At 34.3% G+C, this 57,671-nt stretch carries 54 protein-coding genes, 1 other RNA gene, 2 pseudogenes and 2 other annotated features (1 of these 59 running past the window's edge); of the genes and pseudogenes, 46 read left to right on the forward strand and 11 right to left on the reverse strand.

The window, feature by feature from the left end; translation table 11 throughout:
* Positions 1 to 245 precede the first annotated feature (245 nt).
* The 3 genes from QQS35_RS13340 (at position 246) to QQS35_RS13350 (ending at position 4,177) form a co-directional block, all read left to right on the forward strand.
* Positions 246 to 1,478, forward strand: coding sequence for an IS110 family RNA-guided transposase (locus tag QQS35_RS13340; RefSeq protein ID WP_285932552.1), 1,233 nt, complete (start codon positions 246 to 248; stop codon positions 1,476 to 1,478).
* 644 nt (positions 1,479 to 2,122) lie between these two features.
* Positions 2,123 to 3,421, forward strand: coding sequence for an ArsB/NhaD family transporter (locus tag QQS35_RS13345; protein ID WP_285932717.1), 1,299 nt, complete (start codon positions 2,123 to 2,125; stop codon positions 3,419 to 3,421).
* Between the two features lie 87 nt (positions 3,422 to 3,508).
* Positions 3,509 to 4,177, forward strand: coding sequence for a DUF421 domain-containing protein (locus tag QQS35_RS13350; protein WP_285932718.1), 669 nt, complete (start codon positions 3,509 to 3,511; stop codon positions 4,175 to 4,177).
* 61 nt (positions 4,178 to 4,238) lie between these two features.
* Here the strand turns inward: QQS35_RS13350 and QQS35_RS13355 are convergent.
* Together QQS35_RS13355 and spoVB are read right to left on the reverse strand one after the other, a co-directional pair.
* Positions 4,239 to 5,577 (reverse strand): annotated as a pseudogene (locus tag QQS35_RS13355) (IS3 family transposase).
* Between the two features lie 142 nt (positions 5,578 to 5,719).
* On the reverse strand, positions 5,720 to 7,270 hold the full coding sequence (spoVB, locus tag QQS35_RS13360; protein ID WP_285932719.1) for a stage V sporulation protein B: 1,551 nt from the start codon (positions 7,268 to 7,270) through the stop codon (positions 5,720 to 5,722).
* Positions 7,271 to 7,386: 116 nt separating this feature from the next.
* Between spoVB and QQS35_RS13365 the strand changes: the two genes are divergently transcribed.
* The 7 genes from QQS35_RS13365 to dtd all read left to right on the forward strand — a co-directional run bounded on the left by QQS35_RS13365 (position 7,387) and on the right by dtd (position 16,600).
* On the forward strand, positions 7,387 to 7,683 hold the full coding sequence (locus QQS35_RS13365; RefSeq protein WP_285932720.1) for a post-transcriptional regulator: 297 nt from the start codon (positions 7,387 to 7,389) through the stop codon (positions 7,681 to 7,683).
* Between the two features lie 218 nt (positions 7,684 to 7,901).
* Entirely contained in the window at positions 7,902 to 10,160 is a 2,259-nt protein-coding gene (secDF, locus tag QQS35_RS13370; RefSeq protein ID WP_285932721.1) for a protein translocase subunit SecDF, read from the forward strand.
* Between the two features lie 199 nt (positions 10,161 to 10,359).
* On the forward strand, positions 10,360 to 10,695 hold the full coding sequence (locus QQS35_RS13375; protein ID WP_285932722.1) for a LapA family protein: 336 nt from the start codon (positions 10,360 to 10,362) through the stop codon (positions 10,693 to 10,695).
* Between the two features lie 67 nt (positions 10,696 to 10,762).
* The gene (gene recJ, locus QQS35_RS13380) at positions 10,763 to 13,117 is read left to right on the forward strand and encodes a single-stranded-DNA-specific exonuclease RecJ (protein ID WP_285932723.1); all 2,355 of its coding nucleotides are present in this window, start codon (positions 10,763 to 10,765) and stop codon (positions 13,115 to 13,117) included.
* The gene (locus QQS35_RS13385; protein WP_285932724.1) at positions 13,107 to 13,619 is read left to right on the forward strand and encodes an adenine phosphoribosyltransferase; all 513 of its coding nucleotides are present in this window, start codon (positions 13,107 to 13,109) and stop codon (positions 13,617 to 13,619) included. Before recJ ends, QQS35_RS13385 begins: the two co-directional genes overlap by 11 nt.
* 283 nt (positions 13,620 to 13,902) lie before the next feature.
* Complete coding sequence (locus QQS35_RS13390) at positions 13,903 to 16,107, forward strand: RelA/SpoT family protein (protein ID WP_285932725.1); 2,205 nt, start codon at positions 13,903 to 13,905, stop codon at positions 16,105 to 16,107.
* A 46-nt stretch (positions 16,108 to 16,153) separates the two neighbouring features.
* On the forward strand, positions 16,154 to 16,600 hold the full coding sequence (gene dtd / locus QQS35_RS13395) for a D-aminoacyl-tRNA deacylase (RefSeq protein ID WP_285932911.1): 447 nt from the start codon (positions 16,154 to 16,156) through the stop codon (positions 16,598 to 16,600).
* Between the two features lie 101 nt (positions 16,601 to 16,701).
* On the opposite strand, the gene QQS35_RS13400 is transcribed toward dtd, so the two are convergent.
* A complete protein-coding gene (locus QQS35_RS13400) occupies positions 16,702 to 17,748 on the reverse strand; it encodes an N-acetylmuramoyl-L-alanine amidase (RefSeq protein ID WP_285932726.1) in 1,047 nt (348 codons plus the stop codon).
* Between the two features lie 115 nt (positions 17,749 to 17,863).
* Between QQS35_RS13400 and QQS35_RS13405 the strand changes: the two genes are divergently transcribed.
* The 4 genes from QQS35_RS13405 (at position 17,864) to ssrS (ending at position 21,931) form a co-directional block, all read left to right on the forward strand.
* Positions 17,864 to 18,046, forward strand: coding sequence for a hypothetical protein (locus QQS35_RS13405; protein ID WP_285932727.1), 183 nt, complete (start codon positions 17,864 to 17,866; stop codon positions 18,044 to 18,046).
* A gap of 88 nt (positions 18,047 to 18,134) precedes the next feature.
* Positions 18,135 to 18,361, forward strand: a binding site (T-box leader).
* Between the two features lie 218 nt (positions 18,362 to 18,579).
* Entirely contained in the window at positions 18,580 to 19,860 is a 1,281-nt protein-coding gene (gene hisS, locus QQS35_RS13410) for a histidine--tRNA ligase (RefSeq protein WP_285932728.1), read from the forward strand.
* A gap of 1 nt (position 19,861) precedes the next feature.
* Positions 19,862 to 21,631 (forward strand): aspartate--tRNA ligase, encoded by a 1,770-nt coding sequence (gene aspS / locus QQS35_RS13415; protein ID WP_285932729.1) that lies wholly within the window; start codon positions 19,862 to 19,864, stop codon positions 21,629 to 21,631.
* Positions 21,632 to 21,741: 110 nt separating this feature from the next.
* A non-coding RNA gene (gene ssrS / locus QQS35_RS13420) (6S RNA) lies at positions 21,742 to 21,931 on the forward strand.
* A gap of 804 nt (positions 21,932 to 22,735) precedes the next feature.
* Here the strand turns inward: ssrS and QQS35_RS13425 are convergent.
* A complete protein-coding gene (locus QQS35_RS13425; protein WP_285932730.1) occupies positions 22,736 to 23,434 on the reverse strand; it encodes an RsfA family transcriptional regulator in 699 nt (232 codons plus the stop codon).
* A gap of 203 nt (positions 23,435 to 23,637) precedes the next feature.
* Positions 23,638 to 24,912, reverse strand: a complete 1,275-nt coding sequence (locus QQS35_RS13430; protein ID WP_285932731.1) for a replication-associated recombination protein A — start codon at positions 24,910 to 24,912, stop codon at positions 23,638 to 23,640.
* A 228-nt stretch (positions 24,913 to 25,140) separates the two neighbouring features.
* Between QQS35_RS13430 and QQS35_RS13435 the strand changes: the two genes are divergently transcribed.
* From QQS35_RS13435 to QQS35_RS13515, 17 genes are all read left to right on the forward strand, one after another.
* On the forward strand, positions 25,141 to 25,827 hold the full coding sequence (locus QQS35_RS13435) for a YczE/YyaS/YitT family protein (protein ID WP_285932732.1): 687 nt from the start codon (positions 25,141 to 25,143) through the stop codon (positions 25,825 to 25,827).
* Positions 25,781 to 26,200, forward strand: a complete 420-nt coding sequence (gene cymR / locus QQS35_RS13440; RefSeq protein WP_285932733.1) for a cysteine metabolism transcriptional regulator CymR — start codon at positions 25,781 to 25,783, stop codon at positions 26,198 to 26,200. Before QQS35_RS13435 ends, cymR begins: the two co-directional genes overlap by 47 nt.
* 17 nt (positions 26,201 to 26,217) lie before the next feature.
* On the forward strand, positions 26,218 to 27,372 hold the full coding sequence (locus tag QQS35_RS13445) for a cysteine desulfurase family protein (RefSeq protein ID WP_285932734.1): 1,155 nt from the start codon (positions 26,218 to 26,220) through the stop codon (positions 27,370 to 27,372).
* 49 nt (positions 27,373 to 27,421) lie between these two features.
* On the forward strand, positions 27,422 to 28,531 hold the full coding sequence (mnmA, locus tag QQS35_RS13450) for a tRNA 2-thiouridine(34) synthase MnmA (protein ID WP_285932735.1): 1,110 nt from the start codon (positions 27,422 to 27,424) through the stop codon (positions 28,529 to 28,531).
* A gap of 127 nt (positions 28,532 to 28,658) precedes the next feature.
* The gene (locus QQS35_RS13455; RefSeq protein ID WP_285932736.1) at positions 28,659 to 29,321 is read left to right on the forward strand and encodes a tetratricopeptide repeat protein; all 663 of its coding nucleotides are present in this window, start codon (positions 28,659 to 28,661) and stop codon (positions 29,319 to 29,321) included.
* 33 nt (positions 29,322 to 29,354) lie between these two features.
* On the forward strand, positions 29,355 to 31,670 hold the full coding sequence (gene recD2 / locus QQS35_RS13460; RefSeq protein ID WP_285932737.1) for an SF1B family DNA helicase RecD2: 2,316 nt from the start codon (positions 29,355 to 29,357) through the stop codon (positions 31,668 to 31,670).
* Between the two features lie 682 nt (positions 31,671 to 32,352).
* A complete protein-coding gene (locus tag QQS35_RS13465; protein WP_285932738.1) occupies positions 32,353 to 32,541 on the forward strand; it encodes a hypothetical protein in 189 nt (62 codons plus the stop codon).
* Positions 32,542 to 32,742: 201 nt separating this feature from the next.
* Positions 32,743 to 33,810, forward strand: coding sequence for an AI-2E family transporter (locus tag QQS35_RS13470; RefSeq protein ID WP_285932739.1), 1,068 nt, complete (start codon positions 32,743 to 32,745; stop codon positions 33,808 to 33,810).
* Between the two features lie 49 nt (positions 33,811 to 33,859).
* Positions 33,860 to 34,073: a binding site (T-box leader), on the forward strand.
* 140 nt (positions 34,074 to 34,213) lie between these two features.
* Positions 34,214 to 36,844, forward strand: coding sequence for an alanine--tRNA ligase (gene alaS, locus QQS35_RS13475; protein ID WP_285932740.1), 2,631 nt, complete (start codon positions 34,214 to 34,216; stop codon positions 36,842 to 36,844).
* Positions 36,845 to 36,941: 97 nt separating this feature from the next.
* Positions 36,942 to 37,208, forward strand: coding sequence for an IreB family regulatory phosphoprotein (locus QQS35_RS13480; protein ID WP_285932741.1), 267 nt, complete (start codon positions 36,942 to 36,944; stop codon positions 37,206 to 37,208).
* A gap of 1 nt (position 37,209) precedes the next feature.
* Entirely contained in the window at positions 37,210 to 37,626 is a 417-nt protein-coding gene (ruvX, locus tag QQS35_RS13485) for a Holliday junction resolvase RuvX (RefSeq protein ID WP_285932742.1), read from the forward strand.
* Between the two features lie 14 nt (positions 37,627 to 37,640).
* Positions 37,641 to 37,922, forward strand: a complete 282-nt coding sequence (locus QQS35_RS13490; RefSeq protein WP_285932743.1) for a DUF1292 domain-containing protein — start codon at positions 37,641 to 37,643, stop codon at positions 37,920 to 37,922.
* Between the two features lie 173 nt (positions 37,923 to 38,095).
* The gene (gene mltG / locus QQS35_RS13495) at positions 38,096 to 39,283 is read left to right on the forward strand and encodes an endolytic transglycosylase MltG (protein ID WP_285932744.1); all 1,188 of its coding nucleotides are present in this window, start codon (positions 38,096 to 38,098) and stop codon (positions 39,281 to 39,283) included.
* A gap of 102 nt (positions 39,284 to 39,385) precedes the next feature.
* Positions 39,386 to 40,021, forward strand: coding sequence for an O-methyltransferase (locus tag QQS35_RS13500; RefSeq protein ID WP_285932745.1), 636 nt, complete (start codon positions 39,386 to 39,388; stop codon positions 40,019 to 40,021).
* Positions 40,022 to 40,044: 23 nt separating this feature from the next.
* Positions 40,045 to 40,680, forward strand: a complete 636-nt coding sequence (gene udk, locus QQS35_RS13505; RefSeq protein ID WP_285932746.1) for a uridine kinase — start codon at positions 40,045 to 40,047, stop codon at positions 40,678 to 40,680.
* 175 nt (positions 40,681 to 40,855) lie between these two features.
* Positions 40,856 to 41,332: a transcription elongation factor GreA gene (gene greA, locus QQS35_RS13510; protein WP_285932747.1), complete on the forward strand. Its 477-nt coding sequence runs from the start codon at positions 40,856 to 40,858 to the stop codon at positions 41,330 to 41,332.
* A gap of 144 nt (positions 41,333 to 41,476) precedes the next feature.
* A complete protein-coding gene (locus QQS35_RS13515) occupies positions 41,477 to 43,198 on the forward strand; it encodes a peptidoglycan D,D-transpeptidase FtsI family protein (protein ID WP_285932748.1) in 1,722 nt (573 codons plus the stop codon).
* Positions 43,199 to 43,215: 17 nt separating this feature from the next.
* Here the strand turns inward: QQS35_RS13515 and QQS35_RS13520 are convergent, their stop codons facing one another.
* Positions 43,216 to 43,464: a hypothetical protein gene (locus tag QQS35_RS13520; protein ID WP_285932749.1), complete on the reverse strand. Its 249-nt coding sequence runs from the start codon at positions 43,462 to 43,464 to the stop codon at positions 43,216 to 43,218.
* A gap of 193 nt (positions 43,465 to 43,657) precedes the next feature.
* On the opposite strand from QQS35_RS13520, the gene QQS35_RS13525 reads away from it, so the two are divergent.
* The 3 genes from QQS35_RS13525 (at position 43,658) to QQS35_RS13535 (ending at position 45,419) form a co-directional block, all read left to right on the forward strand.
* A complete protein-coding gene (locus QQS35_RS13525) occupies positions 43,658 to 44,389 on the forward strand; it encodes a YrrS family protein (RefSeq protein WP_285932750.1) in 732 nt (243 codons plus the stop codon).
* A 12-nt stretch (positions 44,390 to 44,401) separates the two neighbouring features.
* The gene (mtnN, locus tag QQS35_RS13530; protein ID WP_285932751.1) at positions 44,402 to 45,094 is read left to right on the forward strand and encodes a 5'-methylthioadenosine/S-adenosylhomocysteine nucleosidase; all 693 of its coding nucleotides are present in this window, start codon (positions 44,402 to 44,404) and stop codon (positions 45,092 to 45,094) included.
* An 82-nt stretch (positions 45,095 to 45,176) separates the two neighbouring features.
* Complete coding sequence (locus QQS35_RS13535) at positions 45,177 to 45,419, forward strand: YrhC family protein (protein ID WP_285932752.1); 243 nt, start codon at positions 45,177 to 45,179, stop codon at positions 45,417 to 45,419.
* Between the two features lie 123 nt (positions 45,420 to 45,542).
* On the opposite strand, the gene QQS35_RS13540 is transcribed toward QQS35_RS13535, so the two are convergent.
* From QQS35_RS13540 to sda, 3 genes are all read right to left on the reverse strand, one after another.
* On the reverse strand, positions 45,543 to 45,749 hold the full coding sequence (locus QQS35_RS13540; protein WP_285932753.1) for a hypothetical protein: 207 nt from the start codon (positions 45,747 to 45,749) through the stop codon (positions 45,543 to 45,545).
* A 77-nt stretch (positions 45,750 to 45,826) separates the two neighbouring features.
* Positions 45,827 to 46,534, reverse strand: coding sequence for an RNA polymerase sporulation sigma factor SigK (gene sigK, locus QQS35_RS13545; protein WP_285932754.1), 708 nt, complete (start codon positions 46,532 to 46,534; stop codon positions 45,827 to 45,829).
* Between the two features lie 228 nt (positions 46,535 to 46,762).
* Positions 46,763 to 46,906 (reverse strand): sporulation histidine kinase inhibitor Sda, encoded by a 144-nt coding sequence (gene sda / locus QQS35_RS13550; RefSeq protein ID WP_285932755.1) that lies wholly within the window; start codon positions 46,904 to 46,906, stop codon positions 46,763 to 46,765.
* Between the two features lie 385 nt (positions 46,907 to 47,291).
* Here sda and QQS35_RS13555 point away from each other — a divergent pair, with 385 nt between their 5' ends.
* The 8 genes from QQS35_RS13555 to QQS35_RS13590 are packed head-to-tail and all read left to right on the forward strand — an operon-like array spanning position 47,292 to position 52,379.
* Positions 47,292 to 47,807: a YqeG family HAD IIIA-type phosphatase gene (locus QQS35_RS13555; protein WP_285932756.1), complete on the forward strand. Its 516-nt coding sequence runs from the start codon at positions 47,292 to 47,294 to the stop codon at positions 47,805 to 47,807.
* 2 nt (positions 47,808 to 47,809) lie between these two features.
* Positions 47,810 to 48,910, forward strand: coding sequence for a ribosome biogenesis GTPase YqeH (gene yqeH / locus QQS35_RS13560; protein WP_285932757.1), 1,101 nt, complete (start codon positions 47,810 to 47,812; stop codon positions 48,908 to 48,910).
* A gap of 52 nt (positions 48,911 to 48,962) precedes the next feature.
* The gene (aroE, locus tag QQS35_RS13565; RefSeq protein ID WP_285932758.1) at positions 48,963 to 49,805 is read left to right on the forward strand and encodes a shikimate dehydrogenase; all 843 of its coding nucleotides are present in this window, start codon (positions 48,963 to 48,965) and stop codon (positions 49,803 to 49,805) included.
* Position 49,806: 1 nt separating this feature from the next.
* Positions 49,807 to 50,097, forward strand: coding sequence for a ribosome assembly RNA-binding protein YhbY (gene yhbY / locus QQS35_RS13570; protein ID WP_285932912.1), 291 nt, complete (start codon positions 49,807 to 49,809; stop codon positions 50,095 to 50,097).
* Positions 50,098 to 50,123: 26 nt separating this feature from the next.
* A complete protein-coding gene (locus QQS35_RS13575; protein ID WP_285932759.1) occupies positions 50,124 to 50,693 on the forward strand; it encodes a nicotinate-nucleotide adenylyltransferase in 570 nt (189 codons plus the stop codon).
* Positions 50,683 to 51,276 carry a bis(5'-nucleosyl)-tetraphosphatase (symmetrical) YqeK gene (gene yqeK, locus QQS35_RS13580; RefSeq protein ID WP_285932913.1) on the forward strand — a complete coding sequence of 198 codons (594 nt, stop codon included), beginning with the start codon at positions 50,683 to 50,685 and terminating at the stop codon, positions 51,274 to 51,276. The genes QQS35_RS13575 and yqeK overlap by 11 nt, the downstream gene beginning before the upstream one ends.
* Entirely contained in the window at positions 51,266 to 51,622 is a 357-nt protein-coding gene (gene rsfS / locus QQS35_RS13585) for a ribosome silencing factor (RefSeq protein WP_285932760.1), read from the forward strand. The genes yqeK and rsfS overlap by 11 nt, the downstream gene beginning before the upstream one ends.
* Before the next feature lie 4 nt (positions 51,623 to 51,626).
* Positions 51,627 to 52,379, forward strand: a complete 753-nt coding sequence (locus tag QQS35_RS13590) for a class I SAM-dependent DNA methyltransferase (RefSeq protein ID WP_285932761.1) — start codon at positions 51,627 to 51,629, stop codon at positions 52,377 to 52,379.
* A 109-nt stretch (positions 52,380 to 52,488) separates the two neighbouring features.
* Here QQS35_RS13590 and comER read toward each other — a convergent pair whose 3' ends face one another.
* Complete coding sequence (gene comER / locus QQS35_RS13595) at positions 52,489 to 53,313, reverse strand: late competence protein ComER (RefSeq protein WP_285932762.1); 825 nt, start codon at positions 53,311 to 53,313, stop codon at positions 52,489 to 52,491.
* Between the two features lie 142 nt (positions 53,314 to 53,455).
* Here comER and QQS35_RS13600 point away from each other — a divergent pair, with 142 nt between their 5' ends.
* The 3 genes and pseudogenes from QQS35_RS13600 (at position 53,456) to QQS35_RS13610 (ending at position 56,911) form a co-directional block, all read left to right on the forward strand.
* On the forward strand, positions 53,456 to 54,064 hold the full coding sequence (locus QQS35_RS13600) for a helix-hairpin-helix domain-containing protein (protein ID WP_285932763.1): 609 nt from the start codon (positions 53,456 to 53,458) through the stop codon (positions 54,062 to 54,064).
* Positions 54,065 to 54,132: 68 nt separating this feature from the next.
* Positions 54,133 to 54,579: pseudogene (locus QQS35_RS13605) on the forward strand (ComE operon protein 2); the annotation flags it as partial.
* 49 nt (positions 54,580 to 54,628) lie between these two features.
* A complete protein-coding gene (locus tag QQS35_RS13610) occupies positions 54,629 to 56,911 on the forward strand; it encodes a DNA internalization-related competence protein ComEC/Rec2 (protein ID WP_285932765.1) in 2,283 nt (760 codons plus the stop codon).
* 238 nt (positions 56,912 to 57,149) lie between these two features.
* Here the strand turns inward: QQS35_RS13610 and QQS35_RS13615 are convergent, their stop codons facing one another.
* Positions 57,150 to 57,284, reverse strand: coding sequence for a YqzM family protein (locus tag QQS35_RS13615; RefSeq protein ID WP_285932766.1), 135 nt, complete (start codon positions 57,282 to 57,284; stop codon positions 57,150 to 57,152).
* Positions 57,285 to 57,626: 342 nt separating this feature from the next.
* Here QQS35_RS13615 and holA point away from each other — a divergent pair, with 342 nt between their 5' ends.
* Positions 57,627 to 57,671, forward strand: the 5' end (the start) of a protein-coding gene (gene holA / locus QQS35_RS13620) for a DNA polymerase III subunit delta (protein WP_285932767.1). 1,008 nt of this gene lie beyond the right edge of the window; 45 of the gene's 1,053 nt are visible here — the first part of the coding sequence; it begins with the start codon at positions 57,627 to 57,629; its stop codon lies beyond the right edge, outside the window.

Consider the following 57,671-nt stretch of genomic DNA (forward strand, 5'->3'; position numbering starts at 1 on the left):
AAAACCCACATGTCCAACCAGACACCGCAATGGATGAAAATGGGTTTAGAGGGTTAATGATGAATTATCCTGTTAATCATAGTAACGCAGGTCTAAGGTCGTTTCTTTTTTGGTGGACATAAACCCCGACTTGAAAACCGATCTATTGTATTCATGAGTATCGCTGATTGTTGCCATAGAGCACGTGTATAAAAATACTCGCTCGAGAATACATGACCTAGCATATAAACAAGGATGGGTTAATTATGGATGCTATTTTGGAACGAGTTGCAGGACTTGATGTTCATCAAGAGACAGTTGTTGCGTGTGTATTATATGGTCATTTAGACTACAAACCCAAAAGAAAGACAAAAACATTTGGAACGACAACAAAAGAATTATTAAATCTACAGGACTGGCTTGCAGAACTTAAGGTAACAGATGTTGCAATGGAAAGTACTGGAGTCTATTGGAAACCAGTTTGGAACATTCTAGAGGGGAGTTTTACACTTGTGCTTGCCAATGCACAACGAATCAAGAATGTACCTGGTAGAAAAACTGATGTATCCGATGCTTATTGGATCGCAAAACTGTTACGTGCAGGACTCGTTGAATCTAGTTTCGTTCCACCTATAGAAATAAGAGACTTACGAGATTTAACACGATATCGTCGAAAGCTTTTAGGTCATACAACATCCGAAAAAAATAGAATCCATAAAATATTACAAGATGCCAATATCAAATTGAGTACCTACATCACAGATCTATTCGGTGTATCTGGACGTGCTTTATTAAAAGCGATTCTCAATGGAGAAGTAATAGAATCCGACCAAGTAATGGGAATGGTAAAAACAACACTCAAGAAAAAAGTGCCCCAAATCGTGGAAGCTTTAAACGGTCGAGTTCGCCTTCATCATCGAGAACTGATTACAATGCATTATGACCACCTCCTTTACATTGAGAAACAAGTCGAAGAATTAGAAAGTAAGATTGCTCAATTAGTAACCCCCTATCAGGAAGAGATTAACTTATTAATAACCATTCCGGGTATTAAAAAAGATGCAGCAGCGACCATCTTAGCGGAAATAGGTATTGATATGTCTAACTTTCCAACTGATAGACACCTATCATCATGGAGTGGACTTAGCCCTGGTAATAATGAAAGTGCCGGTAAAAAAAAAGGTTCCAAATCGAACAAAGGAAATAAAGGTTTAAAAGCAGTCCTATGCCAAGTAAGTTGGGCTGCAATGAAAAAGAGGGACAGTAGGTTAGCTTCCTTTTATTATCGTTTAGTAAAAACACGTGGACCAAGAAAAGCAAATATGGCACTAGCACATTTAATATTAAAAATTATTTACCAGATGTTAAAAACAAAAACTTCATATGAAGAATTAGGTTGGGACTACCTTCCAAAAAAAGAAAGGAAAAAAGATTACTTTATAAAAAAACTTCAACATATGGGCTATGAAGTAGATATTCAAGAAATCAAACCCGCATAAATATTTTAATAGCCAAATTTTTTAAAATGAATTTATTCATTTTAGGGAGAGTACTTTTTTGCGCCAAAATTATTGAAAACCTCCATTTTCGTATAAAAAGAACAACACTTTTTCTGCGTGCGATGTCATTTCACTGGAGCTTTCCTTACTCTGTGGGGTCTTCAGGCTGTTCCTTTCCCACAGGACAGGGAGTGCTACAAAAGCAATACATCGCACGCAGAAAATTGATCTGTATTTTCAAGGAGTCTCGTATTTTTCCTTCGCTTAGAATAACTTTCTTTTCTAGAGAAGAAGTATACGAAGTCTTTTAGAAAATACAAAGATCCTTAGTGCTATGCAATCAAATACTGTCCTAAGGTAAAGGAAAAACGAAGACAATGAACCCACAAGTGAGCGTTCTTGCCTACCATTGAAAAGCTTAGTTTATTTTAATCTTAGTGCATCGTTTTACGAATACAATCTATTCCTACTTAATGATGGTTGATTTGGAGCCGTGCCCTATGGTGTGCGACTGCCCAGAGCGAAAATCAACATAGCAGTCAGCAGACTTTTTATTTTATCTGCCATAAACAAGAAACTTTTAGAAAATAGCCTTCATGTAAGAAGGAATAAACGATTACGTATGTGGGGGAAGGGGACAAGGTATGTCTGCTACCATAGCAATTATTATATTTGTTGTCAGTTACATCTTTATTATTTCTGAGAAAGTTAACCAAGCTTTAGTTGCTCTTTCTGGTGGTGTGTTACTATTATTAACTGGTGTTTATGAGTGGAATGATGCATTCACTAAACACATTGATTGGAATACAATTGCCTTGTTATTTTCCATGATGGTGCTTGTTTCGATAACAAAAAAGACTGGTTTATTCGAATATATTGCAATTACCTTTGCGCAAAAAGTAAAAGGTGCTCCTGTACCGCTGTTAATCGGGTGTTCTATATTAACAGCAATTGGTTCAGCATTATTAGATAATGTCACTACTGTTCTATTATTTGTACCGATTATTTTAACGTTAACCAAGCTCTTAAGGTTACCGTCTTTTCCTTATCTGCTTGCAATTATTTTTAGTTCTAACATAGGTGGAACAGCTACATTAATTGGAGATCCACCTAATATAATGATTGGGCAAGCTGTCGAGCATTTAACGTTTCTATCGTTTATAACTAATTTAGCACCATTAGTAATGATTATTTTTGTAGTGATGCTCGTCACGATTGTCTGGTTATTTCGCAAACAATTAATACAGCACGATGAGTTTTCAAATCATCTAATGAAAATGGATGGTTCAAAATATCTGAAAAAGACGCCTATGCTTTATCAATCGGTAACAGTCCTATCCCTGACAATTGTCGGATTCTTACTGCATCCTATTGTGCACGTAGACTTAACTACGGTTGCGGTATGTGGAGCCCTATTACTTTTATTAATAACGGAAAGAGAAATAAGTTCTGAAAAAATATTCCAAGAAGTTGAATGGGTTACCTTATTCTTTTTTATTGGGCTTTTTATGCTTGTAGGTGGATTAGAAGAAGTTGGTGCTATAGACGAGCTTGCCAGAGGAATTATGTGGCTAACAGAGGGCGATTTGCCTTACACTGCAATATTAATTCTTTGGACTTCTGGGATTTTCTCGCAAATTATTAATAATATCCCATTTGTTGCTGCGATGATTCCTGTGATTAACGAATTTCAAGCTTATGGTATGGCAAATTTAGATCCACTATGGTGGTCATTAGCCTTAGGAGCTTGTCTTGGTGGAAATGGAACATTAATAGGTGCGTCGGCTAATGTAGTTGTAGCGGGTTTAGCGGAAGGAGAAGGACAACGTATTCCTTTCATAAAGTTTTTAGTATATGGCATTCCTTTAGTGCTAATTTCTTTATTGATTTCATCTGTTTATGTATATCTTCGTTATCTATTGCCATTTCAACAACCTTTTTAAAAATGATAGAAGTAAGATCAGACAGGATAAACCATGGACAAACGGAAATAATAAATCGTACAAGTTTGTCTTAAGGAAGTGACCTGTTTGTCTTTAGAAGTAGGTACTATAATTTTTAGAACTATCTTGACTTATGTCGTAATTGTATTGATATTTCGAATGATGGGAAAAAGAGAAATTGGTGAGTTAAGTCTTCTTGATATTGTAGTTTTTATTATGGTTGCTGAAATGGCTGTCTTTTCAATCGAGGATCCTAAGGTCAACATTTTTCATGCGCTTATCCCCATGTTAATTCTGTTAATTATTCAACGGTTTACTGCATGGTTATCTTTAAAAATTCCAATGTTTAGGGATTGGTTTGAAGGAAAACCTTCTGTGATAATTTCCAGGGGGAAAATAGATGAAAAGGAAATGAAGAAGCAACGCTATAATTTTAATGATTTGATGCAACAACTGAGAGAAAATGGAACGAAAAGTGTACAAGATGTAGAATTTGCAATACTAGAGGCTTCAGGAAAGCTATCAGTTTTTGAAAAGGATAGCAGTCAAGAGGCAATTTCTCCCGATGGATACGTGGTTCCATTAATCATAGATGGATCCATTCAACAGCAATCATTGGAAAAAATAAATCAATCCGAAGCGTGGTTAAAGTCGGAATTAAAACAAAAGGGCTATGTGAATGTTGAAAACATTTCATTCTGTTCCTTAGATAGTAAAAATGAATGGTTTATCGATATAAAAAATGAAAAAAGATGAAGAAGGGACTAGGTTATTATTGAACTACTACCTCTAATATGGACAATGTAATAAAGGGACACTAAGCTGCCATCAGTAAATGATCCCGGTATTGAACCGGGGTCATTTTTTTCAATCCCCATTGATATCGCTGATTATTATACTCTTTAAAATACCGATTTACTACACGTTTTAATTCTCTTAAACTATTACATTCTTTATAATCTGCTTCATCTTTAAAATGGCCAAAGAATGATTCTATGGGGGCATTATCCCAACAGTTACCCCTTCGTGACATGGATTGTATCAGTTTCATCTGTTTAACCCTCTTTTGAAATTCGGGGTGAGTGTAGTGTACCCCTTGATCTGAATGCAACATTGCTTTTTCTGGAAATCCTTCAAGCATTGACCGTTTCATTATCTTTAATGTTTCATAAACAATATCCATTCCTAAACTTGTAGATATATAGTGTGCAATTATTTCTTTTGTACTTCCATCTTTCACGCAAGATAAATACGCCTTTTTTCCATTTCCATAATACAGATAAGTTATATCAGTTAATAATACTTTTCCAGCTTCGTTTTGATCAAACTCTCGTTGGAGAAGGTTTGGGCATGTACGGTGTTCAACAGTAGCTTTCATCATTTCTTTATACGGGTTCGCTCTTCTAACCTTCGCAAACAGTTCATATTTTCTCATTAACCTTCTGATTTTCTTGTGGTTCATTATAATGGAATAATCATTTTCTAAATCCATTTTGATTTGTAGATTTCCTGCTTTTTGTTTCTTGCGATAAAATATTTCTTTAATTATCTTAATATCCTTTTCATCCTGATCCTCACGAGCTTGGCGAATAGAGGCAGCCTTTATCCAAGCATAATAACCACTTTTACTTACACTCGCAAGCACACACAGATAGCTCAGAAGGTTCTTTATTTGATGGTGATGAACGGTATGATGAATTAAATTATATTTTTCTGAAGGTGTTAGAACCGTTTCTTTTTCAACGCCTGCCTCTCTAGTTCTTCTAACTTTTTTAGGAAATCATTTTCAGTTTCTAAAAATTTGATCCTAGCTTCAGCTCTTCTTAGTTTTTCTCTTCTGTAGATAAATCTTTCTTTAAAGACTTATCAACCTTCACTCTACCTCTAATATCTGTTTGTAATCCTAACTCTCCATATCTATCGTATATTTTGCGCCAATTATATATTCTTTTTCTCGGAAGATCTTTACCTATTACTTCAAGGTCAAAACCTCCATCAATGAAGATTATCGTAGGGGCTTTTCCGTTTAAATTGTCTTGTACTGCTTTGATTTTGAATTCTGGATGATAAGTAATGGAATGCTTAGAAACGCGCACTACATTTGAGTTCTTCTCAAGCGCTTTAATTTGTGTTTTAGAAAAGACTTTTTTGTTCATCTTCAGTTTCCTCCGCCCATAATAGTTAGTTTATTATAAACGGGTTTCCAAGTTAGGTATATAGAAAACCCGAATAATGAGTCCCTTTTTATAGGTGTCCATTATTCGGGTAGTAGTTCATTATAAACCTAGTCCCTGCGTTTTAGAAAAACTTTTTTATGAAAGGTATTTGCTCAAGTTCGTCTCTAGAGATGAATTTTAGTGTGAATAATAAAACAATATAAACGACAGTAAGACACGTTAATAACATCATAAAGATAGGAAGACTCGTTCCATAACCGACAAAAATATTTTTAAAGACAGCTCCAGTAATCCAGGTGAATCCCAACAATAAAACCATCTTAATAAAATCAATCCAAGGTATTTTAAAGGAAATGACCTTTATAAGAGTTGCTAAATGAAGAATCGTACCTAGCATAACTCCTACAGACATTGCTATTGCAGCACCCATAATTCCAAATTGTGGATTGGTTGCAAGTACAATCAATAACACAAATTTCACACAAGTACTTATTATACTATTCCACATTGCTGGTTTAGCATAATCGAGTGCTTGTAGGGCTGCATTTAATGGAAATTGTACATACAGGAATAAGAAAAATGGTGCCATCAGCACTAAGAATCGACTAGCATTACTTGTCCCATACATATAGGTTAAAATAGGAACCGCGAAGAGTGATAAAACAATTGTTGCGAGTGCCCCAGAGGCAAAAGAGATGCGAATTGCTTGATGGATTCTGTAATCAATGAGTCTTTTGTTACGTTTAGCATCTGCTTCACTAATGTTTGGCACAAGAGCTACAGCTAGAGAATGGGTAATAAAGGTCGGTAAAAACAAAAGTGGTAAGGCATAGCCTGTTAACTCCCCGTATTGTTTAGTAGCTACAACTGTTTTGAAACCAGCAATTGCAAGACTTTGAGACACTAAAATTGGTTCAAGGAAGTTCGAGATAGATCCCACAAGTCGACTACCTGTACTCGGCAATGCAATAGACATTAATTCATTAAGTGTGTCTTTTCCTGACTTAAGGTTTTGAAATATTTTACTTCTTAATTTTATTCTTTTCTTTATTTTAAACATGTGTAGCATAAATAAGAGAGAGCAAAATTCTCCAATTATTACAGAAATCATAGCTCCAGCTGCAGCAAATTCTACACCATAAGGTAAAAATAATTTAACTAGAAACGCCACACATGCAATTCGGACAATTTGTTCAATTACTTGTGCAATACTTTGTGGTTTCATGTTTTGTCGGCCTTGAAAGTATCCCCTGATAACGGAAGAAATAGCGCTAATTGGTACCATAGGACTGATGGCAAGTAAAGGCCATAATGTACGCTCATCTGTTAGGAAATTATTCGCAACAACTGGAGCAATAGCAATCATGCCAATAGTATAGAAGATACTCAGTGTTCCAGTAATGGTTAAAGAAATAATTAATATTCTTTTAATTTTGCGAGTATCTCCATATGCTTCAGCCTCAGCAACTCGCTTAGAGATAGCAATCGGTAACCCGAATTGGGATAACGTATAAATGAGGAAAAGTGTTGGAAGCGCCATATTATACAGCCCTATACCTTCTTCACCCATCAATCGGGCAACAACAATTCTATTTACGAATCCTAAGAAACGGGTGATCATACCAGCTAAGATTAGAATTAGTGTTCCTTGTAAAAATGTTTGTTTGGTCACATTGTCCGACCTGCCTTCTCAAAAAATTAAAATTACTATACAATGATATATATGCAAATGTATTGGCCAAGCATGACAAGCTTTCATAAATTAATAACGAATGAAGGAGCAATTTAATGATTATTACAAAGCGTGTTAGTCAATGGAAAGTTGAAATGGCATCTGTTTTGGAGAGTAAAGTAGATGAATTTAAATTAATGGGATATTCCCGCGCAACGGGAGTAGATGTCTGGAATTGCCTAACTGAAAAAGTATGGAAGGGTGATCCTGAAAAGCGGTTGCATGAAGTAGTGGAAGATATCTTTCATCTAAGTTCAAATAAGTACATGAGTTATTTAACTGTTCAAACTTATAAAGATGATACTGGTTTACTCGAATCTATTGCGGCAATTACGGGTTCACAAAAAGAATAATTTCATGAGTCTTTATTGACATAATCTTTTATTCGTTTCATAATACTTTTGAGTTTTATTTTTCTTATATAAATAATTACTCGATCTACAGAAAACCCTATGGATCTGGCTTTTTAGCAATAGACAAACAATATTCATTACATAAGTTCAGCCTATTTGTTTAATTTGCTAACTACATACCGTTGTATAAGTGGATAGAGTGAAGGAGGCAATTCAACATGGTGAAACGAGGCAGAATCGTTGCCTTTTTTCTAATCGTACTCGTGTTTGCAGCAACGATTGGAACAACGATTACAGGAATAACAAAAGATATAAAACTTGGACTAGATCTTCAAGGTGGATTCGAAATCCTTTATGAAGTAACTGCAGTGGATGAGGGTGCAGAAATCGACGCTAAAGACTTACAATCAACTGTCGAAGCTTTAAGACACCGTGTTGATGTGTTAGGAGTAAGTGAACCAAATTTTAACATTGAAGGTGATGATAGAATTAGGGTTCAACTTGCAGGGGTTGAAGACCAAACTGAAGCACGTGAATTATTAGCTACATCGGCACGTTTGTCTTTTCGAGACGTAAATGACAAGGAATATTTGGATGGTTCGGATATAAAACAGGGGAGTGCGAGGCAAGATTTTGACCCAACAACTCAGGAACCGATTGTAACAGTTGAGTTTGAGGATGCATCTAGCTTTGGCGATGTGACCCGTGAATTAATGGGTAAAGACATAGATAATCGAATTGTCATATGGCTAGATTATGAAGAGGGGGACAGCTTCGCTGAAGAATCCCAAAAAGCTGATCCTAAATATGTTTCTGCTCCAGGTTTTTCAGAGGTTTTAAATACCCCAAGTATACAAATTACAGGGGATTTTACTGTGGAATCGGCCCAACAATTAGCTGATATACTAAATGCAGGTTCATTAGATGTGAATCTTGAAGAAATGTACACAACATCTGTAGGTGCTCAGTTTGGGTTGCAAGCAATGGATAAGACCATTTTTGCAGGTGCTTTAGGTGTTGGACTTATCTTTATATTTATGATTGCTTATTACCGTTTTCCAGGTTTAATTGCTACGATTACGTTAAGTATTTATATTTATTTAATTCTATTAGTATTTGAACTAATGAATGGAGTTCTAACCTTACCAGGAATTGCTGCACTAATATTAGGTGTTGGTATGGCAGTTGACGCCAACATTATTACGTATGAACGAATGAAAGAAGAGCTAAAAGAAGGTAAAACAGTTACAGCTGCTTTTAAATCCGGTAATAGTAATTCGTTGTCTACGATTTTTGATGCAAACATTACAACCTTAATTGCTGCGACTGTCCTCTTTATTTTCGGGACAAGTTCTGTTAAAGGTTTTGCAACGTTATTAATTGTCAGCATCTTATTAAGCTTTGTAACGGCAGTCTTTGGTTCCAGACTATTTTTAGGACTATGGGTGAAAAGTAAGTTTCTTAATAAACGCCCAGGTTGGTTTGGCGTGAAAAAATCAGACATAAAAGATATTGCTAATCAAGAAGAAGTAGAGCCAACGGTATTTGGAAAACAATTTGATTTTGTAAGTAACCGGAAAAAATTCTTTACCATATCCATTGTGCTTGTATTAATTGGCGTCATTAGTTTAAGCATCTTTCGATTAAATCTAGGTATTGATTTTATTAGTGGTTCTCGTGTTGAAGTACTTTCAGAAAATCAATCACTTACTACAGAAGAAATCAGAAATGGGTATGAAGAACTCGAATTGGAGCCAGTAGGAAAAATTGTTTTATCAGGAGATAATAATAATATTGCTGTAACGCGTTTTGATGAAGAGCTAGGGCAAGATAAGGTAGCAGAAATTAGAGATTATTTCACTGAAAAGTATGGAAGTGCTCCTAATGTGAGTACGGTATCACCCGTTGTTGGTCAACAATTAGCTAAAAATGCAGCACTAGCTATTTTGTATGCATCAATCGGGATTATAATCTATGTTACGCTCCGATTTGAATTTTATTTCGCACTTACTGGAATACTTGCGTTACTTCATGATGCATTCTTTATCGTCGCATTGTTTAGTATTACGAGACTAGAATTTGATATTACCATTATAGCTGCAATTTTAACGATTGTTGGTTATTCGATTAACGATACAATTGTTACGTTTGACCGAATAAGGGAAAACCTCAAGAAAAAGAAACGAGTCAAATCGTTTGCTGAGCTCGCGTTAATTATAAATAGAAGTTTAATGCAAACTTTAGGCCGAAGTATTAACACTGTATTAACAGTAGTTTTTGCAGCCGTTATGTTACTTGTGTTTGGCGCATCATCGATTACTAATTTTGCGTTTGCATTAGTAGTAGGTTTAGCTGCTGGAACATATTCTTCACTATTTATTGCGACCCAAGTATGGCTTGTATGGCGTGGTAAAAACATAAAAGAAAATCCAATTGTTTATTTAGAGAAAAAGCGAAATGACGGACCTCAGGTGTAAGTTATATTTCCCCCCTCTTGTTCAGGTGAACAAGAGGGTTTTTATTTAACTTTTAAAGGGTAAATGATGAATATAATTATAATTGATGAGTTTTTTTAATGATATTTAGGCACACTATAAACAAGTGTAATCCTATAATCGACCTTAATATCGATGTCATTTATAGTTTATCATTGTAATCTAGAATAGGAGGGTAATAGTGAAAGGTCAAACTTATATTATTTTAGCACTCATATTTGCGGTAATTGTTGCCATTTTTGCAGTAATTAACGTTGATCCTGTAGAAGTAAACTTTTTATTCGGTACAGGTGATGCACCATTAATTTTAGTGATTTTAGTATCTGTTTTAATGGGGGGTATTATAACTGGTTCAGTTGGTATCGTTAGGTTAATACGGTTACAAAGAGAAATCAGAGGACTAAAGCAAGAGAATACACAATTAAAAGAAACAAATCAGCATGATGGAGTTGAAAATAGAGAAGAACAAGGTGAGCCTTTGTCTGCTAGCAAAATAGGACAAAGTTCGAATGAGTAACTAAATAAATAATCTGTTTGCTACCCCTGACACACTCTTGTATAATAAGTGAGTCAGGGGTGAACTTATGTTACAAAGTCAATCAAACTGGAAATTTACATATAAACAAAATATAGACGATCATGTCGAATTTCCGAACCTTTCGTTATCTCCTTTAACCGAACGTCTTTTGTCACAAAGAGGAATTACATCAACCGATGAAGCGAAATCGTTTTTAAACCCTGAAATTGATGATTTGTTAAGTCCTGCTCAATTAAGTGATATTGAAAAAGCTGCTGAGCGAGTGAAATTAGCAATTGACCAAGGGGAAAGTATTCTTGTTTTTGGAGATTATGATGCTGATGGTGTTAGCTCGACAACTGTAATGGTTGAAGCACTTAGAGAATTAGGAGCTATATGTGAATACTATATACCAAACCGATTTACGGAAGGTTATGGCCCGAATGAAGCTGCTTTTCGCCAAGCTCATGAGGAAGGATTTCAAATAATTATTACTGTTGATACTGGTATTGCAGCAGTTCAAGAAGCTGACATTGCTAAACAACTTGGAATAGATCTTATCATTACAGATCATCATGAAGTACAGGAGAAATTACCTGATGCTTTTGCAATCATCCACCCTAAATGTTCAGAGAATTATTCTTTTAAAGAACTAGCTGGTGTTGGGGTCGCCTTTAAATTTGCTGAATACTTGTTGGGTTATTTCCCAAATGATTTATTAGATTTGGTGGCGATTGGAACAATAGCTGATTTAGTACCATTAAAGGCAGAGAATAGAATATTAGCTTATCATGGTCTAAAAGCTATATCGAAATCCAAAAGACCCGGTATTCAAGCACTTAGAAAGCAGTGCAATATTGAGGGGGCATTTACCGAAGAAGATATTGGCTTTCTGGTTGGTCCTCGAATAAACGCTGTAGGTAGGTTGCAAGATGCTTATCCAGCTGTGGAGTTATTATTAACGAATGATGTGGAAGAAGCTGAGGAAATTGCACAGTTCATTCAACAATTAAACCAAGAACGACAGAAAATAGTAGCCGATATTACAAACGAAGCTGAGGCAATTGTTCAATCTGATCATTCAGGAAACAACGATTGTGTTATCGTCGTTGCAAAAGAAGGTTGGAATGAAGGAGTCTTAGGTATTGTAGCATCAAAACTAGTCAGGACTTATCAAAGACCGGCAATTGTACTTTCAATTAATAAAGATAAAGGTCATGCTAAAGGATCTGCTCGTAGTATTGATGCATTTGATTTGTTTTCTAATTGTATGCAAATTAAAGAAACCTTTATTCACTTTGGTGGTCATGCTCAAGCTGCCGGAATGTCATTAAATGAAGAAAATATTGAAATGTTACGCCAGAGGTTAAACCAGTTAGCTGGGGAACAATTAAGCGTTAATGATTATAAACAGTTATTAAATGTAGATTCATCTATTGATATAAGTGAGTTGAATGTAGATTTGGTAAAAGAGATAGCCAAACTTTCTCCTTTTGGAATGGGAAATCCAAAGCCACTTTTTCATATTAAGGCATCGCCTAAAGAATTAAGACAAATTGGTAGTCAACTAAACCATCTGAAAATTTCATTTCAATCAGATCAATCGCAATTGGATAGTATTGGTTTTGGGATGGGTACACTATTCTCCACTATAGCCCCGCAATCTGAAATTGATGCGGTGGGAGAGTTGCAAATTAATGAATGGAATGGCAAGAAAAAAGTGCAGCTCCTTCTTAAAGATTTAGCCATTGAAGAATGGCAGTTGTTTGATTACAGAGGTTCTAAACATTTGCAAAAACAGCTGGTCTCAGCATTTGATTATGAGACAAGCTTAGTAATCAACTCTCAATCAAATTCTGCTGAAAATGTATTATCTGAGATATACCATTCATCTTATCAGGAACTTTCTTTAGAAGGATTAAAAAACAAGCAAATTAAGGATCTAATATTATTAGATTTACCTACTGAATTAGATCAATTAAGCAATGTATTGTCTATTGTAAAACCGGAAAGAATCTATGCCTGTTATCATGTTAATGATGGACAGTATTTCAGTTCCTTACCAATAAGAGAAGACTTTAAATGGTTTTATGCGATGTTACTTAAGCGAAAGCAATTTGAGTTAAATAGAGATATACCTAAGTTAACAAGACATAAAGGTTGGAAGGAAGAAAAAATAAAATTTATCATTAAAGTGTTTTATGAATTAGAATTTGTTAAAATGGACAATGGTATAATAATACCTAATCCGAATCCTTCAAAAAAGGATTTAACTGAATCATTAACCTATCAAAATAAAATTAATCAATCAGAAATTGAAGCGAAACTATATTATTCTAATTATAATGAACTTAAAAATTGGATAAGTCATCAATTGGATAAGGATAGCTCGACCAAGGAGGAAGTAAGTTATGGATTATAAAAAATACATTACTGTCGTAGAAGATTGGCCAAAAGAAGGGGTAAGATTCAAAGATATAACCACGTTAATGGACAATGGTACGGCATATAAATCTGCAGTTGATGAAATAGTTACGTATGCAAAAAATAGAGATATTGACGTGATTGTAGGACCAGAAGCTAGAGGTTTTATCGTTGGATGCCCGGTTTCTTATGCCTTGGAAATAGGCTTTGCACCTGTTCGTAAAGAAGGTAAGTTACCAAGAGAAGTAATTAAAATTAACTATGGTTTAGAATATGGTTCGAATGTTTTAACAATTCATAAAGATGCAATCAGGCCTGGACAACGTGTGTTAATCACGGATGATTTACTTGCAACAGGAGGAACTATTGAAGCTACAATCAATTTGGTAGAGCAGCTAGGTGGAATCGTAGTTGGTTGTGCTTTTCTGATTGAACTTACTTATTTAAATGGTCGCGATAAACTTAAAGGTTATGATGTATTGACTTTAATGGAATATTAAATAGTACTAAGGAGTGCTCTTGATTTAAGAGTACTCCTTGTTTTCCTATATATTTTTTTACAAATATTAGTGGGTTTATGTGTAATTAATCATACCTTTTAATTTATAACAACTTTTACTTTACTTTTTGACTTGTTTTTTTGATACTATAAGAAAGCAATAAGCCATAATTCTATATTTTATTTATTATATATTGATTAGAAATTTTAACTATACGTTTTTGTACAACCATTAAGCTGTCCATTTCTAAATGAACAGTAGTAAAAAGGACAAAGGTGATAAGATGTCGAAGGATAATATTTTGACAGCAGAAGATGTTATAAAGCAGGCTTCTCAGTATCTTTCAAAAGAAGATGCTGATTTTATTAGTCGTGCGTATCAGTTTGCTGAACAAGCACATCATGGTCAATTCCGTAAATCTGGAGAACCTTATATCATACATCCTATCCAAGTTGCGGGTATTTTGGTTCATTTAGAATTAGACCCAGAAACAATAGCTGGGGGGTTCTTACATGATGTAGTAGAGGACACTGAGGTAACCGTCGAACAATTGGCAGAGGAATTTAATAGTGAAGTTGCTATGTTAGTAGATGGTGTATCTAAATTAGGTAAAATTAAATATAAATCGAAAGAAGCTCAACAAGCTGAAAATCATAGGAAAATGTTCGTGGCAATGGCTAAAGACATCCGTGTAATTTTAATCAAGTTAGCCGATCGGTTACACAACATGCGAACACTTAAACATTTACCATCTGAAAAACAACGAAGAATTTCTAATGAAACACTGGAAATCTTTGCACCACTTGCACACCGCTTAGGAATTTCTACTATAAAGTGGGAGTTAGAAGACACGGCCCTAAGGTATTTAAATCCACAACAATATTATCGAATTGTACATCTTATGAAACAAAAACGTGAAGAGCGTGAGCATTATATCGAAGAAGTAATGTCAGAAGTACAAAAACAACTAAAAGATGTAAAAATAGAAGCGGAATTTTCTGGAAGGCCAAAACATCTCTATAGTATTTATCGTAAAATGGTTTTACAAAATAAACAGTTTAATGAGATTTATGATTTACTTGCAGTTAGAATAATTGTTCATAGTATTAAGGATTGTTATGCAGTTCTTGGCATTATTCATACGTGTTGGAAACCGATGCCCGGGAGATTTAAAGATTATATTGCTATGCCAAAACCTAATCTATACCAGTCGTTACACACTACGGTAATTGGTCCAAAGGGTGCGCCTCTTGAAGTGCAAATTCGAACCAAGGATATGCACGAGATAGCTGAATTTGGTATTGCTGCTCACTGGGCTTATAAAGAAGGTAAAAACATTGACAAGAACAACTTGAATTCTGAAGAAAAACTAGCATGGTTTAGAGAAATTATTGAATGGCAGAATGAGACGCATGACGCTGAAGAATTTATGGAGTCTTTGAAGGTCGATTTATTTTCTGATATGGTTTATGTTTTTACACCTAAAGGAGATGTAATTGAATTACCTGCTGGCTCTGTTCCGCTTGACTTTGCATATAAAATTCATACTGAAGTTGGTAACCAGACCATTGGTTCTAGGATAAACGGTAAAATGGAACCATTAGACTATCAATTGAAAAATGGTGACATCGTTGAAGTAATGACATCAAAGCATTCTTACGGACCATCACAAGACTGGTTGAAGATAACCCAAACATCACAAGCAAAAAACAAGATAAAACAATTCTTTAAAAAACAGCGACGTGATGAAAATATTACAAAAGGGAAAGAGTTAATAGAAAAAGAAGTTAAAACAAACGGATACGAACCAAAAGATGTGTTCACTCCAGAAAACATAAAAAAGGTTGCTGAAAAGTTCAACTTTACAAATGACGAAGATATGTATGCAGCCGTTGGTTATCAGGGGATTACTGCAGCACAAATTGCAACGCGTCTAACTGAAAAAATCAGAAAAGAAAAAGAAATGGAAAAAGACCTTGAGCAGTCAATAGAAGGTGTGAAAAGTAGTGGTTTAAAGTCCACTGCACGACATAAAAGGGATTCAGGTGTCCGTGTAGAGGGTGTTGATAACCTTCTTGTCCGCTTATCAAAATGTTGTAATCCTGTTCCAGGTGATGATATCTCTGGTTATATTACAAAGGGACGTGGAGTATCTGTGCATCGATATGATTGTCCAAATATACAGACAGAAGAAGCTAAGGACCGTATCCTACACGTTCAATGGGAAAATACAGATACACAGACGAAGCAGTATCACGTTGATCTTGAAATTTCCGGATATGACAGACGCGGGTTACTTAATGATGTCCTACAAGCTGTTAATGAGACGAAAACTAATATAATAGCTGTAAATGGAAAATCTGATCGAAATAAAATGGCACTTATTCATATTACGATTTTAATTCATAATTTGAGCCATTTAAGAAAAATTGTAGATCGTTTAAAACAAATTAAAGATGTTTACACTGTTGAAAGAATGTTGCAATAGTTAACAAATGCTTGTAGACGAAGTGAAATCAAGGAGAGGTGTAATGATGAGAGCGGTTATTCAACGTGCTGAAAATGCCTCTGTTTCTGTTAGTGAAAATGTAGTTGGAGAAATAGAATTTGGTTTAGTAGTTTTATTAGGTGTTACACACGATGATACGTTAGAGGATGCAAAGTATCTCGCTAATAAAATTATAAACCTTCGAATATTTGAAGATGATTCCAGAAAAATGAATGTATCATTAAAAGATGTAGGAGGAAGTATCTTATCTATATCACAATTTACACTTTATGGTGATTGTAAAAAAGGTAGAAGACCTAATTTTATGAATGCAGCGAAACCAGAACCAGCTAATGAGTTGTACAAGCATTTTAACTCCCTGTTACAAGTCGAAGGAATTAATGTACAAACAGGTCAATTCGGTGAGATGATGGATGTAAAGTTAACAAATGTTGGGCCGATGACTTTGATATTAGATAGCTTCGAAAAATAGCATCCAATACTTTACTTTGACTAAAAGAAAGGCATAGAGTTCGCTCTATGCCTCTTTTTTGAATTTTTAAATGCCCATTGTTAGATAGGCAAACTTCATATTTAATTATTCGAATAAAATTTATTTAAGCCACTAATTATTCCCTTTGTTATATCTTCTTGGAAAGTACTACTCATTATATTTTGCTCCTCCATGTTGTTAGACAAAAAACCGAGTTCTAAAAGGATTGAAGGACGACGGTTCATTCTTATAACTTGGAAATCACCAAATTCTGTACCGTTATCTTCCATAGCTGTTGATGTAATAAGCTCTTTTTGAATTGTAGTGGCAAGGATGGCATCTCTTTCATAATAATAATAGGTATTAGCACCATTAATGTCAGGGTGTTGTGGTAGGCTATTATAATGAATACTAAGAAAAATGTCAGCATCAACTAAATTAGATAAGCTAGATCTTCCACCTAGTGACAGATAATTATCATTTGTTCTAGTTAATATTACATTAGCACCTAATAATTCTAGTTTTCTTTTTAAGTTGTAAGCTGTTGTTATTGTATAGTCTTTTTCGTATCTTCCGCTTGCCCCAATGGCACCAACATCTCTTCCGCCATGACCCGCATCAATTACGATTGTTTTGTTTTTTACGCCATATTCAGTATTGATTCTAGATGGCTGTTTACTACTTTCAACGAGCCAGCTAGGAATATAGCCTTGTTTGCCATCCCATTCAATTTCAACCCAATTGTTTACTTCACTTTTTGTTTGTAAAACTTCACCTTTATTGATTTGGCTTACTATTTTTCCATCTGTTGAGGCTTGATCGCGGATGTTCGTTCCATCATAAAGAATCCAGATTTTGCTCGTGTCGCTCTCAATTGTACTTTCCTCACGAATAGTAACAAACTCTTTAGTAATCCAACCTGTTGTTTGATCAATTTTTATTTCAATCCATTCATCTTGATTGTCAGTAATTTCAAAGGTTTCACCTTGATTGACTTGAGTAATCGTATCAAAGCTAGTCCCTGGCCCGCTTCTAACATTTAAATTATTGACATTAATCATTGCCTCATTTGCATAAACAACAAAAGAACTGGACAAAATTATTATAACAGTTGTAATAAATAGCAATGCATAACTTGTCTGCTTCAAAGTTAGTTTCCTCCAACAATTAAAATCTTTCTAGTAAAAAAGCTAATGTTATGAACATCTTATCAAATAGAAATAAAAAAGTAACTAATAAGCCATAAAATACTTAAATATAAGGATGATAAATTTGAGATTAAATAGTAAACAAGCAAATTCCCATGTAATTGATAACCTTTATGGAGCAAATTTCCACAGGTTTGTAGAAATGGATGGGAACGCACATAGTATCGAAATAGCTGTTGAATTAGGAATATCCTTAGGAGACGTTAAAAAACTAAAAGAAAAGTTAAATCGTTCTTGACAACTTATCTACCAAAGATTAATATTATAAGAAATTATTTGAATTTTGTAACCTTCTACTTTAAATTAAAATGATTAAAAAAATAGTATCATAACCAATGACGGAAAAAGTAGTCAGAACTCATTAGAATAGAGAGAGAACCCCGAGGCTGAAAGGGTTCTTACTAGAAGAACTGATGAAAGACATTCCTAAGGCTTTGTATTGAAAAAAAGAGTAAATACAAACGTAAGCAGGCGTTAACTGTTTGAGTGGGAGTTTTTATTTAGTATGAACTTCAACTAGGGTGGTAACACGGGTATAACTCTCGTCCCTTTTATAGGGATGGGAGTTTATTTTTTTTGTGGAATTTCAAAAATTTAACAGTATATATAGAAGAGGGAAATACAATAGTGTTATATCATTAATTCGTCTTACTACGAGAAATTATATGCTAGTATAAGAATATAATCTATATCTAAACCTAGCAATTTTATAGCTAGGATTAGATTAGAAACATTTTATTTATACATAAAATAGATTTAGGGGGTTGTACCATGAACATGAAGGCGCCTAGAGGTACACAAGATTTACTGCCAGGCACTACAGAAAAATGGCAATATGTAGAAGCAAAATTCAAGGATCTGTGTAACAGATTTAATTATAGTGAAATTCGAACACCAATCTTCGAACACACAGAGTTGTTTCAACGAGGTGTTGGTGATACAACTGATATTGTTCAGAAGGAAATGTACACTTTTACCGACCGCGGTGATAGAAGTTTAACATTGCGCCCTGAAGGTACTGCTTCTGTTGTCAGAGCTTTTGTAGAAAATAAACTATTTGGATTACCAAGTCAACCGACTAAATTGTTTTATTTTGGACCAATGTTTCGTTACGAACGCCCGCAACAAGGACGTATGCGGCAATTTGTTCAATTCGGCATCGAAGCTTTAGGTAGTGCAGACCCTGCAATAGATGCAGAAGTCATTTCATTAGCTATGAGCGGCTATCAAGAGTTAGGTTTACGTTCGCTTAAACTGGTCATTAATAGTTTAGGTGATTCGGAAAGTAGAACCAACCATAGAAACGCACTGATAAGTCATTTCGAACCACATAAAGAAGAGTTATGTGGAGATTGTCAACTAAGACTTGAGAAAAACCCACTTCGGATACTTGACTGCAAAAAAGATAGCAATCACCCTGCGATGGAAACAGCACCATCCATATTAGAATATTTGAATGATGAATCGAAATTATATTTTGAAGCAGTAAAAATTCACCTGGATCAAATGGGCATCGCTTATGTTGTAGATAAAAATTTAGTGCGTGGATTAGACTATTACAATCATACCGCTTTTGAAATCATGAGTGAGGCAGAGGGATTTGGTGCAATTACTACGTTGTCTGGTGGTGGAAGATATAATGGACTTGTAGAAGATCTAGGTGGACCGGAAACACCTGGGATTGGTTTTGCTCTTAGTGTCGAACGTCTACTAATGGCACTTGAAGCAGAAGGTATTGAGTTACCCCTTAATAATAAATTAGATTGCTATTTCGTTGCTTTAGGAGAGAAGGCAAGTAGTGAAGCTGTTCGTCTTACTTATGAATTAAGGAAAGCTGGTATTCAAGTAGATAAAGATTATCAAGACAAAAAATTCAAAGCGCAGTTTAAGTCTGCTGACCGACTAAATGCAAAGTATGTTCTTGTATTAGGTGATGACGAAATAGAGAATAAAATTGTAAATGTCAAGGATATGAATTCTGGGGAGCAAGAGGAAGTAGCGTTTGAACAACTAGTAAGTTATTTGCAGGAAGTATTGCGGGGAGGTAAATAAAATGAATATAGAACGTCATTTAGCTGGAAAGTTAAGAAAAGAAAATGTAGGTGAAAAGATAAGTTTAAAAGGTTGGGTACAAAAAAGACGAGATTTAGGTGGATTAATCTTTATTGACCTTAGAGATCGTTCTGGAATTGTACAAGTGGTTTTTAATCCGGAAGTATCAGAGCAAGCCTTACAAGTAGCAGATAAAGTCAGAAGTGAATTTGTCATTGAAGTAAGTGGGGAAGTTGTTAATCGCGATCAATCAACAATAAACCCTAAAGTAGCTACTGGCGAAATAGAAGTAGTTGTTAAGGAAATAAGTATATTAAATCATGCAAAAAATCCACCTTTTCAAATCCAAGATGAATCCGATGTTGCAGAGGATTTAAGATTAAAATATAGATATTTGGATCTACGACGTGAGTCGATGCAACAAACATTTAAATTACGTCACAGGACGACTCAGGTAATAAGAAACTTTTTAAATGAAGAAGAGTATTTAGACATGGAAACACCAATGTTAACGAAAAGTACACCAGAAGGTGCGAGAGATTATTTGGTTCCAAGTCGAGTTCACGAAGGTCATTTTTATGCTTTGCCTCAATCACCACAACTTTTTAAACAGTTGTTAATGGTTTCTGGGTTTGAACGCTACTATCAATTTGCCAGATGTTTTAGAGACGAAGATTTACGAGCAGATAGACAACCAGAGTTTACACAAATTGATATTGAAACTTCATTTATGACGAGTGACGAAATCATGGCAATGACAGAACGAATGATGAAAAAAGTTATGAAGGAAGTAAAAGGAATGGATGTTACAGTTCCATTTCCACAGATGCCGTATGATGAAGCGATGGAACGGTTTGGTTCAGACAAGCCTGACACAAGATTCGGCTTGGAACTAGTAACTCTTTCTGAAGCAGTAAAGGATTCAGGGTTTAAGGTGTTTAGTGGTGCTATCGAATCTGGTGGGAAAGTAAGTGCTATAAACGTTAAGGGTAATGCAGACAAATTTTCTCGGAAAGATATAGATCATCTTACTGATTTTGTTAAAATATACGGTGCCAAGGGACTAGCTTGGTTAAAGGCAGAAGATGGTGAGTTAAAAGGACCTATTTCTAAGTTTTTGTCAGAACAAGAGGTAGCAAAGTTCAATGAAGTATTAGACGTATCCAATGGAGATTTGTTGTTGTTTGTCGCAGATAAAACGAGTGTCGTTTACGACAGTTTAGGAGCATTAAGACAAAAGCTAGCAAAAGAACTGCAATTAATTGATGAATCACAATTTAATTTTCTATGGGTAACGGATTGGCCATTATTAGAATATGAAGAAGAGCAAGGACGATATTCTGCAGCTCACCATCCATTCACAATGCCTGCATATGAGGATATTAATAAATTAGAAACAAATCCAGGTGATGTTAAAGCACAAGCCTATGATTTAGTGTTAAATGGATATGAACTCGGTGGTGGATCGTTACGTATTTACCAAAGAGAATTGCAAAATAAGATGTTTAAAGTATTAGGATTTTCTGAGGAAGAAGCAAAAGAACAGTTTGGCTTCCTACTTGAAGCACTAGAATATGGAGCACCACCACATGGTGGGATAGCACTTGGATTTGACAGAATTATTATGTTATTGGCTGGTAAAAATAATTTAAGAGACACTATACTATTTCCAAAGACTGCATCAGCATCCTGCTTGTTAACTGAAGCGCCAGGATCAGTTAGTGAAAGTCAGTTAGACGAGCTATCTCTAGCAATAAAAAAGAAGAAATAAATAGCTTATAATAGAAAGGTAATAATTGGTATGAGATGACGTACTATCAGCTCTTGAAAACGTTATTTATATATGCTATTCTTTTATCATAAATAAAATTAATTTCTGTATTAATCCTGATGTGTTCGTCTTAATATTGACGTTTTGACCGAACATCAATATATACGGGAGCCTAACGTTTCTGTTATGGCGTGCATGCCTCGCTTTGGCTTTGAGGAAGCATAAAATATGGAACAAGGCACCCACCTGCTAGTAGCGGGATCAAAACTCATCAGAACGGACGGCACAATTGGGATTAATACCATACATATTAAAGAAGGGCCCTTACAAAGGGCCCTTCTTTAATATTTAGTAAATTATCTGATTTTTCTAGACAGAAATGCCGCTTCCAAATCTAACACCTATCCTGATGTGTTTAAATAATCCTTTATGCAGTAAAGAATGCTTTGGTTTTTCTTATGCTTAAGGCATCTAAGCTTTTTATTTAAAGTCTGCACTAACTACTATGTTGTTTCCGCTCCGGGCAGTCGCATACCTTAGGGCACGGCCTCAGCTAACTCAGAAGAAGACCACTTCTGAATGGATCTTCAGCTCGTGCTGTTCCCGCAGGAGTCGACTGCCCTACGCTCCCAATCAACCATCTTAAGTATGAATAGCTAAATATATGTAAAACGATGCACTATATAAACGGTAAAAGATGCCAGGCAAGAACGCTCACTTCTGGGTTCATTATCTTCGTTTTTCACTTAGGACAGTATTTGATTGTATAGCACTAAGAAAACAAAATACTTCGTATACTTATTCTCTAGAAAAGAGAGTTATTCTAAGCGAGTATTTTTCCATAGCGCTGGAATTAGCACTCATCTTAGATAGAATGCAAGGAAGTTACGATAAAGTTAGTACGGACTTTGTATCAAGTTTTACGACTGTAAAACAATAATGTTTATGATGGGAGCTTTTTTAGAGAAGATTTTCTACATCTTTCATAAGATGGATGCTAATCTAGCAAGGGATTTTCTCGATTTTTACAAGACTTACAATAATACAAAAAAAGCATGGCTCCCTTGGAATACACATGCTTTTAAAGTATTAGATTAAAGTTAGTTATCTAGCAACATGTTCAAGGTTACCGTTTTTTTCCATTCGGAACGCAGGTGTTGAGATGTTATTATCTTCATCAAACACAACCATTTTTCTTGCTCTATCCATAATCTGAATTAATACCTGGTAATCTTCTTGAACTGTCGTAACTTGTTTCTGTAACTTGACAACCTTATTTTCTAAATTTTGCTTTTCATTAAGTAGTGTTTCATTCTCTTGCTTTAGTTTTTCTAAACTACTTTTAGAACGTGTAGATTCATTAAAATCTTTCTTAATCGACTTCAAATAATCTATAACACTGTCTAAATTAATCATACTATCTAAACTTGTAGTGCTAATAGTATGATCGTTATTGGATTCTATTTCATTAGAAAATGAAAATTGTTCTTGTTCTATTATATTAGCATCTAATTCTGTTGGAGTTACAACAGGTGTTTGACGTAATGTGGATTTTTCTTGTCTAGCAATCGCACGTTTTTTCTCTTTTCGTTGTCGTTTTGCAATTGCAACAGCTTGATCGTAGCGTTGGCGAACTTCAGCATTCCATCTAAAACCACAAGCCGCGGATGTACGATTTAATTTGTCTCCTACTTCTTCAAATGCATTTAATTGTGTACTTCCTTCTCTGATATGACGCAGTACAGTCTCTGCTAGTAATAAATCATCTTCATGAGACCATGCATCTTGTCTAACTTTTACCACAATGCTCCACTCCTTCTATTTAGGTGTTATACCTATTACTTTAGTCTTATGACTTTAACGCGTCATTGAACTAGTTTGGTATTTTTGTTTCTAGTTTTACCTAAATAGAATAGTTTTATACACTATATTAATAAACTTATTTTTTAGTAATAAATAATTTTCTATATTATTATAGAAATAAGTGGTTTTTTATTAAGATATTACTATTTGCTTTTATCGATTATTTTTTCATATACTTGTTTTAAAGATTTTTCAAACTTGCCGGAATCTTTAGGCTGGTAGTATTTTTTATTCTTAATCTTGTCCGGTAAATACTGTTGTTTTACCCATCCACTCTCATAACTGTGCGGATACTTATAATCTATTCCTCTACCTAAATCCTTTGCGCCTTTATAATGAGAATCTTTCAGATGTGCAGGTATTTCGCCTGTATTCCCATTTCTTATGTCTGAAAGTGCATGGTCTAATGCTGAATAGGCGGTGTTTGATTTCGGTGACAAGCATAATTCTACGATTGCAACTGATAAAGGGATTCTTGCTTCTGGAAACCCTAATCGTTCAGCAGCTTCTACTGCTGCTAATGCCCTTGGACCTGCTTGTGGATTTGCAACTCCAATGTCTTCATAAGCTATAACAATCATACGTCGTCCAATACTATCTAGATCTCCAGCTTCTATTAATCGTCCTAAGTAATGTAAGGCAGCATTGACGTCACTACCTCTTATTGATTTTTGAAAAGCAGAAAGTACGTCATAATGCGCATCACCATTTTTATCATGAGAAAAACTTTTCTTTTGCATACATTGTTCAGCAACCTCGAGATCAATATGAATGGTATTATGCTCGTCTTTTGGAGTTGAGAAGGCTGCTAGTTCTAAACCGTTAAGTGCAGCGCGAAGGTCACCATTTGCAGCATTAGCGAAGTGACTAAGGCCACTATCAGTTATTTGAATATCCATATATCCAAGTCCATTTTTTTCATCACTAACAGCTCTAGTAATTGCTAGTTTTATGTGGTTACTCTCAAGTTTATATAGTTCAAAAAGATGGGATCTACTACGGATAGCTGGGTTGATAGAATGATAAGGATTACTAGTCGTACACCCAATTAAAGTAATCAAATTACTTTCTACATGTGGTAACAGAAAATCTTGTTTAGCTTTGTCTAAACGATGGACTTCATCAAGTATTACTACTAGTCGCCCAGACATCTTAGCTTCTTCTACTGCAATTTCCATATCTTTCTTTTTATCTACTACTGCATTTAACAGTTTAAAACGCAACCCTAAACTATTGGCCAACGCCATAGCCATAGAAGTTTTTCCAGTGCCTGGTGGACCGAAAAGGATCATGGATGCAAGACGATTTGCTTCTATCATTCTTTTAATCATTTTCCCTTCCCCTACTAGATGCTCTTGGCCAATAATTTCATCAATATGAGTTGGACGCATACGAAAGGCTAGTGGTTTGTGACTCATAAAAATTTCTCCTTTATATATAAAACAACCTGATTAAATTGAACTACTTTTGGTTTTTAAAAAGTTTATTATGATACCCTTGTTGCATAGTTAGTGATTTCATCTAGCTATGTAATCATAAGCGTACTTTTAACATCTGAAAAATGCAAGAATCATGTCGTTCATGCTATAATAACGATTGTCAAAAAAAAGTCATGCATTGGTGTTTAGAAAGAAGTTGAAGGGAATTTGTCAAAGCACACTATAATAAGCGCAAGAGAAAACATTATTCGTTGGTTATTTTTTAGTTTAGGATTAATTACATTAGCTCTAGGTATCACTTTAACGATAAAAGCAAAAAACTTAGGTATTGGTCCTTGGGACGTATTGCACTATGGATTATATTTGCAATTTGGGTTAACAATTGGAACATGGTCTATCATTGCAGGACTTGTGATTGTGTTGATAACTGCTTGTCTTACGAGAACTTTACCAAGGGTGGGTACATATTTAAATATGTTACTCCTTGGAATGTTTATTGATTTTTTTAATTGGTTTATACCAGATATAAATACGCTGTGGTTAGAAATTTTTGCTCTTGCTGTTGGGATACTTATTACATCTTTAGGTATTGGTTTATATGTAGCACCAAAGCTTGGTGCTGGACCTAGAGATAGTGTAATGCTCAACATTAGTAAACAATTTGGATGGAAAGTTTCTAAAGTACGAAACGGAATTGAAATGATAGTATTTTTGTTAGGTTGGTTACTAGGTGGACCAGTAGGTATTGGAACGATTATAATTGTATTATCACTAGGTACTGTAATAGGCTTTATTATACCACGAACGGAACAATTATTAGATTACACGATTAAGAGGGGTGAAAGTGATGAAAATCTCAACCAAAGGCCGTTATGGGCTAACCATTATGATTGAGTTGGCTAAAAAGGACGGTAATGGACCATTATCTTTAAAAACAATAGCAACAGCCAATGGGTTGTCTGAACATTATTTGGAACAATTAGTCGCTCCTTTAAGAAATGCTTCCTTAGTGAAAAGTGTTAGAGGTGCATATGGTGGCTATATTTTGGCAAAAGATCCAAAGGAAATAACTGCTGGAGATATAATTAGAATTCTAGAAGGCCCGATTACACCTGTTGAAGGTATAGAAGATGAAGAGCCTGCAAAGCAAGAATTATGGATGAGAATAAGAGATGCAGTAAAGAATGTATTAGATACTACCACACTAGATGACTTAAAAAACCATCGCGAAGATGATAGTCAAGAACCCCATATGTTTTATATTTAATGGAAGGAAGATTTTAAATGGAGCCAATATACCTTGATCACGCATCGACGACACCCGTCCATCCCGAAGTGGTCAAAGTGATGATACCACTATTAGAAGAGGTTTATGGTAATCCTTCTAGTATCCACCATTTTGGTAGGAAAGCGCGCCACATCCTTGATGAATCTAGAAAAGTTGCAGCTTTAAGTATAGGTGCTCAAGAGAAAAGCATTACATTTACAAGTGGTGGAACAGAAGCAGATAACTTAGCTTTAATAGGAATTGCTCAGGCTAATAAGCACCGAGGAAATCACATTATTACGACAACAATAGAACATCATGCAACACTTCATACTGCTGAATTTTTAGAAAAGCAAGGATTCCGAGTTACGTATTTGCCAGTATTAGAAAATGGACAAATAAACGTGTCTGACCTGAAAGCAGAGCTGACAGATGAAACGATTCTAGTTTCGGTGATGGCTGTTAATAACGAAACAGGAACCATTCAACCAATTGAGGAAATAGGTGCTATTTTAGCAGACCATCGAGCTTATTTTCATTCAGATGCAGTACAGGCCTATGGTTTGTTACCCTTGGATGTGGACGAACTCGGGGTTGATTTACTGACGGTTTCCTCACACAAAATAAATGGTCCAAAAGGTGTTGGATTTTTATATATAAGAGACAAAGTTGTTATTGATTCACTTCAATTTGGTGGACAACAAGAAAGAAAACGACGTCCAGGTACTGAAAATGTTGCCGGTATCGTTGGGTTTAAAAAGGCAATTGAATTAGTTGATAAAGAACGGGAACAAAGGGTAAACTCATATCAAAGTTACAAACAATTATTTATTGAGACACTTGAAAAAGATAAAGTTGATTTTAAAATAAATGGTGACATAACAAAGTCGGTTGCAGCAATTGTCAATATTAGTTTTCCGGGTACGAATGTGGAATCACTGTTAACAAATTTTGATTTATCGGGCATTGCAGCATCAAGTGGAAGTGCTTGTACAGCTGGATCTGTAGAACCTTCGCATGTACTTTCAGCTATGTATGGATCAGAAAATCCTCGTACGATAAATTCGATTCGGTTTAGCTTTGGGCTTGCAAATTCTGAGGATGATATAATAGATGCAGCTAAACGTGTGTCAATGATTGTAAAAAGACTGGTTAACCAGATAGATAAGTAGAAAGAAAAAATACTTTTAAATAGTTTTTTAAATATAGGGTGGTGACGACATGAAAGATAAAAAGGATACACGCGTGGTTGTTGGAATGAGTGGTGGTGTAGATTCATCCGTAACAGCACTTCTTTTAAAGCAACAAGGTTATGATGTGGTTGGTATTTTCATGAAAAATTGGGATGATACAGATGAAAATGGAGTATGCACTGCAACAGAAGATTTTGATGATGTTGTCCGTGTGTGCAATCAATTAGATATTCCATATTATGCGGTGAATTTTGAAAAGCAATATTGGGACAAAGTTTTTACTTACTTTCTAGATGAGTATAAAGCTGGAAGAACTCCTAATCCAGATGTTATGTGTAATAAAGAGATAAAATTTAAAGCATTCCTTGATCATGCTTTATCATTAGGCGCGGATTATTTAGCTACTGGTCACTATGCTCAAGTAAGAAAAGTGAATGATAAATACGAGATGCTTAGAGGTGTTGATGATAATAAGGACCAAACTTATTTTCTCAATCAGTTGTCGCAATCGGTATTATCAAAAGTAATGTTTCCACTGGGACATTTACCTAAAAAAGAAGTTAGAAAAATCGCATCAGAAAACAACCTAGCTACTGCAAATAAAAAAGATAGTACAGGAATTTGTTTTATTGGAGAACGTAATTTCAAAGAATTTCTTAGTGAATATTTACCTGCCCAACCAGGGAAGATGACGACGTTAACTGGAGTGGAGCAAGGTAAGCATGAAGGCCTAATGTATTACACGATTGGACAACGTCAAGGTCTTGGTATTGGTGGAGCTGGCGATCCTTGGTTTGTGGTAGGTAAAAACTTGAAAGAAAATGTATTATATGTTGAACAAAGTTTCCACAACGATCACCTCTATTCGGATGCATTAATTGCAACGGATTTGAACTGGATAAATGAGCCCTTAGAAAAGACTATAGATTGTACTGCAAAATTCAGGTACAGACAATCGGACAGTAAAGTTACGGTTACGCCAATTGAGGATGGTAAAGTAAAAGTAACATTTCATCAGGCAGAACGGGCAATTACACCAGGTCAAGCAGTTGTATTTTATCAAGGTGAGGTATGCTTAGGTGGAGGTACTATTGATGAAATTATTAAAAATGAAAAGCCGTTGGATTATGTAGGGTAAACTCTATTGACAAAGAATTATGGTGAGGGACAGACACAGGGAATTGAATCCTAGCTAGTCTGTCCCAATTTTTCTAAATTCATAATCTTAACAACCGGGAATTATTAACTATAAAAGAGGTGCAAATATGGAAGAAGTAAATAAAGGCGTTTCATTGATGAAAGAAGGAAAGTTAGAAGAAGCGGCTGAATTTTTCACGAAAATAGTAGAAGAAAATCCTGAGGATCCAATCGGATATATTAATTTCGGTAATCTATTATTACATATGAACGACTTAGAGCGAGCAGAACGCTTTTATAAAAAGGCTATAGAGCTAGATTCAAATGCTGGAACAGCGTTTTATGGTATTGGTAATCTGTATTTTGAGCAATCAAACTATAAAGATGCGCAAGTAAATTATCAAAAAGCAATTGATCTAGGATTAGATGAAGGTGACGTATACTTTATGTTAGGAATGGCTTTCCAGCATCAAGACCATCAAAAATTAGCATTGCCATATTTACAACGAGCGGTTGAACTTGTTCCTGAAGATGAAGCAATACTTTTCCAATATGGCCTTTCTCTAGCTCAAACAGACCAAATTGAGATTGCACAAGAAGTTTTCCAAAAGGTGCTTACGCTTGATTCTAAACATAGTGATGCTTTATACAACCTTGGTGTCACTTATTTGTTTAAAGAGCATGTAAAAGAAGCATTAGAGTATTTTAATAAAGCATTAGAAATAGAGCCCAACCACACACTAGCTTTAAATGGAAAAAAGCTAGTGGAAGAAATGAATAATGAACATTAAATGTGAAAGTTAGTAAAAGGAGATTGTTTAGCGATGGAAAATGTCAAAGCAATTGAAAGGAATAGCTTTATAAAAGGAGAACTGGTTCACACCATTTTTGAAAATGAAGCTGAACATTTTTCCATTGCTAAAATTAAAATATTGGATACAAATGAGGCTTTTGAGGAAAGCGAAATGGTTATTAAAGGCTACTTTACAAGACTTGATCCAAGTGAAATATATTTATTCTATGGTAGTGTTATCGAACATAAAAAGTTCGGGAAGCAATATCAAGTAGATCACTACCAAAGGTTTGTTCCAGATACGAAAGACGGATTAGTAGCCTATCTGTCTAGTGATTTATTCTATGGAATAGGAAAGAAAACCGCTGAAAAAATTGTAGATTATTTAGGAGAAACTGCAGTATCGAAAATTTTAAATGATTCAAGTGTATTAGATAAAGTTCCAGGCTTAACGAAAGATAGAGCAGCCCAGCTCAAACAAGGATTGAAGGAACATCAAGGGTTTGAACATGTTGTTGTTCATTTGTCCAAATATGGATTTGGTTTAAAAATGGCTCAAAAGATTTATCAAGCATATAAACAAGATGCTATAGAGATTTTACATAAAAACCCGTATCAATACGTATTTGATATTGAAGGTTTTGGCTTTCTTCGGGCTGATGAAGTAGCAAAACAGAATGATATTCCATTAAATCACCCGAGTAGAATACAAGCAGGGTGCATTTATGTATTGCATCATAGTTTACAAAACGGCCATGTTTTTTTACCTATAAAACAACATATTATAGAAGTAGATCAGTTAATTAACGGTCAAATGTATGATATTTCATTCGATGATATTTCCCGAGAAATATTGGAATTAAATGAACAAAAAAAAGTAATTGTTGTTGATTCAAATGTTTATTTACCTTCATTATATTTTGCAGAAAGCGGTTTTTGTTCTCAAATAAAAAGAATTGTTGAGAAAGAGCAAGAAACCCAGGTTTCGTCAGCTGAATTAATGAAAATTGTCGGTAGCATAGAAGAAGAGGAGTCACTTAGTTACGGAAGAGAACAATTTCAAGCGATTGAAAAAGCTCTTTCTTCTAAGTTAATGATTTTAACAGGTGGTCCTGGTACTGGAAAGACAACTGTAATAAAAGGAATAATTAAGTCCTATGGTGAAATTCATGATTTATCCTTAGATCAAAAAGATTATGATGAGAATAAAACCTACCCCTTTGTATTGGCAGCGCCAACAGGAAGAGCAGCCAAGCGAATTAATGAGTCTACTGGTCTTCCTGCAGTTACCATTCACCGTCTATTAGGATGGAATGGACATGAATCATTTGAAAAAGATGAAAACAATCCGCTATCTGGTCAATTACTTGTTATCGATGAATTTTCAATGGTTGACACATGGCTTGCCTACCAATTATTTAAGGCTATTCCAACAGACATGCAAGTACTAATCGTAGGCGATGAAGATCAATTACCTTCTGTTGGTCCTGGACAAGTATTGTCAGACCTTTTAACAAGTGGGCAAGTTCCATCCGTAAAGTTAGAAGAAGTCTACCGACAAAAAGAAGGTTCAAAGATTATTCAGCTAGCCCACGAAATTAAAAAAAATCAATGTACGATGGATTCAATAGTAAAAGAAGCCGATTTTAATTTTATTGCTTGCCGTGAACAACATGTTGTCGACGTTGTCATTCAAATTGTACAAAAAGCACATGAGAAAGGTGTCGATCTTAAAGACTTACAAGTCCTTGCACCAATGTATCGGTCACATGCAGGTATTCACAGAATAAATGAAGAAATTCAAAAAGTTGTAAACCCCAATAGTAAGCAAAAAAGAGAGATACGCACAAAAGACATGATATTTCGTACTGGGGATAAAGTAATTCAGTTAGTAAATCAGCCTGAAGATGGCGTGTTTAATGGCGATATTGGAGAAATTACTGCGATTTTTCAAGAAGATGAAAGTAGTGAACAAGTAGAGCAAGTAATCGTATTATTTGATGAAAAGGAAGTCGCTTATGAGAGAAAAGATCTGAATAACTTAATGCATGCCTATTGTACATCAATCCATAAGTCTCAAGGTAGTGAATTTCCCATCGTTGTTATACCTGTAGTACCGGGTTACAGGAGAATGTTGCGTAAAAACTTATTATATACTGCAATTACTCGTTCGAAAAAATCCTTAATTTTATGTGGTGATAAGCAAGCCTTTATCCAGGGAGTAAGGGAAGAAGACACTAATAAACGGTATTCAGCGTTATCGGACCAATTGATAAAGATGTTGAATATTTCAAAGGAATCTATTGAAACGGAAGAGGAGGAATTAAGTCCTTACGATTTTTTGTAGGTAAGAACCAAATTCCTTTATTCGAATGAATAAATATAAAACAGTATTTCTATTAGCGTAGATGTTTAAGACTATTTACTAGTTTTAAGCATCTTTTTTTACCTCTTTTCATAAACAACGCTGTTTCACAACAGTCGAACTTGATGTAAAGTTTGCACATAGTATTCTTAATTTTTATGAACTTCTTTTGAGTCTTGAATGGTAAAACTCCGTTCCGGTAGAATACTCCGCTGTCCACGGGCACGGCTTCAGCTAACTCAGAAGAAGATCATTTCTGAGTGGATCTTCAGCTCGCGCTGTTCCCGTAGGAGTCTTCGTATTCTGCCTCCACTAATTGTGATAATAAATTTTACATTCTTGATTTAAATGTTCTTATAGTTTTTTCTTTAAATCTAGATCATTAACCTTCATGAAAGGTATGATTGAATTCTATAAACAACCCTATACTAACGTAGTGTATTTCCGAAGTGATGGACAAACTAATATTCTAACGAACTATGCAGGATATCAACATAGCAGTTAGTGCAGTCTTTATATTTTATCTGTCATTAGCAACAAACTATCAGAAAAAAGCCTTTTTGTTAAATATAGGTATTTATGCAACAAATATGTATAAAGTCAAGATTATATGGGGATAATTGTTACTAAACTTACATGAGACGTCAAGGAGTTGCTTTGAATTATGCATTGTCCAAATTGTAAAGGAAATAATATTGGTAAAATTGGTAACCAACAGTTTTATTGTTGGAATTGTTTCATTGAGCTATCACTAATAGATGGGGTTTTAGATCTACATCAAGTAGAATCTGATGGATCATTAAGCTCTTTAAATGATCTATTTTCAGAAGATGAGAGACGCCTTCAACTTTAAGTAGTTTGAAAGAGATACCCTAAACCTACTATCGTTCCTTTTGTTTTTTAGCAAGAGGGTAACCCTTGTCAAGGAATTTATTGACAAGGGTTCTATTTTCTTAGTAGTTGGACGTTAGTAAGTTATGGTTTAGACTGAAAAAATAAAAGTACACCTAAAACATAGAATCTCTAAAAAATATGAAAGAGGAACTTTACATAAATGTTTAATAAAAATAAAAGAACACGTATTTTATATTGGATTTTAGTAGGTATATTATCACTTTTATTTATCTATTTATTAACTATTCTATTTCCATTTTATCGCTCATTGTTTTCCATAATAATAAAAGTATCTAGTCCATTTATTATTGCTGCTTTAATTGCCTATTTACTTCATCCATTAATTGAAAAGTTACATACTTATAATTTCCCACGTTGGTTTGCAATTATTGGCATTTATTTATTGTTCTTTGGAGGATTAGGATATGTATTATATAAGGCTTATCCAGTTTTGCTTCATCAATTAAAGGATTTAAACGAGAATTTGCCACATTTTATGAATATGTACCGTCAAACGATATATGGATTCTATGAAAGTACATCATTTTTACCTGAAACTATTCATGACAAAATGGATGAGTTTTTTGTGGATATAGAAATGAAGATTGGTAATATATTAACCAATAGTGTTAAACAAGTGACAAAAATTATGGATGTTATTATCATCATAGCTGTTATACCCGTTCTTGTTTTTTATATGTTGAAGGATTTTCGTTTAATTAAAACATCTATTTTGAAACTTACCCCTAATAAGTACCGAGAAAACGGAAAACAATTGTTCATTAAAATTGACAAAAGTCTAGGAGATTATATTAGAGGACAGTTACTTGTATGTTTTTTTGTTAGTTTAACAACTTACGGCATTTTGTGGTTTATTGATATGAAGTACCCTTTATTATTAGCAATAATTATGGGGATAACAAATATTATTCCATACTTTGGTCCAATTTTAGGCTCGGTTCCTGCTGTAATTATTGCATTCACAATTTCGATTGATATGGTTATTTATGTCATTATTGCTGTCTTTATTGTCCAAATAATAGAAGGGAATTTATTATCGCCATTTATTGTTGGTAAAAGTATTAACATACATCCGATTTTAATTATATTGGCATTGATTGTAGGAGGAGAATTCGGAGGAATAATCGGTATGATTATTGCGGTTCCGATTTTGTCTATACTAAAAGTTGTGATTATCCATACGAAGGCTTTTAGAGCTGAACGTTGACATATGGACAAATCTTTTTTATAATATCTGAGCATAGAAAGATACATAAACTAATTCGTCGAAGAACATGAGTACATAGCAGACCATTTAAAGAGAAGAATTTCCAACGGCTGAAAGAAATTCTAAATGAAGGGTTATGGAAGCTAGTTCTGAGTGCTGTTAAATTCCGCCGGTCACGCACCGTTATAGCGTCTAAGGTGATGGATAGTATAAAAACTTATCCATAATCAGGGTGGTACCGCGAATAAACTCTCGTCCCTGCTGTATAAGCAGAGATGAGGGTTTTTTATATTATCAAAATTTACAGGATTATCTGTAGACGGGATTCTTTTTCTCACCAAAGCACTAGTTTTGATGTTAGTAACATGAAAAAGCGAAAGAATAATATTAGGAGGCCAGTAATATGAAACGATTGACTTCAGCAGAAGTTCGACAGATGTATTTAGACTTTTTTAAAGAAAAAGGGCACAGAATAGAACCAAGTGCATCATTAGTTCCAAAAGAAGATCCAACTTTATTATGGATTAATAGTGGAGTAGCCACACTTAAGAAGTATTTTGACGGACGTGTAATTCCTGATAATCCTAGGATAGTTAATGCTCAAAAGTCCATACGAACGAATGATATTGAAAACGTTGGATATACTGCCCGGCACCATACTTTTTTTGAAATGTTAGGCAACTTTTCCATTGGTGATTATTTTAAAGAAGAAGCGATTGTATGGGCTTGGGAGTTTTTGACGAGTGATAAGTGGATTGGATTTGAAAAGGAGAAACTAGCTGTAACCGTGCATCCAGAAGATGAAGAAGCTTTTGAGCTATGGCGCGATAAAATCGGTTTGCCAGAGGAAAGAATTATTAGGCTTGAGGAGAACTTTTGGGATATTGGAGAAGGACCAAGTGGACCGAACACAGAAATATTTTATGACCGTGGTGAAAAATATGGTAATGATATAAATGATTCAGAGTTGTATCCAGGTGGAGAGAATGAACGATACTTAGAAATTTGGAATCTTGTATTTTCACAGTTTAATCATAATCCAGATGATACGTATTCACCATTACCAAAGAAGAACATTGATACTGGAATGGGACTTGAGAGGATGGTCTGCGTAATCCAGGATACCCCTACAAATTTTGAAACAGATTTATTTTTACCAATTATAAAAAAGACAGAAGAAATGGCAAATGTGAAGTATGGAAGTGAATATGATGTTGCTTTTAAAGTAATTGCTGATCATATTAGGACTGTTGCGTTTGCAATTAGTGACGGTGCATTACCTTCCAATGAAGGACGTGGCTATGTATTAAGAAGATTATTAAGAAGAGCTGTACGATATGCGAAACAAATTGGTATCAACAAACCCTTTATGTATCGATTAGTTCCTACTACTGGCGAAATTATGAAGGAGTTTTATCCTGAGGTAAGCAGTAAATTAGAATTTATCCAGAACGTAATTAAGACAGAAGAAGAACGTTTTCATGAGACGTTACATGATGGTTTAGCTATATTATCGGAAATAATTGAAAAAGAAAAGCAAAAAGGGAGTAATCTATTTCCTGGTAGTGAGATTTTTAGATTGTATGACACCTATGGTTTTCCAAAAGAATTAACAGAAGAATATATACAAGAAGCTGGATTTACAATGGATGAAGAGGGCTTTGAGAAGGAAATGGAGGAGCAACGAAGTCGTGCTCGTCAAGCACGTCAAAAAGTAGATTCGATGCAAATCCAGGACGGGGTGTTGAGTGAAGTAACTGTTGATAGTGTGTTTATAGGTTACGATAGATTAGACTCAAAAACTGTTATTAATGAGATGATTAAAGGTAAATCATTTTCTGATTCAGCTTCTGCAGAGGAGGAGGTCTACTTAATTTTGGAGGAAACTCCTTTCTATGCGGAAAGTGGTGGGCAAATTGCAGATGCTGGTTGGATTTATACGGACAATGCAACTGCTCAAGTAATAGATGTACAAAAAGCTCCTAAGGGACAAAACTTACATCGAGTTATGGTAACCGAAGGAACATTAAGAAAAGGGGATAGTGTCCGCGCAGTAGTTGACGAAACATCACGATCCTTTATTATAAAAAATCATACAGCTACTCATTTGTTACATCAAGCACTAAAAGATGTATTAGGTGATCATGTTAATCAAGCAGGTTCATTAGTAGCTACAGATCGATTAAGGTTTGATTTCTCGCACTTTGGTTCGATTACTGAGAGAGAACTAGAGCAAATTGAATCGATTGTTAATGAAAAAATATGGTCGACGATTCCTGTCTCTGTAAATAATCATAACTTGGAAGAAGCTAAACAAATGGGTGCAATGGCATTGTTTGGTGAGAAATATGGTGATATTGTAAGAGTTGTAAAGGTTGGAGATTATAGTATTGAACTATGTGGTGGGTGTCATGTGTTTAATACAGCAGAGATTGGTTTATTTAAGATCACTTCTGAATCAGGTATTGGTGCTGGCACACGTAGAATTGAAGCTACAACTGGTAAAGGGGCATATAAGTATTTAACGTCGAAACAACAAGTGTTAAGAGAAGCGGCTACCATTTTAAAAGTAGGTGAAGACAAAGTACCTAGCAGAATACATGGACTATTTGATGAGCTAAAAGAAGTTCAAAAGGAAAAAGAATCACTAAGTGCTAGAATATCAAATTTAGAAGCAGCTTCTATTTTAGATCATGTACAAAGTATAAATGGTGTCAACTTGCTTTCCAGACAAGTAGATGTACAGGATATGAATCAGTTGCGAAAAATGGTAGATGAATTAAAGCAAAAACTAGGTTCAGGTATAATTTTGCTTGGCTCAGTTAACAATGGCAAAGTACAACTTGCTGCAGGTGTATCGAAAGATTTAATTGAAAAAGGATACCATGCGGGCAACTTAATAAAAGAGACAGCACAACGTTGTGGTGGAGGCGGCGGTGGCCGACCTGATATGGCCCAAGCAGGTGGTAAAGATCCAGAGCAATTAGAGGATGCATTAAAGTATGCAGAAACTTACGTATTTGGAGATTCTTAATTGTCATTTTGATTCAGGAAACGATATAATAGAGTAAGAAGAAATAGTAGGTTTTGCCAAATGGTGATTCGGTAATTTAAAAAAGTGGGGTGTTTCCATGGGATCGATGGATAAAACGATGAAATTTAATTTTTCAGACGAACCCTTTGATGAGAACGTCAAAGAAGTATTGTTAACAGTACATGAAGCACTAAGAGAAAAAGGATATAATCCAATTAATCAAATTGTTGGTTACTTATTATCAGGTGATCCTGCATATATTCCACGTCATAAAGATGCAAGGAATCTTATGAGAAGGATTGAAAGAGATGAGCTAATCGAAGTATTAGTTAAATTTTATTTAGATCAGAATAAAGAGGCTTAATATGAAAAAAATAGGATTGGATGTTGGCTCCAAAACAATCGGTGTTGCTGTTAGTGATTCCCTCGGCTGGACTGCTCAAGGGTTGACCACGATAAAATGGGATGAAAAGAAAATCGATAGTGCACATGATGAGTTAGAAAAAATTATAAAAGAGTATGACATTCAAGAGGCTGTTGTAGGTTTGCCCAAGAACATGAATGGTACAATTGGAGAACGTGGTGAAGCATCACAACGTTTTGCGGATTATTTGCGTGAAGTGTTCAACTTAAAAGCGGTTCTATGGGATGAAAGATTAACTACAATGGCCGCAGAAAGAGTTTTGATAGAAGCTGATATGAGTAGAAAGAAAAGAAAAAAGGTTATTGATAAAATGGCTGCAGTTATGATTTTACAAGGATATCTTGATGCTAATCAATAGTTGGAGGTGAAGATGTGGCATTAGAAGAAAAAGAAAGAATTATTATCCCTGATGAAAATGGTGAAGAACATCTATTTGAGGTTTTATTTACATTTGATGTAGATCAGACAGGTCAAACTTATATTGCTGTTGTTCCAGTTGAGCAAAAAGACGACGAAGAAGTTGAGGTTTTTGCGTTCCGTTATGAGGATCAGGCAAATGAAGATGATTTATCACTATTCCAAATTGAGTCTGATGAGGAATGGGAAATGGTTGAAGAAATGTTAAATACATTAGCAGATGAAGAAGATAATTAAAAATCAAAAAAAAAATCAATCCTTTTTAAAAGGATTGATTTTTTTTGCGTGAAATTAATAAATTTGTATAATCTATAACATATAAAAATTAAAAATATTTATTAAAATGATAAAAAAATAGAAATCATGCCGAACTTTGTAGTATAATATATCGGATGAAAGGGGGATACTGTATGTCCACATCAGATTCTAATAAAAATGGTAAGGCTAAAGAAAAAAGAATAAAGAACAATCAAGAAAAGAAAAATATGTATCAATTATTCCAAGATCGTGCACAATTACGTGGTGAAGAAGCGCGGCTTGTTAGAAGAATTGTGGCTATATTACTAGCTGTCATTATTATTGTCGTTGTAGGTGGGGGTACTACTGGTTATTTATACATTAAGTCAGCGTTAGAACCAGTAAATCCAGATGATGATAGTACTAAAACAGTTGAAATACCTTTAGGGTCTTCATCATCACAAATCGCAAATATTTTAGAAGACAACGGTATTATAAAGAATAGTATGATATATCGGTTTTATATTAAATTTAACAATGCCTCAGATTTTCAAGCTGGTGAGTATGATCTTTCCCCTTCAATGACATTAAGTGAAGTGACTGATTCCATACAAACTGGTAAAATATTGCAAGAACCTGTATTCTCTGTCACGATTCCTGAGGGGAAAACGATAGATGAAATTGCACAATTGTATGAAGACAAGGCGAACATAGATAAAGACGAATTTATTGAAACTGTAGAAGATGAGGAATATATCCAAACACTAATGGAAAAATACCCTTTAATCTTGACTGAAAAGATATTAGATGAATCTATCCGAACACCTTTAGAAGGCTATTTATTTGCTGCTACATATCAGTTTTATGAAGAAAATCCAAGTATAGATACGATTATAAATTCTATGCTTCAAAAAACAGAAGATGTAGTCTTGCCTTATATGGATCAGATTAATGCACGTGAAGATTGGGGAGTTCACGAAGCGATTACGATGGCCTCATTAGTGGAGAGAGAAGCTAGAAATGAAGAAGAAAGAAAGCGAATTGCTGGTGTTTTCTACAACCGACTAGCTGAAAATATGATGTTACAAACAGACCCGACTGTTTTATATGCTTTAGGTGAGCATAAAGATAGAGTTTTATATAAAGACTTAGAAGTCGAGTCACCATATAACACATATCAAATTACTGGGTTACCGATTGGACCGATTTCTAATTTTGGGGAAAGTTCTTTAATTTCTATACTAGAGCCAGAAGATACCAACTATATGTATTTCGTTGCGGCAAATGATGGAGAAATTTACTTTGCAGAAACGTATGAAAAACATAAAGAATTAGTTAACCAATACCTAGATAGAGAATAGATTATCAATGGAGTAGGGAATGAGTAGTTTTATTCCCTACTTTTCTACGTATGAAAAATAATGATTTTCTCATAAACCATAATTTTAAGAGAGGGGTTTAAAATGGACCAGCAATTAGAAAAATATTTGACAGAGCAACTAGATATAAGTCCAGCTTGGGCAAAAGAATTAGAGGAGTATGCAAAAACTAATAAGGTTCCAATTATGGAACCCCTCAGTATTGACTTTCTTAAGCAAATTATCCGAATGAGAAAACCAATGAACATATTAGAAATAGGTACAGCAATTGGGTATTCTGCTTTATGTATGTCAGAAGCGAATCCGCAAGCTAAGATTGTAACGATTGAAAGAGACGATATACGCTATCAGGAAGCAGTAAAAAATATAAACAATTTAAACAAACAAGAGAAAATAAATGTTATGTTTGGTGACGCTTTGGAAATGACTAATAAGATCAAACAAAAAGGAGATTTTGACTTTTTGTTTATCGATGCAGCTAAAGCCCAATACAAACGTTTCTTTGAACTATACAGTGAGTGCCTAACAGAAGATGCTATTATAGTATCAGATAATGTCCTATTCAAAGGACTTGTGGCAAAAAACACGTATGGAAACGAACGATTAGAGAAAGTAGCGAAAAAAATAAAGTCGTATAATGAATGGCTAGTAAACCATCCAGCATACAAAACAACAATTCTGCCAATTGGTGATGGAATTGCTTTAAGTGTAAAAAGATGAACGAACTAAAGGGGTTTGAAAATATGGACAAAAATAAACCGGTAGTGATAGGGGTAGCTGGTGGATCTGGTTCTGGAAAGACATCAGTTACACGCTCAATATGTCAACGTTTTGCTGACAAAACTATACTTGTTATTGAACAAGATTATTATTATAAAGATCAATCTGATTTACCATTCGAAGAAAGATTAAATACAAACTATGATCATCCACTGGCTTTTGATAACGATTTGTTAATTAAGCATGTGAATGAATTGTTAAAACAAAATTCTATACAAAAACCTGTGTATGATTATAAATTACATACTCGATCTCAAGAGATAATTGAAGTTGAACCAAAAGAGGTTATTATTTTAGAAGGTATATTAATTTTAGAAGATCCACGATTATTAGATTTAATGGATATAAAAGTGTATGTTGATACAGATGCAGATGTTCGAATAATTCGGAGAATGCTACGAGATATAAAAGAAAGAGGACGGACAATTGATTCTGTAATCGATCAATATATAAATGTTGTAAGGCCGATGCATTTACAATTTGTAGAACCGACAAAAAGGTATGCTGACATTATAATACCTGAGGGTGGAGAAAACCTTGTAGCAATAGATTTAATGGCTACAAAAATTCAAACAATATTAAACAGGAAAACGTTTTAATTGGTTTAATTAGAAAAGTATTGAAAATTACTTAAAAATCTGCCATAGTATTTGTTATAGTTTTATTAAACCTTCGTGAACCATTATAATTAGTTGAATTTGTCTATAATGGTAAATACGGACTTATTATTGGAGCTAGATAGAAATATTGTTGGAGTCAAAAGGAGTGTTTGGAATGGCTGTTGAAAAGAGCTACTACATGACCCAAGAGGGAAAAGAAAAGCTTGAGAATGAGTTAGAGTATTTAAAAACTGAAAGACGTCAAGAGGTTGTAGAACGCATTAAAATAGCTCGTGGATTTGGTGATCTATCTGAGAACTCCGAATATGATGCAGCAAAGGACGAGCAAGCTTTTGTTGAATCAAGGATTGTTCAAGTTGAAAATATGATTCGTCATGCTGTAATCATAGAAAATGATAATCAAAATCCTAACGTTGTTTCTCTTGGTAAATCTGTTACTTTTAAAGAATTACCAGATGGCGATGAAGAAACATATACCATTGTAGGAAGTGCTGAAGCTGATCCGTTTGAAGGCAAGATATCAAATGATTCTCCAATCGCTAAAAGTCTCATAGGGCGCGAAATTGGAGAGAAAGTAACGGTACCTACTCCTGGTGGAGATTTGGATGTTAAGATTATAAAAGTAAACTAATTCAAAAATGCTTCATACCTTTTTGGTGTGAAGCATTTTTGAATTTTCTTGATGTATTGTAACTCGTGAAATATGATTTTTTGATACGATACCGAGTTTAAATTGTTTTAGGAATGTAGATACTTGAATCTGGAGGGGAAAAGTATGAATAAAACTCGAGTTCAAGTATGTATTGGAATTTTATTACTTTTTTTTGGATTCGCCATCTATAAATTAATCGATATTCAATTAGTATCTCCTGAAAGCTATGGACCAGAACAGGTGAATTTATTAGAAGAAAGTGTAAATCAGCGTACAAGCCAGATTACTTTATCGAGCGGGAGAGGAATCTTTGTTGATAGAGACAATCAACCGCTAAATACTTCTCTTAAAAAAGATATTATTATTTTTCCATTTGTTCAATCCATTGAATTAACTCCAACGATTGAAGATACGTTAAATTCTTTTGATGAAAATTGGGAAAATAAGTTAGGAAAAAAAGATGAAGCAGTATATCTTTCAGATTTAGTTGATCAAGAGATAACAGATTCGATTTACAATATAATTAATAAAGCATCCATTCCTGGTATTGTCGCTGTTGAAAGGAACGTCCCTGGAGAGTTGTTAATTGCTTCACATCTACTTGGGGTTATTAGAAGTAATGAAGAAGAATATCGGGTTAGGTATGAAGAAAATACCACTTCTAATCATGCGCAACCAATAGGTATATCAGGTTTGGAAAAAACATTTGACCCATTTTTAATATCAGAAAATGATCAAAAGCTCATGTATCATGTAGATGCAAAAGGTGATCCATTATTAGGACTTGATATAAGATTTCAAGGAAAGAATGATCCATTTTATCCTATTCAAGTTCAAACCACTATCGATACAGGGATTCAAAGCTTAACAGAAGAGATTCTAGACAAACACGGACTTATAAAAGGTGGAGTGGTGTTATTAGACGTCGATACCCAAGAAGTGCTTGCAATGGCTTCTAGACCTTCCATTGATCAAAGTGACCCTTTTAATAATAACTCTATTAACAATCAAATGCTTACAGCTCATTATCCTGGTTCCGTATTTAAAACAGTAGTTGCAGCTGCGGCTATGGAAAGTAATATAAATCTGCTTGATGAAAACTATAATTGTAGTTTAGATTTATATGGTGAAGGTACTGCGGAACGTGATTTAGGGGTTTTAAATTTTAGTCAGAGTTTTGCTCAAAGCTGTAATTATACATTTGGATTATTAGCAAATCAACTCATGACGGAAAATAGGTCTATTCTAGAAAGTTATGCAGACAAATTAGGATTACTCACTTCTGTCGGTTGGGAAGGTGATTTATATCATTTTGATAATTTTAAACAATTGCCTGAAGAAGAGGAAGGTAATGTTTGGGGAAATGAAGAAGATCGTTATGTTGAAAGGGCCATTGCACAGACAGCAATCGGTCAAAAGGAAGTTAAAGTAACACCTTTGGCTATCGCTAACATGATGGCAACAATAGCTAATAATGGTGTTAAAGGGGAAGTGAAGGTGGTTGACCAACTTCTATACAATAATGGAACAACAATGACGAAGTTTGCACCGCATGCTAATATTGATAATAGCATTAAAGGAGAAACAGCAAAACAGCTTCAGCAGTTATTAGCAGCTGTTGTTCAGAACGGAACAGGGCAGAGATTAAGTGGGCTACAAATAGCAGGGAAATCTGGTACGGCTCAAACAGGTAGGGAGGATCAATATCACCATTGGTTTGCTGGATTCTTTCCGGTAGAAAATCCTGAATATGCAATGGTTGTAGTTGACTTAGATCAATCCACTGAAAAAGCAAAAACGTATCAAGTATATAAAGAGATTACAACAAGTTTACTTGAAAGTTAAGATTAGGAGAGTCTCCGTTAGGACGGTTTGGAGACTCTTGAGTTATCTTCAATGTAAGGATAATTCGTAAGTAAATTTGTTTTTAGAAAGCTTTCTTTATCAATAGTAATTACAAATTGGAAGACTTCTTCATCATTAATATTAAAAAATTTAATTTCACTGCCATTATAAAAATAGATGACAAAAACTTTATTATTTTTATCATAACTTACCTTGTTAAATGTTTTTAAATCCCAAAGATTACGATTAAATGTCGTAATTTTCAAACCGAAACACACTCCTTCAATGGTCTTGTTAATCTCTTTATTAGATATCTATGTTCTATTTCCTTCACTTATGTCAAAACTAGAAGAAGTTCGACAAAAAAAGATTTTATTTTATTATTTGACAAGCTATCATTGGTTCGTATTCTGTAACATAGTATAATGGAAAAGGATATATGTTAAGGAGGGGACTAGGATGTCTGATGATTACAATTCAATTACTAGGGTTAACCGCTTTGAGAAAAGAAGAAAAAATACGAAAGCATTGACTATTTTTGGATCATTAGGAGGACTATTAATTGTATTCCTTATTGGATTGTTTATATTTGGTGGGAATAATGAAGATGACGAGGTAAAATCTGCTAATAATGACAACGGTATCGTTGAGAATAATTCAGATAGTAAAGAAAAAAATTCTAATAATGCTTCTTCAGAAAATGAAGTGGATTCAACTGAAAGGGAAGAAGTGGAGACGGAATCTGCATTGGACGGTCAGGATGATGCAGATCAGAGTAAGATTGAGTTAGAAACTGTAGAATCTAGCGATGAAAATGTTATCGAAGCTTTTACTGGCAATTGGCAACCAGTCGGTACTACTCAGTCGGGAGATTTCTCATTTAGTTGGGAAACGGATTCTGAAGATTGGAAGGAATTGATGGAAGCTGTTAGACTTGCTACTCGCTTGAATGAAGATGACATGACCGAATGGTGGGTTGGAAGAGATGGAGATCAAAAAGTTGTAGCAACCGTTTCAAATAATGCTGAAACTGAGATTTATCGTGTCTATGTTACTTGGGTTAATGATCAGGGATGGAAACCTACTAGAGTGGAAATTTTAAAAGAAAATGATCAAAAAGACCGATTTGAAAATAATAATAATGAATCCGAAACACCTGAAAATGAACAAGATGAAACGGAGACAGAATAGGGGGAACAAACGATGGTTATCGGCATAATTGGAGCAATGGATGAAGAAGTGGAGCTTCTGCAGAATAACATGAAGATTGAAAGCAAAGAAGAGGTTGCAGGATGCTATTTTACCAAAGGGATATTAAATGGAAAATCAGTAGTCCTTTTAAAATCAGGCATAGGTAAAGTGAACGCAGCAATGGCAACAACGATCCTACATGAGAAATATAAACCGAGCCTTGTTATAAATACAGGTTCTGCCGGTGGTTTTTCAACTGAATTAAAAGTTGGTGATATAGTTGTTTCAACGGAAGTTGCCCATCATGATGTTGATGTAACGGCTTTTAATTATGAATATGGTCAAGTGCCAGGTCAACCTCCTACATTTAAAGCAGATGAGGGTTTGATTTCTCATGCAATGGATGCTACAAATGAAATAAATGAAGTGAAGGCGATGAAAGGATTAATTGCAACAGGAGATTCTTTTATGCAGTCAGAAAATACGGTGGATTTTGTCAGAGGAAATTTCCCATCTATGATTGCAGCCGAAATGGAAGCTGCTGCAATTGCTCAAGTTTGTTATCAATATCATACTCCTTTTGTAGTAATTCGTGCGCTTTCTGATATAGCTGGTAAGGAGTCTTCTATATCTTTTGATGCATTCTTGAAGACGGCAGCAACAAATGCAGCAAACATAATTATGGAAATGGTGAAAAAGTTATAAAGTCTTTCCATCATTTACATCCCAAACTTTCTTTTTATGTATGATATGATGCATATATGGAAAAGGGAGAGGGGAAATAAGGATGGAGTTACAATCTGAAAAAATACAACAAAGAATAGAAGACTATAGTAGATTTTTAATAACTTTATTAATCCTTAGTATCTACTTTTATTTGGGAATGGTAATTAATATTTTTATTGAGCCAACAGATAAAAGTACACTTTTAATAGGATTAATGTTAGGTAGTTTAGCAGTAGCAGGCTTTTTTACTTACCTACTGTCTAAGTGGAGAAAACAATTAAATGAAATAATAGAAATAAAATAAAAACCTCTGACTTTTAAAATCAGAGGTTTTTATTAATAAATTTTAGGTTTGTTATCTACAATGCCAGGCTACTAGCATGTGCTACGTCGCTAAAGTATCGAGCTTTTCCTATTTTGATTTATCTTAAAGATAATTGTAGTAGTAATAGCTGCCACCTAATACTAGCAATAAGACGATTCCTACAATTAATAAACCGAATCCAATACCACTGCCTTTATTATAACCACTTCCATAGCCATAATTATAATAATTTCCATATCCGTAGTAATCACCATACCCTTCATAGGCTTGGTATGGGTAATAACTTGGATCGTAACCCCAATATGGCATAAAATTTCACCCGCCTTATAGGTTTTTACTATATAGTATGGAAAAGGCTTAACATTGAATGGGTGAATATCATCGTATTATTCATTTCTTCTTTCTTTTTTATAATATTCATGAAAAATTTTCATTAATGCTCTTTTTTCAATTCTTGAAACATAACTACGGGATATATTTAATTTCTTGGCAATTTCTCTTTGTGTTAAATCATCTTCATTTGCTAACCCATATCTACATATAATTACTTCTTTTTCTCGTTCATCTAGAATGTCTAAGTATTCTTTAATTTTAGCGACTTCCATATTTAACTGGATATATTCAATTACATCTTCATTTTCAGCTTGTAAAATATCAATTAAACTAATTTCATTTCCTTCCTTATCTTGCCCGATTGGATCTTGAAGAGAAACATCCTTTTTAGTCTTTTTTAATGCCCTTAGATGCATTAAAATTTCGTTTTCTATACAACGTGCAGCGTAGGTAGCTAGCTTAGTCCCTTTTCCGCTTGAAAAGCTTTCAATACCTTTGATTAAACCAATTGTACCAATTGAAATAAGATCTTCGGTGTCCTCACCAGTATTCTCAAACTTTTTAACAATATGGGCTACAAGTCTTAAATTGTGTTCAATTAACATATCTCTTGCATGATCGTCGCCATCTTGCATTTTCTGGATGTACTCTGCTTCTTCTTTCGGAGATAAAGGTTGAGGAAAGGCATGATTTTTTACATAAGATACAAAGAATAGCGCCTCTTTAATAATTAGAGCTAATGCGCTTAAAATAGTAGACAAACACATGCACCTCCTACGGTTTTTGGGCTTACGCCCATATAACACTTTATGTAGGAATAGGTGTAATAGTGTCTGTCCATATAAATTCGCTTCCAGAAATTATCTTATTTTTTAAAAAGGTGTATAATAGTTTGAGTTAGTTTTGTTTTATCTTAAAACAAAATAAAAACTCTTGAAGTATAACAACAAGAGTTCGACAATTTGTGGCAATAGGTTTTCAAAAGAATGTTAATTTGCAAAGTAGCTAATCTCATGTATTAACGATCTACGTTGAATTTCCTTCTCTATCAACCTAATAAATTCACGACTCAAATCCAATTCATTTGCTTTATAGTAGGATTCAATTAATAATTCATCTGACAAATGTTCCATAATAACCCCTCCTGTATTGGAGTCCCCTTCTTGTGAAACAGTAAGGGAATCAGTGTCTCGCGCTGAAGTTATTAATACTTTATCATGAATAGTATAGTCGGACAAGTTGGAAGTTATCTACAGGTGGCTGTATATAACTTGTTAGTAACATTCCGATTTGTGATCAAAAGATTGATTTAGCAAGCAGGTATTTGTGTATAAAGTTATCCACAAAAAAAGAATGTATGAATTTGTCGAAGAGTTTTTTTATAAAAATCGAAAAAATATGCATATTTATCGTTATTTCCCATACTTTTTCACTTTATTTTTGAAAGACTAAGGAAAATTGTATATTATGGGAAAGGAAGAAAAAAGTTGGGCAAACGTATATTGAGGTGATTAACCATTGATTAAGCAATTTTTACCAAATGAACACGTGAAGGATGTATTTGAGATACAGCCAGAAGAGCTAAAAAGTAAGGGGATTAAAGGTATTATTACTGACTTAGATAATACTTTGGTAGCATGGAATGTAAAAGATGCTACGCCAGAAATTATTAAATGGTTTAAATTAATGGAAGATAATGATATTAAAGTAACGATTATTTCCAATAATAAAGAAGAAAGAGTTAAACTATTTTCAGAACCTTTAAAAACACCGTTTGTTTATAGTGCACGAAAGCCACTTGGAAAAGCCTTCAAAAGAGCAGTAAAAAAAATGGAATTAAAAAAAGAAGAGGTAGTTGTAATCGGAGACCAGATTATGACCGACGTTTTGGGAGGAAATCGTGCGGGATTATACACTATACTTGTCGTTCCAATCGTTGAAACAGATGGGAAGATAACTCGAATTAATCGCCAAATTGAACGAAGAATATTAAGTTGGATGCGTAGGAAAGGTATGGTTACTTGGGAGGATTAAATATGGAAGATATAATTTGTCAAGGATGTGGAGTTCAAATTCAAACTGATGATCAAAGTCAGCCAGGGTTTTTACCAAGTTCTGCATTAAATAAAGAAGTCATTATTTGCAAAAGATGTTTTCGATTAAAGCATTATAATGAGGTTCAGGATGTGTCATATACTGACGATGACTTTTTAAAAATGATTAGCCAAATTAGAGATAACAAGGGCTTAATTATAAAAATAGTAGATATTTTTGATTTTAATGGTAGTTTTATAAAAAGTTTACAAAGACTAACTGGTAATAATCCTATTTTGCTTGTAGGCAATAAGGTTGATTTGTTACCAAAATCAACAAATATAAACAAGTTAAAGCAATGGATGAAAAAATCAGCAAGTGATTTAGGATTAACGGTGCAAGATGTCTTCTTAATCTCTGCTGCAAAAGGAAACGGAATGGATGAATTAGAATCTGCTATAGAGGATTATAGAAAAAGAAAAGATGTATATGTTGTAGGAAGTACAAACGTAGGCAAGTCTACGTTTATTAACCGGTTAATAGATAGATCGACAGGAGTAAGTGACGCGATAACGACATCTTATTTTCCAGGCACTACTTTGGGATTTATTGATATTCCTTTAGATGATAAAAGTTCATTGTATGATACACCGGGTGTGATTAATCGAAATCAAATATCTCACTATATTTCAGATTCTGATTTAAAAGTAATTACGCCAAACAAGGAGATTAAACCACGAGTTTATCAACTTAATGAGAAGCAAACACTTTATATTGGTGGTTTAGCTAGGTTTGATTTTGTGAAAGGTGAAAAACAATCATTTGTTTGTTATTTTGCTAATCAACTCTCTATTCATCGAACGAAATTAGAAAATGCCGATCAGTTATATGAAAATCATATTGGAGAATTATTATCTCCACCTAACCCTGAGACATTAAAACAATTACCATCTTTAAAAGCGCACACCATTCGAATTAAGGAAAAAAAGATAGATATTGTTTTTCCGGGATTAGGATGGATAACTATTCCTAATGGTGAGGTAACTATTACTGCACATAGTCCAGAAGGTGTTCCTACTTCCATCCGTACGTCGTTAATTTAATTTTAATCAAAAAATTCAATCTGTTGAATATGCTAATAGGGAGAGGGGAAAAATGAGACTTAAATTAGGACTAATCGGTTTTCCAATTAATCATTCATTATCTCCTTGGATTCATCATCAATTTTTGCGAAAAGCAGGGATTGCTGGAGATTATCGACTTTATGAAACGTCAGAAGCTAATCTAGAAAAGACAATTTTAAAATTAAAAGAAGATAACGTGAATGGATTTAATATAACTGTTCCATATAAACAAAAAATTATGCCTTTTTTAGATGAACTAGATTCTGATGCAGAAAAAATTGGAGCAGTTAATACGGTTGTTAATGATAAGGGAAAATGGAAAGGATATAATACAGATGGCTTCGGATATGTTCAGTCTGTGAAAACTGCCCACCCAGATGTATTTAAAGAAAACACAAAAGTTTTAATCCTGGGTGCTGGTGGCGCTGCTAGAGGAATATACCGGGCATTAGTACAAGAAAAGTTTCATACGGTGGACATAGCAAATCGGACAACAAATAAAGCCACCCAGTTATTAGAGTTAAAAGAAGTTCAAACAAACACGAATGTACTATCCTTTGAAGAAGCGGAACAGCAATTAATGAAATATAATTTTATTGTTCAAACTACTTCTGTAGGGATGAAGCCTAATATAGATGAGCAAGTAATATCTCTGAGAAATATAAGTCCTAATACGCTTGTTAGTGATATTGTTTATCAACCATTGATGACTACTTTGTTAAAAGAGGCAGCAGATTTTGGGGCGCTTATTCATCAAGGACATGCTATGTTATTGTATCAAGCGCAATTAGCGTTTGAAATATGGACAGGCGAACAGATAGCAGCAAAAGATATACTTAAACAACTTGACTCGAGATTGCGAGGGAATGAATAATATGTTAACCGGAAAACAAAAGAGAGTTTTAAGAGCACAGGCACACCACTTAAGTCCAATTTTCCAAGTGGGCAAAACAGGTGTTAATGAAAATATGGTTACTCAAATTGAAGAGGCACTTGAGAAAAGAGAGCTTATTAAAATAACTATTTTGCAAAATTGCATGGAAGATAAAACGGAAGTTGCACAGCAACTTTCAGAAGGTGCAGAGGCAGAATTAGTACAAATTATAGGTAATATCATCGTGTTATATAAAGAGTCTATAGAAAATAAGAAGATTGAACTACCATAGTTGTAAAAGTGTAGAAGGAGCCTTGTATGAAAAAAATCGGTATACTTGGTGGAACATTTGACCCACCACATTTGGGTCATTTATTAATTGCTGAGGAAGTAAATCATAAACTTAATCTTGATCAGGTTTGGTTTATTCCATCATATGAACCACCTCATAAAGAAAAGTCTAATACAAAGATAGAACAAAGAATAGCCATGATAGAAACAGCTATTAAGGATAATCACAATTTTTCTTTAAGTACGATAGAAGTTGATAGATTAGGAAAATCCTACACATTTGATACAATTAAGTTACTCAAAGAAAAGTTTCCTGAGACAATGTTTTACTTTATTATTGGAGCGGATATGGTTGAATATTTACCAAAGTGGTATAAAATTGATCAATTAACACAATTAGTCCAATTTGTAGGTGTAAAACGACCGGAGTACAAACTAAATACAAATTACCCTGTTATAGAAGTGGATATCCCAGTTATGGAAATTTCATCAACTATGATAAGGGAGAGGATTGCTAATAATCAATCAGTTAGATATTTAGTACCTTCGAATGTATTGGAACTTATAAAGGAGTATCACCTATATGATGGATCGTAAGCAAGCGTTAGCGATTGTACAACCGCATCTAAAACAATCACGCTTTGATCATACAAAGCGTGTAGTAGAAACAGCTGTAGATTTAGCGAAATTTTATAATGAGGATAAACAAAAAACAGAAATTGCTGCTGTTTTTCATGATTATGCAAAGTATCGTGACAAAGACGAGATGGAAAGATGGATTATTAGTGAATATTTACCGAAGGATTTGTTACATTATCACCATGAATTGTGGCACGGCCCAGTAGGAGCACTTTTAATCAAGCGTGAAGTGGGAATTAATGATCTTTCAATACTCAATGCTATTAGGTGGCATACTACGGGAAAAGCAGGTATGAACAAGCTTGAAAAAATTATCTTTCTCGCTGACTATATAGAACCTGGACGCGATTTTCCTGGAGTTGACAAGGTTAGAGAACAAGCAAAGGCAGATTTGGATTTAGGTTGTTGGTTGGCTGCTAAAAACACGATTCAATTTCTTATGAGTAAAAACCAACCCATATACCCAGATACATTTCATGCTTATAACGACTTATTAATAACGGTTAAAGATAAATGGAGGGAAGATATGAATGGAAAGTAAACAATTAGCAAATTTAGCAGCAAAAGCGTGTGACGATAAACGAGGCGAGGACATTGTAATGATGGATATGCAAGATGTATCTCTTGTGGCGGATTATTTCTTAATCTGTGAGGGTACAAATGAACGCCAAGTTCAAGCTATTGCAAGAGAAATTAAATCACAAGCAGAAGAAAATGAAATAATGGTTAAACGACTGGAAGGGTTTGACCAAGCAAGATGGATTTTGGTTGACCTTGGCGATGTAGTTTGTCATATATTCCACAAAGATGAACGGAATTATTATAACCTTGAACGCTTGTGGGGAGACGCACCACTTGTCGAACTAAGCTTAAATCAAGAGAGCTAATTACATGTCATACACAAAAATGGCTTTTGTTTATGATGTACTTATGGAGGATGCTCCTTATGAGAAATGGGAGCAGTTTGCAGATGCTATGTTTAAGAAATTTGGAAATAATATAACATCTGTAGCCGACTTAGGTTGTGGAACTGGTCAGGTTACGCGAAGATTAGCAAAAACCGGATATCAAGTGTTAGGTGTAGATTATTCCGAAGATATGCTAGCTTATGCGCAACAAGCAGCAGCAGAAGAGAATCTGTTAATCCAATGGTTTCATCAAGACTTGCGTGAATTAAATGGTTTTAAAAATTTAGATGCTGTTGTGAGTTTTTGTGATGTGATAAATTATATTACAGATCTCAATGAGTTAGAAGTTGTATTTAAAAATGTAAACCATATGTTAAACAGTGATGGATTATTTTTATTTGATGTTCATTCAATGGACCATATAGAGAATAACTTAAAGGAACAGACCTTTGCGGAAATATACGATGATTTATCATATGTTTGGTTGTGTCAAGCAGGTGAAAGCCTTGGAGAAGTTTATCATGACTTAACATTTTTTGTTCTTGATGAGGAACAATATGAAAGGTTTGACGAAACACATCATCAACGAACTTATCCTATTAATACGTACCGAGAGTTATTAAAAAAATCCGGGTTTATCATGAAAGGATTGTATGCTGATTTTTCGACAAAAGAAACCAGTTATTCTAGTGATGACCAGCGTCTATTCTTTGTATGTCAAAAAAATTCGAGGTAGCTGTCAAAGAGCACCTCGAATTTTTAATCTTTTTAAACTGTGATTTTTTCTTGTTATGGGAAAAAATAATTTATTAAATAAAGGATATTACAGATATTTGTCGAAGTTATTATTCATCCAATATCTGTTTACTTATTTTAGCAATGTCCTCATTGTACTTATCATGTGTTGCTGCTATTAAATAGGTGAATAATTCTCCAAGATTACTTTCCATTGCTTTTATACCCTCGCCAGTAACACCACCTTTTACACAAACTTTTTCAATTAATTCTGGTAATGTATAGTAGCCGTCCTCTAGTAATTTTCCAAAACCAATGAACATTTTCTCGGTTAATTTTGTCGCTACTTCTTTATTAATATGTGTCTCTTCAGATGCAGCAGTAATATATTGTTCTGCGAGAAATCCAAAAAATGCTGGTCCACAGGAAACGATATCAGAAGATATACGTGTAACATTATCCTCTATAATCTCAGGAGTGGAATAAATACGACTGCTCTGTAGTAAATAACCTCTCATTTCTTTTGAGATACTATTTCCAAAGGTAGCTAATGTAACTCCTGCTACTGCTCTATTTGTAATACTAGGAATCATTCTGGCAACTTGACACGGAACGAACTGTTCCAACCGCTCTACAGAGTATGGACTAGTAATGGAAACAATACATTGATCGCTTCTTAAGGAACTGTAAAGATTATTCAAAAGAGGATATATTTCAAGTGGCTTTACACAAATGTAGATAATATCAACACACTCTATCAGCTGTTCAAGCTCAGGACAAACATTCACACCTGGATATCTTTCCTGAATATCGTAAGCTTTACTTATTGTTCTGTTCGTAATGAATAATTCATCTTCCATAATAACTTGTGATGTCATCCATGAATCAATTAAAATTTCTCCCATGTTTCCAGTACCAATAACTCCCCATTTCATGGTGTTCCCTCCTATTAGTAAGCGTTCACTATTCCCAATTCATAAGAAGCAAATATAGGATTGAGAATTTACGCACGAATTATTCTATTCTTTAACCCATTGTATGTGAGAACTCCCCAACTTATGAAAAGGATGTGACATAATGCGTTGGCTTAAAAATAACTGGCTAATCGTCATCGTTATTGGATCATTAGGACTTTTTATCTTTATAAATCAAGTAACCTCAAATGTTTCAGATAAAAAAGACGAAGAGTTGTTTGAATTATTTTTGAATGAAAATGAAATAGAAGCGGATATGGCTGAAGGAGACGCTACTCTCGACACTATTGAATTAGAGCAATATGTAGATGTAAAAGGAGAGGTGAACGATCCAGGTGTGTACCAAATAACTGGTGATGAACGTGTGCAAGATGTTATTACTCAAGCTGGAGGATTGACTGAGGAAGCAGATATCCAGACTGTAAATCTTGCTCAAAAAGTATTTGATGAAATGATTATTTATGTTAGAAAAATAGGGGATCAAAAACCTGTAACTTTAGTAGAAACAGTTACCAATCAAAAAATAAAAATTAATAGTGCTACCAAAGAAGAGATTCTAGTCCTCCCAGGAATTGGGGAAGTGAAGGCAGAAGCTATTATTAGTTATAGAGAAGAAAATGGTCCTTTTAAAACTGTAGAAGAACTAAGTAATGTGATTGGAATTGGAGAAAAAACAGTTGAGAAGTTAAAAGAAGATATTCAAATTCCATAGGCTGTTGACTATCAAAGGTACGAGCGGTAAACTAAATGAAAAATGTCGAATTAAGGTGGGGAATGAAAATGGAGAGGATTTCTTGGAATCAATATTTTATGGCTCAAAGTCACTTATTGGCATTAAGAAGTACATGTGAACGATTAATGGTAGGTGCTACAATAGTGAGAGACAAGCGAATTATCGCTGGAGGGTATAATGGAAGTGTTTCTGGTGGTGTTCATTGTATTGATGAAGGGTGTTACGTCATTGAAGGTCATTGTGTTCGTACAGTTCATGCAGAGATAAATGCATTACTACAATGTGCGAAATTTGGTGTGGCAACAGCACATGCAGAAATGTACGTGACTCATTTTCCTTGTTTACAATGTTGTAAATCAATTATTCAAAGTGGAATTCGTACAGTGTATTATGCTAATGATTATAAAAACCATCCTTATTCCATTGAATTGTTTCAACAGGCTGGAGTCAAAACAGAAAAGGTAGAACTTGAAGAGGATTTTATAAATTTACAACCCAAATCTTAGAATTGCTGAATTGTAGATGGAAGAAGGTGTTAAGTAGTTGAAGGGATATTGGCATTTATTAATGTTAGCCATGGTCGTTGCTATCTTAGCAACTTCTTTTGATATTATATATTTCTGTTTTATCTACTTAATCTGGCTATACATATTATTTAGAAAAAAACGAATAAAGTTGCTACATGTAGTAGCATCAATGCTTTTTATTTTGATTGGATTACTGTATTTCTCCAATGTATCTAATTCAATAAATAATTTAGATGTAACACAACCTCATTCTTACTTCGGGAAAATAACCTCTGAAATTTCAAATACTTCTGCGAAAACAACATTTACTTTCCAAGATACGAAAAGTGACAATAACATATTGATAACTTTTTTCAAAGGTACTAACGGTGTTGATAATAAACTAACAAGTGCAAAAACCGGTGCAACATGTGTCATTAACGGAAAAGTAGAAATGCCTCCTCAAAGCAAAAATCCTGGACAATTTGATTATCACAATTATCTAATCAAACAAAATATAAATTATCAATTAAGTATTGAGAAACCAGAGGATGTTTTATGTACAGGAGAATCACCTCTACATTCCATCTATCAACTAAGAGAGAATACATTGGCTAGAACTGAAAAAACACTAAATTCATTTACAAATCAATGGCTACAAGCACTGTTGTTAGGTGAAACGAATAACTTTAGTGGAGAGATTAAGGAACTATTTCAACGCTGGAATTTATCACATTTGCTCGCCATTTCAGGCTTACATGTTGGTTTGTTGGTTAGTTGTTGTTATTTTTTATTCGTAAAGGCACAATTATTAACAAGAGAAAAAGCTCGTTTTTTATTATTAATCTTCTTATTAATTTATCCGTTATTAAGTGGTGGTGCCCCTTCAGTTTGGCGGGCATCTATGATGACTTTTCTAGGTTTTATTATACTTACACGCAATATAAAGTTACCCTTAACAGACATTATAAGTGTTGTTTTTTTAACATTTATAATTTTTAATAAGATGTACGTCTATCAATTAGGATTTCAATTTTCTTTTATAGTCACGATAGCAATTCTACTTTCAAAAAGAATTATAACTTTAGATGGTTCAAAAGCTTTATCCCTACTTAAAATCAGCTTTATTAGCCTTATGTCACTTTTACCTTTTCAAATTTACAATTTTTTCTTTTTTAATCCTCTCTCTATTGTCATTAATCTTTTCTTTGTTCCATACTTCACTTTATTTGTTATCCCTTATATGTTACTTTTAATGGTCATCATATTGGTTTTTCCTTTCCTATCACCGACCTTTGAATATGTCTTTGAGGTAATACATAGAACGGTCTTATCAATACTAGAAACTTTAGATAGTGTGGTATATTTTCCCTGGATAACTGGAAGGTTTCCATTGCAAATATTTATCCCTTATTATGTTATCTTGTTTATTTTTATGGGGTATTTAATTAAGAAAAAAAGCAAACAAGCTTTTACATACGGCTGTTTACTTGTTGTTTTACTACTATTCGTATCTATACAACCTTACTTAAATCCTAAAGGAACCGTAACAATGCTGGATGTTGGTCAGGGAGATAGTACAGTAATTGAACTTCCTTATCGTAGAGGTGTAATTATAATCGATGCGGCGGGGAGTGTAGAAAACGATTTCCAAACACCATCAGATAAGATATATAATCAAGTTATAAAACCTTACTTGTATTCAAGGGGTATTTCTACAATTGATGCCTTGGTTTTCTCACATGAGGATCACGATCATATTGGAAGTGCATCATTTTTATTAGATGATTTTAAAGTTAAACAGATCATCTCAAGTGAATACTTTGTATTTTCTAATGATTTAACACAAAAAATAAGCTCTAATAATATTGAAATTTTAAAAATGAAAAGTGGTAATAAGCTAACGGTTTCTGACCATGTGTTTCACGTAGTAAGTCCGGATAAAGTCTATGGGTCAACCAATGCGAATTCGTTGGTTTTATTAACTGAATTAGGTGGATTAACTTGGCTATACACGGGTGATATTGACAATGAAGTCGAGAAAAGTTTGATTGACCTTTATCCGAATATGAAATTTGACATATTAAAAGTTGCTCATCATGGTAGTAGTTCTTCTACTTCATCGGAGTTTTTGGAAGTTACTAATCCAAAAATTGCTTTAATTTCCGTTGGCGAAAATAACCGTTATGGTCATCCAAGTAAAGACGTATTGCATCGTCTGATTGAACACAATATAGATATATATAGAACTGATGGAAAAGGTGCCATTCAATATATTTTTTTAGATAAGAAAGGAACATTTCAGACCAAGTTACCATAAGATGATTATGTAAGTTGCTCTTGTGAAAAGACAAAAGGCAGGCACCTGGCACCCTAAGGCAATAAGGTAGCCTGGCAGTGGCATTTTTTCTCACATAGAGTTTGACAGAATTCAGGCAGGATAGGAGCTGGTAGTGGCTGTTCCTGCATGTTACTACATTTAGCGGAATTTTATAATTTCCTAGACAATAAAAAAAGAGACTGTAGGAAGAACAGTCTCTTTTCATACGTAAATATACTTAAGATCCAATAAAGTCTATGATAACACCAATGAAGAAAATAAGCATGAAGAAGACAAAGGAGAAAACAAAGCCTTTTCCGGAATCAAATATGTCGTGACTCTTGGATTGAACATCCTTTTCGAATTCATTCATTATGTACCCCTCCCAATTCATTATTAGTATAAGTCAAAAAAGATAAAAAATCCACTTAACTCTAAAAATTATTACAGTTATTTTAGTTACCTTTGTTAGCAAGAGTTTACACCTATATATTTTTAGTTTTGGGTCAATCTATAAGAGAAAGAAAATATCGCTTAGAAAGCAGTATCCTGGGCCTGGTTTTTAAGCGTTTATATAGATTGCAGAGGGGAGTAGTTGCAGCTACTTCCCTCTTTATACAATAAATTAAATATTTAAGAATTTCAACTAATGCTTGCGTCCAAGATAAATTCCTATTACGATTAAATCAGATTTAATCTAAAGCGAGGGCAAATAATGAATTATTTTGAAGTAATGAAGGCAATGAAGAAAAAACAATTT

The sequence above is a fragment of the Aquibacillus rhizosphaerae genome (genome assembly GCF_030282825.1).
GTDB classification, from domain to species: Bacteria; Bacillota; Bacilli; order Bacillales; family Amphibacillaceae; genus Aquibacillus_C; species Aquibacillus_C rhizosphaerae.

Excerpts from the sequence above, each read along its gene's own strand:
- QQS35_RS13340 (WP_285932552.1), top strand. The coding sequence starts at position 246 with ATGGATGCTATTTTGGAACGAGTTGCAGGACTTGATGTTCATCAAGAG.
- QQS35_RS13345 (WP_285932717.1), top strand. The coding sequence starts at position 2,123 with ATGTCTGCTACCATAGCAATTATTATATTTGTTGTCAGTTACATCTTT.
- QQS35_RS13365 (WP_285932720.1), top strand. The coding sequence starts at position 7,387 with ATGATTATTACAAAGCGTGTTAGTCAATGGAAAGTTGAAATGGCATCT.
- secDF (WP_285932721.1), top strand. The coding sequence starts at position 7,902 with ATGGTGAAACGAGGCAGAATCGTTGCCTTTTTTCTAATCGTACTCGTG.
- recJ (WP_285932723.1), top strand. The coding sequence starts at position 10,763 with ATGTTACAAAGTCAATCAAACTGGAAATTTACATATAAACAAAATATA.
- QQS35_RS13385 (WP_285932724.1), top strand. The coding sequence starts at position 13,107 with ATGGATTATAAAAAATACATTACTGTCGTAGAAGATTGGCCAAAAGAA.
- QQS35_RS13390 (WP_285932725.1), top strand. The coding sequence starts at position 13,903 with ATGTCGAAGGATAATATTTTGACAGCAGAAGATGTTATAAAGCAGGCT.
- dtd (WP_285932911.1), top strand. The coding sequence starts at position 16,154 with ATGAGAGCGGTTATTCAACGTGCTGAAAATGCCTCTGTTTCTGTTAGT.
- QQS35_RS13405 (WP_285932727.1), top strand. The coding sequence starts at position 17,864 with ATGATAAATTTGAGATTAAATAGTAAACAAGCAAATTCCCATGTAATT.
- hisS (WP_285932728.1), top strand. The coding sequence starts at position 18,580 with ATGAACATGAAGGCGCCTAGAGGTACACAAGATTTACTGCCAGGCACT.
- aspS (WP_285932729.1), top strand. The coding sequence starts at position 19,862 with ATGAATATAGAACGTCATTTAGCTGGAAAGTTAAGAAAAGAAAATGTA.
- QQS35_RS13430 (WP_285932731.1), bottom strand. The coding sequence starts at position 24,912 with ATGAGTCACAAACCACTAGCCTTTCGTATGCGTCCAACTCATATTGAT.
- cymR (WP_285932733.1), top strand. The coding sequence starts at position 25,781 with ATGAAAATCTCAACCAAAGGCCGTTATGGGCTAACCATTATGATTGAG.
- QQS35_RS13445 (WP_285932734.1), top strand. The coding sequence starts at position 26,218 with ATGGAGCCAATATACCTTGATCACGCATCGACGACACCCGTCCATCCC.
- mnmA (WP_285932735.1), top strand. The coding sequence starts at position 27,422 with ATGAAAGATAAAAAGGATACACGCGTGGTTGTTGGAATGAGTGGTGGT.
- QQS35_RS13455 (WP_285932736.1), top strand. The coding sequence starts at position 28,659 with ATGGAAGAAGTAAATAAAGGCGTTTCATTGATGAAAGAAGGAAAGTTA.
- recD2 (WP_285932737.1), top strand. The coding sequence starts at position 29,355 with ATGGAAAATGTCAAAGCAATTGAAAGGAATAGCTTTATAAAAGGAGAA.
- QQS35_RS13465 (WP_285932738.1), top strand. The coding sequence starts at position 32,353 with ATGCATTGTCCAAATTGTAAAGGAAATAATATTGGTAAAATTGGTAAC.
- QQS35_RS13470 (WP_285932739.1), top strand. The coding sequence starts at position 32,743 with ATGTTTAATAAAAATAAAAGAACACGTATTTTATATTGGATTTTAGTA.
- alaS (WP_285932740.1), top strand. The coding sequence starts at position 34,214 with ATGAAACGATTGACTTCAGCAGAAGTTCGACAGATGTATTTAGACTTT.
- QQS35_RS13480 (WP_285932741.1), top strand. The coding sequence starts at position 36,942 with ATGGGATCGATGGATAAAACGATGAAATTTAATTTTTCAGACGAACCC.
- ruvX (WP_285932742.1), top strand. The coding sequence starts at position 37,210 with ATGAAAAAAATAGGATTGGATGTTGGCTCCAAAACAATCGGTGTTGCT.
- mltG (WP_285932744.1), top strand. The coding sequence starts at position 38,096 with ATGTCCACATCAGATTCTAATAAAAATGGTAAGGCTAAAGAAAAAAGA.
- QQS35_RS13500 (WP_285932745.1), top strand. The coding sequence starts at position 39,386 with ATGGACCAGCAATTAGAAAAATATTTGACAGAGCAACTAGATATAAGT.
- udk (WP_285932746.1), top strand. The coding sequence starts at position 40,045 with ATGGACAAAAATAAACCGGTAGTGATAGGGGTAGCTGGTGGATCTGGT.
- greA (WP_285932747.1), top strand. The coding sequence starts at position 40,856 with ATGGCTGTTGAAAAGAGCTACTACATGACCCAAGAGGGAAAAGAAAAG.
- QQS35_RS13515 (WP_285932748.1), top strand. The coding sequence starts at position 41,477 with ATGAATAAAACTCGAGTTCAAGTATGTATTGGAATTTTATTACTTTTT.
- QQS35_RS13525 (WP_285932750.1), top strand. The coding sequence starts at position 43,658 with ATGTCTGATGATTACAATTCAATTACTAGGGTTAACCGCTTTGAGAAA.
- mtnN (WP_285932751.1), top strand. The coding sequence starts at position 44,402 with ATGGTTATCGGCATAATTGGAGCAATGGATGAAGAAGTGGAGCTTCTG.
- QQS35_RS13535 (WP_285932752.1), top strand. The coding sequence starts at position 45,177 with ATGGAGTTACAATCTGAAAAAATACAACAAAGAATAGAAGACTATAGT.
- QQS35_RS13540 (WP_285932753.1), bottom strand. The coding sequence starts at position 45,749 with ATGCCATATTGGGGTTACGATCCAAGTTATTACCCATACCAAGCCTAT.
- sda (WP_285932755.1), bottom strand. The coding sequence starts at position 46,906 with ATGGAACATTTGTCAGATGAATTATTAATTGAATCCTACTATAAAGCA.
- yqeH (WP_285932757.1), top strand. The coding sequence starts at position 47,810 with ATGGAAGATATAATTTGTCAAGGATGTGGAGTTCAAATTCAAACTGAT.
- aroE (WP_285932758.1), top strand. The coding sequence starts at position 48,963 with ATGAGACTTAAATTAGGACTAATCGGTTTTCCAATTAATCATTCATTA.
- yhbY (WP_285932912.1), top strand. The coding sequence starts at position 49,807 with ATGTTAACCGGAAAACAAAAGAGAGTTTTAAGAGCACAGGCACACCAC.
- QQS35_RS13575 (WP_285932759.1), top strand. The coding sequence starts at position 50,124 with ATGAAAAAAATCGGTATACTTGGTGGAACATTTGACCCACCACATTTG.
- yqeK (WP_285932913.1), top strand. The coding sequence starts at position 50,683 with ATGGATCGTAAGCAAGCGTTAGCGATTGTACAACCGCATCTAAAACAA.
- rsfS (WP_285932760.1), top strand. The coding sequence starts at position 51,266 with ATGGAAAGTAAACAATTAGCAAATTTAGCAGCAAAAGCGTGTGACGAT.
- QQS35_RS13590 (WP_285932761.1), top strand. The coding sequence starts at position 51,627 with ATGTCATACACAAAAATGGCTTTTGTTTATGATGTACTTATGGAGGAT.
- comER (WP_285932762.1), bottom strand. The coding sequence starts at position 53,313 with ATGAAATGGGGAGTTATTGGTACTGGAAACATGGGAGAAATTTTAATT.
- QQS35_RS13600 (WP_285932763.1), top strand. The coding sequence starts at position 53,456 with ATGCGTTGGCTTAAAAATAACTGGCTAATCGTCATCGTTATTGGATCA.
- QQS35_RS13615 (WP_285932766.1), bottom strand. The coding sequence starts at position 57,284 with ATGAATGAATTCGAAAAGGATGTTCAATCCAAGAGTCACGACATATTT.